This is a genomic window from Brevundimonas sp. Root1279, from assembly GCF_001425945.1.
In the GTDB taxonomy this organism is placed as follows: domain Bacteria; phylum Pseudomonadota; class Alphaproteobacteria; order Caulobacterales; family Caulobacteraceae; genus Brevundimonas.
The window spans coordinates 229,140-283,657 of the sequence record NZ_LMEB01000008.1; the positions used below are offsets into that span (position 1 = coordinate 229,140).

Below are 54,518 nucleotides of genomic sequence, written 5' to 3' on the forward strand. Positions count from 1 at the left end.
CCAGCGTATGCGGGGCGTGGTCCGAGCCGAGCACGTCGGCGACGCCCTGCTCGATGCCGCGCCACAGGCCGGCGATGTGCGGCGCATTGCGGATCGGCGGGTTCATCTGGGCCAGGCCCTTGAGCCGCTCATAGGCCTCGTCGCCGTCCAGCGTCAGGTGCTGCGGCGTCACCTCGACGGTGGCCACGTCCTTGTGCCCGGCCAGGAAGTCGATCTCCTCGGCGGTCGTGACGTGCAGCACGTGGATGCGGGCGCCGGTCTCGCGGGCTAGGCGCACCAGCCGCTTGGTCGACATGATGGCGCTTTCGGGGTCGCGCACCTCCGGATGGCTGGTCCAGTCGCCGGTGCGGGCCAGCGGGCGGCGCTCGGCCAGGCGGTATTCGTCCTCCGAGTGGAAGGTGGCGCGGCGCTTCACATGGCGCAGCACCTCGCGCACCCCGTCGTCGTCGGCGACCAGCAGGGTGCCGGTCGAGGCGCCCATGAACACCTTGACCCCGCAGCAGCCCGGCAACCGCTCGAGCTCGGCCAGGTATTTGGCGTTGTCGTGGGTGCCGCCGATGTAGAAGGCGTGGTCGGTCCACATTCGGTCGCGGGCGCGGTCCAGCTTGTCGGCCAGGGTGTCCGGGTCGGTCGTGTTCGGCTCGGTGTTCGGCATTTCGAACACGGCGGTGACCCCGCCCAGCGCCGCGGCGCGCGACCCGGTCTCCAGGTCTTCCTTCCACTCCAGCCCCGGCTCGCGGAAATGCACCTGGGTGTCGATCACGCCCGGCAGCACCGTCAGGCCCGTAGCGTCGAACACCTCGCCGGCCGAGGCCTGGCTCAGGTCGCCGACGAAGACGATCTTGCCGTCGATGACGCCGACGTCGGCCATGCCGCGCCCCGCATGGTTGGCCACTTCGCCGCCGCGGACGATGAGATCGTAGGTCTGGGTCATGCCCGCTCCCTTAGACCCGGCGGGCCCCGTGATCTAGGCCAGGGCGCGCTCGGCCAGCAGCTTCTTCACCGCCCGCAGCATCCGCTCGGTCGGCAGCTCGTTCATGTGCTCGATGGCCTGGTTGAGGCGCGGGTCGATCTTTCGGAACTCCTCGACCGAGCGCGGCCCGCGCACGACCAAACCGCCCCACGGTCCCCGCTCGACGTCGTCCGACGGGCCGTAGCCCGCCACCACCGGCGTCCCCGCCGCCGTGGCCAGATGGGTCCACAGCGAGTCGTTGCCGACATAGAGATTGCAGCGCTGCAGCACCGCCACCGCCTGCAGCGGCGTCAGCTTGCCTTGCAGCTCGATCGTGTGATGCCGCGGCAGGGCCAGGCGGATGGTGTGAGCGGCGTCACGGTCGCTCTCCTCCCCGATCACCACCACATGCGCTCCCGCCAGCGGCCCGCCGGGGCTGGTCAAGGTCACCGCCAGGTTGGCGAAGCGTTCGGCGGGCCAGCGGCGGCCCATCCAGGCCGACCCCGGACCGATGGCCAGCAGCGGCCCGTCGCCCGCCGGCAGCAGGGCCTCCACCTTGGCCCGCGTCGGCTCCGACACGAACAGCCGCGGTCCCGGCGTCTCCTCCAGCTGCAGCACCCGCGCCGCCAGCTCGACCTTGTGCACGCCCGGCTCGTCCTCGCCGCGCACCGCCCGCTTCTGCCGCTTCAGCTTGGTCGACAGGGCCGAGCCGCGCATGTCGACGACACAGCCCCAGGTCTCGGCGCGGACCTGGTTCCACAGCCCCAGCCACTCGAGCTTGCTCTCCTTCTCAAGGACCAGCAGGCGATCAAGACGCGGCGTGTCGGCGAACAGGGGGGCGCTGGTCGGCGAACCGACCACGGTGAACCGCGCCTGCGGCATGGCCTCGACCAGATAGGCCAGCACGCCGGAGGACAGCACCGCGTCCTCGGCATCCGCCTCGGCGAGGTAGAGAATGGGGAAACGTCCCGCCATGGGGACACCGTATACGGATTCTCCCCGGCGTTGAGCGGCGCTGCGATGGCAATTGCGGGGTCTGGCGGCGGTCGCTGTGGATGACGCAGCCCCGCGGGCGGAGTACACGGCTTGCCGATGACCCTCCCCCTCCTGCCCGGTCGCGAATGCGGCGGCTGCGTCGAATGCTGCCGGGTCATCCCGCTGAACCTGCCCGAGCTGGCCAAGCCGACCGGCGAGCTGTGCCGCTACTGCGTTGGCGGCGTCGGCTGCTCGGTCCACGCCATCCGCCCCCAGACCTGCCGCACCTGGTTCTGCCTGTGGCGTATGGTCGAGCTCAGCGACGACTGGCGGCCCGACCGCAGCGGCGTGGTCATACGCCCGGACGGAATCGAGGAAGGCGAGATCACCGTCTTCGTGGTCGAGCGCACCGACTTCCTGGCCTCCGACGACTTCTTCGCCGTCCTCGCCAGCTGGATCGCCCAGGGCATCCGCGTCGCCCTCAGCGTCCCCGGCCCGGTCGGCACCTATCCGGCTCGCGCCGAGGTCACCGACTGGCTGCGCCCGGCGGTCGAGGCCGGCGACCCGGCCGACTTCCTCGCCCGCGTCCTCCGCTCGCTCGACAAGCTGGAGCAGCACGACTGGGAGCCGGACGGGATCACGGCGCGGTATGCGGTTGAGGACCACCCCTTCAGCTAAGCTGCGGGTGCCCTTATCTAACCCTCATGACCCCCCGCATCGCCCGCCTCGAAAGCCGCGCCCTGATCCGCGTGGCCGGTCCCGACGCCCGCCCATTCCTGCACAATCTGCTGACCCAGGACGTCGAGACCCTGGCCGACGGCGAGCTGCGCTTCGGCGCCCTGCTCTCGGCCCCCGGCCGGGTGCTGTTCGACCTGTTCGTCCGAGGCGAGGGCGAGGCGGTCCTGCTCGACGTCGCCGCCGCCCGCCGCCAGGCTCTGCTGCAGCGCCTGACCCTCTACAAGCTGCGCGCCCAGGTGACGGTCGAGCCTGACGACCGCCCCGTCCTCGCCGCCTGGGACGGCCCGCTGCCCGACGGCTTCGCGCTCGACCCGCGCGTCCCCGCCCTCGGCGGCCGCAGCCAGGGCGACGCGGAAGCCGACGCCTCCGAGGACGACTACCAGGCCCACCGCCTGGCTCAGGGCGTCCCCGATTCCGACGCCGACGTCCCCTTCGACACCGCCTATCCGATCGAGGCGAATTTCGACCTGCTCAACGGCATCGACTTCCAGAAGGGCTGTTTCATCGGCCAGGAGACCACTTCCCGCATGAAGCGCCGCGGCTCCATCAAGAACCGCATGCTCCCCCTCGCCTTCGACGGTCCGCCCCCGCCCTTCGGCGCCGAGGTCCTCAACGGCGAACTTCGCGCCGGCGAGGTCCGCAGCGGGCGCGAGGGAAGCGCCATCGCCCTGCTGCGGCTGGATCGGTTGGAAGGCCAGCTGACCGTGGACGGGCGAACGGTGACAGTGACGAAGCCGGAGTGGTTGCCCACCTGACCCTTCGGGCAAGGCCATGCCGGTTCACGCCGCCCAGCCCAAGGCGAAGGCTTTCGGGGACGTTTCCCGTCCGGGCGTTGGAGTTGGATTGAGCCTACGGCTTCGGCTTCCGCGCCTTGTCCGCCGCGTCCAGCATCCGGATCGCCGAGATGTCCGCCGCATCCGGCGTCAGCCGCATCGCAGCCGCGGGCGGATCCTTGACCACCACCTCGCCGTCCCCGGCCTCCGGCGTCAGCGGCTCGGTGATCAGGTCGTCGTCTGGGCGTTCGGGATCGGACATAGGGTCCAAACCGCCCTGCGTCCGCTTGGTTGCTACGGCTCAGTCGCCCGCGACGTCGCCGCCGGTGACCCGACAGGCCGCCTCCAGGCCCGCGACGTGGATCTGCACCGTCCGCCCGGCGGGGATCGTGTACCAGACGTGCTTGGCGTTGATGGTGATGTGGATCAGCCGCGGATCCCGCAGAGCGCACCGGCCCTGACGCGCCTGCGAGAAGTCGCAGCGGCTCTCGCCGGCCAGGGTCCGCATGGCGAAGGGACCAAGGGCGACGGCGTTGGAGAACTCCATCTGGCGCTGGGCCGCGGTCGGCTGGATGATCTGGCATCCCCGGGTCGGCTGTGGGGGCTGGGCGACAAGCGCGGCGGCGATCAGCAGGACGGGAGCGAGGCTCATGGCGGTTCCTCCGGACGGCGGCAAAGTCGCCGCTTCGGCCCGCCAGGCCAAGTGAACTCGCCGTAACCCGCCTCAGCGCCTACCCTCCCCCCATGCCCGACTCACTCCACCGCTGCGCCTGGTGCGGGACCGATCCGCTGTACGTCGCCTATCACGACGAGGAGTGGGGCGTGCCCGAGTATGACGCCCGCGCCCTGTGGGAGAAGCTGGTCCTCGACGGCTTCCAGGCCGGCCTGGCCTGGATCACCATCCTGCGCAAGCGCGAGGGGATGCGCGACGCCTTCGACGGCTTCGATCCGGTCAAGGTCGCCGCCTACGGCGAGGACGACATCGCGCGGCTGCTCGGCGACGCCCGCATCATCCGCTCCCGCGCCAAGATCAACGCCGCCATCAAGGGCGCCCGCATCTGGCTTGAAATGCAGGAAAACGGAGAGGACTTCTCCGAATGGCTCTGGTCGTTCGTCGGCGGCGCCCCGATCCAGAACCATTGGCCCGACAGCGACGCCCGCCCCGTCGCCACCCCCGAGTCCGAGGCCATGGCCAAGGCCCTGAAGAAGCGCGGTTTCACCTTCTGCGGCCCGGTGATCGTCTACGCCTTCATGCAGGCCGTCGGCATGGTCAACGACCACGGAGTGGAGTGCTTCCGGCATAGGCAGGTTCGGGCCCTGGCCGGCGGGTCGGAGACCTAGTCCGGGGGCGCGTCAGGCCCGGCGGGCGTCACGTCCCGGCCGCTGCCGACGATCCGGGCGATGCGGCCCTCGGCGTCGCGCACGGGCACGATCTTGGTGTCCCAAACCACCGTCCCCACCTCCAGCTCGAAGACGTCGCGCCACGCCACCGGCTCGCCCTCGGCCACCGCCTCGCGATAGCGGGCCAGCACCTTGGCCGCTGTCTCGGGCGGAAGCAGGTCCTCCAGCCTGCGCCCGACCACATCATCCAGTCCGGTCGCGCGCTTGTGCGCCGGGTTGGTCTGCTCGACCACGAAGGCGCCGGAAGGCTCCACCCGGATCACGAACAGCGGATCGGCCGCGTTCTCGAAGACAGCCCGATACAGGGCGTCCGCCTCCTGCCGTCGCGCTTCGGCGGCGCGCAACCGTTCGTCGGCTTCCTTCTGGATGGTGATGTTCTGCGCCACGCAGAACCGGCGGTCGCCGTGGGGAACCGCCGCCCAGGCGAACCAGCGATAGCGGCCGTCGCGCCCCCGCAGCCGGTTCTCGAACCGGGTCGTGATCCGCCCCTTCGCCAGGCTGTCGATCTCGCGCCGGGTCCGCTTGCGATCGTCCGGGTGTTCGAGCCATTCGGAGGTCCGGCCCAGCAGTTCGTGAACCTCGTACCCGAGGGTCGCGCCCAGCAACGGGCTGACGGCGCGCCACACGCCCGCCTTGTCCGCGATGACGAACGGATCGCGGGACAGGTCCAGGTCAGGCCCGTCGTCCCCGTCACGCTCAGCGGCCAGGGCCACGGACAGGCGTTGCAGGGCCTCCCGCAGACTATGCGGCTCATGGATGTCCGCCGCGGAGCCGAACCATTCGGTGACGGCCCCAGTGGCGTTTCGCAGCGGGATCAGCTTCACGGCGTGCCAGCGGCCCTCGCCGACGGCGTTCAGGAGCCGGAGATCGGCTTCGAACAGCACACCGCCCTGCAGGGCCGTCTCCCAGCGCTCGAGATGGAATCGGTCATGCGGATGGACCGCCGCCGCCCAACCATCGGCCAGGGCGTCCACCGGAGGCCGTCCCGTGTACGCCAGCCAGGCGGCGTTGAAGAAATGCACCGACCCGTCCGGCCCTGCGAACCAGAACAGGTTCGGATGCGCGACCGCCAGCGTCGGCGTCGGGTCTTCAGAGTTGGGTCCGCCGCCCACGTCTCGTCCCTCCCGGTGCGATGCAGCGACTGTGACAAGCGTCGGAACGCCCTGCAAGACCGGAGGTCCGACCGATCAGCGCGGTTCAACGCGGCACGACAATCACGGGCCGGGGCGCCTCACCCCCTTGCATGTCGCCCGACCCGGGGCTAACACTGAACCACATGGTGCAGTATTCACAAACCCGGTTGGACGCCTCCTTCGCCGCCCTCTCCGACGCCACCCGGCGCGGGGTGCTGGAGCGGCTCGGGCGTTCGGACGCCTCGATCACCGAGCTGGCCGACAAGTTCCACATGACCCTGACGGGCATGAAGAAGCACGTCGGCGTCCTGGAGCAGGCAGGGCTCGTCACCACGGAGAAGGTCGGGCGCGTGCGGACCTGCAGGCTCGGCGAGCTCCGTCTCGAGGATGAGGCGGCCTGGATCGCGGGACACCGCCGCCTTTGGGACGCCCGCTTCGACGGCCTGGACGCCGTCGTCGACGAGCTGAAACGCAAGGAGAAGTCCGATGAGTAGCCGCACAACCGTCGAACGGACCTCGGACCGGGAGCTCGTCGCCACGCGCACCGTCGACGGACCCCCGCGCCTCGTTTTCGAGGCCTGGACCAAGCCCGAGCTGATGATGCGCTGGTGGGCGCCGAAGTCGTTCGGCATCACCTTCCTGTCCTGCGAGATCGACGCTCGCACCGGCGGCTCGTACCGGTTCGTCTTCGGCCACCCCGCCTCGGACCAGCCCATGGCCTTCTTCGGCCGCTACATCGAGGTCACGCCGCCCTCCCGCCTCGTCTGGACCAACGAAGAGGAAGAGAACGGAGCCGTGACCACGGCGACCTTCGAGGAGAAGGACGGCAAGACCCTGGTCACCGTGCACGACCTCTATCCGTCCAAGGAGGCACTGGACGAGGCCATGGCCTCCGGCAGCACCGGCGCCTGGCCCGAGCAGTTCGAGGCGCTGGACGAGTTGCTCGCGGGGCTACCTGCGGTCGGGTGACGCTCAGGTTCGTTCCCGCGGCCGGCCGGCCGACTCCCCGATAAGCCACGTCTCGCCCTCCTCGCCGTAGGTCGGGTCAAACATGTCGTCACGGTAGACGGTGTCGAACCCCTGCGCCTGAAATCCGCTCGGGAGGTTCAGCCCGAGGCGACCGACAAGGCTATCGCCCGACTTGGGCGTCCAGCGCGGGTCATCACTGCGGAAGATTAGAGCGCGTAACGCCGGGAGCCTCCGCTCCGAACCGAAATGATGTGCCGCCGATGTCTCCTTTCGACGCCCGTGCGAGAGTCGGCTTCCGACCCATTCTGACTCAGGGAAACGCCTGATCTGCAAACCGATACGGATCTGCTTCGCTGACGCCTGATCAGTTCCGGAGTCAGTCGATGTCATCGTCCCCCAACATGCCGCCTCGCAATCCGTGGCTTGCCGATAGCGTCTATCCGACATCGCATTTCAACACCGGCGCGACGGACTCGGTGCTTCATGCCGGCCTGACCGGGGGCAAGACGCTCAGAGCCGGTGAAGACGCGCTTTTCGTCCCCAACTTTATGGTCTCCAACCCGACCCTCAAGAAGATCGGGCCCGACACTATCGGGATCGGCAGCGGCATGTTCGGCATCCGCAAGCTCCTGCTGACGGACAAGCGTTTTGAATCCCTCTCGTACCTGCCCTACCCAGGCTTCGAGGCGCAGAACAGCAAGGCCACCGACGCGGCGACGCAGGCGCTGCTGGAGGCGTGGGACGGCGCCCGCCGGACCCGGGACGACGACCGACTCATTCAGGCCATCGACAAGATTGCGGACCTGGGCTTCAGCCACGAGGTCGGGATCAACGGGGTCTACAACCTGATCGACAAGGACGGCTTCCACTACTGCGTCTACGGCGGGACGAAGATCCTCAAATGCACCGACGACAACGAAGTGCGCGCGCCACTGCGGATCGTGCAGTCGGCCGATGTCGCACAGGCCATGCCGCCCGAGGCCGCCAGCGCGGTCTCGCGCATCATCGCCCTGAACATGACCTACGACGGCTTCCTGGCCGCGGCGGCGCCGGGCGCACTGGTCATTCTGGACCGAGACCTGAATGTGAAGGCCTGGGTCACCTTCTCGGGCGAGGCGGTGGACAACGGCATTCCGCTCGATGATCGCGGCGGCATCTATGTGGTCACGTCACGGCGCATGCTGAAGGTGATCTGGAACGGCGAGACCCTCTCCACCGACGAAAAAGACGGCGCGTGGGAGTCCGGCTACGAATGGATGCCGGATGAGAAGGCCTTTGCGCTCGGATCAATCTCGCGCGGCTCGGGGACCACGCCCACGCTGATGGGTTTCGGTGACGACCCGGACAAGCTGGTGGTGATCGCCGACGGGGCGGAAGGCGGCACGAATCTGGTGGCGTTCTGGCGCGATGAAATCCCGGAGGACTTCGAGCAGAAGCCAGGAACGAAATCCCGCCGCATCGCCGATCAGGCGCCGATCCACATCTCGAAGGCAACCATCGAGCCGTCGCCCAACGTCCTGGGTTACGGCGTGGCGGTGATCAACAGCACCTATCCTGAGCCCTATCCCAAACCCGGGTTCTGGAACGGCTTCACTGCCGGAATCACACGGCCTGCGCCGATGGGCGTGCAAAAGTTCAACTGGAACCCGCAGACCCGCCGGCTGGAGGAGGACTGGCTCAACAGCGAGATCGACAACAGCGACATCATGGTGCCCGTGGTCTCGGCCGCGACCAACCTGCTCTATTGCGCCAACAAGCGCGACGGCATCTATGAATACACGGGCATTGACTGGTCCACCGGCGAGACCCGGGCCCGGTGGGTGTTTCCGGACGACAGCGCCAAGTGGAACGCCTTCGGTGGTATCACGACCATCCTCGAAGATGGCGACCTGCTCATCGGCGGAGCATTCGGCCTGAAACGCATCGTCGCTTGAGGATTGCTTATCACCCTTAGGGGACGTTCGACGAGCCCGCTTGGGGCATGGCTCTGCACGGCGCTCGTGCATCAACGCAGCTGTGGGCATGGTCGTCCATCAAGCGGCTGACCGCTTCCGCCATCGGCCCGTTCGTGCGATGGCGGAAGGGTGAAGACCCCGTCCAAATCGCCGGCCCGGAAGACGTCCGCCGCCAAGGCCCCGCGCGGCTTCCCGACCTACGCGCTGGAGACCGTCCTCCTGCGCACCGTCGCCGGCCCGGTCTGCGGCGTCGACGAGGCCGGGCGTGGCCCCTGGGCCGGGCCCGTGTCGGCGGCGGCGGTGATCCTCAATCCCGACGACCTGCCAGAGGGCATCGACGACTCCAAGGCCCTGACCCACGCCAAGCGCGAGACGCTGGAGGCCGAGATCAAGGCCCGGGCCGTGGCCTGGGGCGTCGGCTTCGCCTCGGTCGAGGAGATCGCCGAGCTCAACATCCTGCACGCGACGGGCTTGGCCATGTGCCGCGCCATCGAGGCGCTGTCGGTGCAGCCGGTCGCCGCCCTGGTCGACGGCAACTATCGCTTCAAACTGCCCTGCGACGTGCAGACCGTGGTCGGAGGCGACGGCCTGTCGCTGTCGATCGCCGCCGCCTCCATCCTGGCCAAGACCGCCCGCGACCGGCTGATGGTCGCGCTCGACGCTGAATACCCCGGCTACGGCTTCGCCGGCCACAAGGGCTACAACGCCCCCGTCCACCAGCAGGCCCTCAAGACCCTCGGCCCCTGCCCCGCTCACCGTCGCGGCTGGGCGCCGATCAAGGCGCTGCTGGAGGAATAGCCCTCTTACGCGCAGCGGGTCACGGCCACGTCCGCCTCTGACGCACCCGTCCGCTAGGCTGGCCCGGCACGGGTCTTTGACAAACGAAACCACAGCGTCGCGACGCGCGAGATTCAGACAGACGATTCAGACTCTGTTTTTTTTTGCGCGGAGGAGTCTGACGGGGCCGCGCCGATTTCAGACGATTCAGACTCTTCAGACTCTGATTTTCACGCGCCGGAGTCTGAACCGGTCGCGCCGATTTCAGACGATTCAGACGATTCAGACTCTGTTTTTCGCCGGCCTCAGATGTGCAGCATGCCGCCCAGCATGGCGCCCATCATGGCCGCGGCGACGCCGCCGCCGACGACGGTCACCCAGTTGCGCAGCGCGCCGTGCGAGGGGGGAGCCGACGCCTGCTCGACCATGTCATTGGCGGGCCGACCGTCGAAGCGGTTCGGAACGGGCGGGCGCCAGGCGACGGCGTCGAAGGCGTCCACGGAGCGGCCATAGGCGCGATGGGCGTCCAGGCGACGGGCGGGGGTCATCGTCAGCGGTTCCATGGCCGCCTAACGATCCGGGACTCGTCCCGTTCCGTGCGGAGCGGTCAGGCCGCGTCGGCCAGCAGCCGCACCGGCCGTTCGCTGACCACGAACAGATATTCGACGTTCCGCAGCCGCCCGACCGAGCCGACCTTCTCGCCCTTGGGGTTGTGGATGCCGATGCGCGCCCCGACGTAGCGCGGCCGGGCGATCTCGATGACCTGCACCTCGCCCCGCGCCGACAGCATCTCGACCAGCTGGTCGCGGCCCAGGTAGCCCTCGTCGTTGAAGGAGACGAGCAGGTTCGGCGCCTGCAGCCCCTCGATGACGGACTGGAGCGCCGGGGCGATGCCGGGCCGGCTGTTGAACACGCTCTTGCGGGTCTTCACGTCGACCCGCTTGTTGGCCACCCCATAGGTCTCGGGCTTGTCCCACAGCACCAGGCTCTCCCAGCAGTGGTAGTTCCCGAGGTAGGAATGCTGGTTGTAGGGCGGGTCCAGGTAGACCAGGTCGGCCTCGATCTGCGGGGCCAGGGCGACCGCGTCGGCATGGGTCGCCCGGCACGGGCCGCCCGCGACGCCGGGCAGGACGTCGGGCATGCGCAGCTCCAGCGGCTTCAGCGCCCGGCTGGCCCATTGCTTCATGTAGGCCATCTGCAGGCCGGCGGTGGAATCCACCCGGTCGGCGGCCTCCATCAGGCTGACCAGGGCGATGGCCTCCAGCTCGGGCTCCAGCGCCAGGGCGGCGATCCGGTCGCGCATCGCGTCGATGCGGGCCCCGTTCTCGGGCGTGAAATAGCGGGCGTCCTCGCAGAAGCTCTTGGTGAACCAGCCGGCCTCGGGCGTCACCTGGCGCAGCTCGGCCAGCACGGCCTCGGCCTTGGCCAGCCAGCGCTCGCGGTCGGCTTGGACGTAGCAGGTGGCCAGGGCGTGGGCGTAGGCGTTGTGGTCGTTCGACCAGACCCGGAAGCCCTGCTTCTTCAGCGCATGACCGACCCGCGCCGAGCCCGAGAACAGGTCGCAGACCGTCCCGCCGTCGGGCAGCACCGCGGCGATGGTCGAGGCGATCTGCGTCAGCAGCGCCCGCTTGGACCCGATGTATTTGATCATGCCGATCCTTTGGGGATCAGCCCTTCTGGCCGCGCCCCTTGGCCGGAACATGCGCCAGTCGGAGCAGATTCGCAGCCCCCGGCGCGCCGAACGGCGTCCCGGCCAGGATCAGCAGGCGCTGGCCGGCCTCGGCCAGGCCGAACTCGACCGCCTTGGCGACGGCGTCGTCGGTGACCTCCTCCAGCGAGGCGGGCTCGCGGCTCAGGCGGGGCTCCAGGCCCCAGACCAGGGCCAGGCGGCGGGCGGTCTCGGGTCGCGGGGTCAGGGCCAGGACGGCCTGCAGCGGCCGCTCGCGCGACATCCGCCGCGCCGTTCCGCCCAGGGTCGTGAACACCACGACGCAGGCCGTCGACTGGGCCTCGGCCGCCTTGCGCGCCGCCGCCACCAGGGCGTCGACGTCATGCTCGTCCATGCCCGCGTGCTCGGCGTCCATCAGGCCGGGCCACATCGGGTCGTTCTCAACCCGCTCGATGATCCGGTTCATGATGCCGACCGACTCCAGCGGATAGTCGCCCGAGGCCGTCTCGGCCGACAGCATCAGGGCGTCGGCGCCCTCGTAGACGGCGTTGGCCACGTCCGAGGCCTCAGCCCGGGTCGGGGCCGGCGCGGAGGTCATCGACTCCAGCATCTGGGTGGCCACGATCACCGGCACGCCGCGCTGGCGGGCGGCGCGGATGATCCGCTTCTGCGCCACCGGCACCTCTTCGGGGTCCAGCTCGACGCCCAGGTCGCCGCGCGCGACCATGACGCCGTCGCAGTAGTCGAGGATGCTTTCGAGCTGATCCAGGGCCTGCGGCTTCTCGATCTTGGCCAGGCAGGCGGCCTTGCCCTTCACGATCTGCTTCAGCTCGGCCATGTCCTCGGCCTTCTGGACGAAGCTCAGCGCAACCCAGTCGACGCCGATGCGCAGGGCGAAGGCCAGGTCTTCGCGGTCCTTGGGGGTCAGGGCCGAGACCGGGATCACCGCCTCCGGCACCGCCACGCCCTTGCGGTCCGACAGCTTGGTGCCGCTCTCGACCGTCACGTCGGCCCACTCGTCGGTGCGCTCGCCGACGCGCAGCCGCACCCGGCCGTCGTCGAGCAGCAGCAGCATGCCGGTGCGCAGGGCCTTGAAGATCTCGGGATGCGGCATCTGCACCCGCGTCGCGTCGCCCGGGGTCGGGTCGAGGTCGAAGCGCATGGTATGGCCCGGCTTCACCTCGATCTCGACGTCGGCGAAGCGACCCAGACGGAGCTTGGGTCCCTGCAGGTCCGCGAGCACGCCCAGCGGGCGCTTCAGGGCCAGCTCGGCCCCGCGCACGGCCTTCAGCGCCGCCGCATGGTCCTCGTGCGAGCCGTGGCTGAAGTTGAGGCGGAAGACGTCGACGCCGGCCTGGGCCAGGGCCTTCACGGTGCCGGGGGCGCGGCTGGCGGGCCCCAGGGTCGCTACGATGCGGGCGCGCCGGGCTCTTTTCATGTGTCTTCTGGCCTTGGGAGGGAGCGTTCGCGCCCTTACTGCCAACGAAACGCCGCAGGGGTAAGGCCGCTCCGCCCGCGGAAACACGAAGTTATGGGAGGGCCGGTGGTGCGAGCGGCGGGGATCGAACCCGCATGACCGAGGTCGAGGGATTTTAAGTCCCTTGCGTCTACCAGTTTCGCCACGCTCGCGGGCCGTCTGGCCGGTCTAGCAGCGACCGGCTCGGCGCGCCACGCAGCGGGAGCGGGCCGAGGCCGCTCCCGCGATCCGCCTCGATCAGCGCGCCGCTTCGCCCGCCGGGCGCATGGCCCGGAAGTCGACGTCCGAATCCGCGATCAGATAGACCAGCCCCGCCCAGGCGGCGACGTTCTGGCTCAACTGTTCCGGGTCGATCTTGTCCAGGGTGTCGTCGGCCGTGTGGTGCAGGTCGAAATAGCGGCTGCCGTCCTGGCTCAGGCCGAACACCGGCACGCCGCCCTCGGCCAGCGGACCGATGTCGACGCCGCCATGCAGTTCGGGCTGCTGCGAAGGCAGGACGCCGATCGGGTACAGAACCTGGGTCGCCGCCTTGGCGAAGTCCGAGGCCTGGGCCCCCGGCGGCAGACGCAGGGCGTGGACACGGTCGGCGCCGAAGTCGCTTTCGCCGGCGATGATGTGCTTCTCGATGGCCGGGCCGATGTTGCGGACATAGGCGCCGCCGCCGTTGCCGGTGTCGGTCGGCTGGGCGACCTCCTCCGAGCCGTACAGCACGACGCGGACAGTCCGCGCCGGACGGCGACCGCTCTCCGCGATGGCCTTGGCCGCGGCCAGGGTGATGCCGCCGCCGGCGGCGTCATCGATGGCCCCGGTGCCCAGGTCCCAGCTGTCCATGTGCGAGCCCAGGACGATGACCTCGTCCGGACGCGACCGGCCTACGATCTCGCCGACCACGTTCTGCGACACCGTCTCATAGGTGTGCGCGGTCGAGGACAGGCTGATCCGCACCGGCTCGTTTAGGCCCAGCAGGCGGGACAGTTGGTCGGCGTCGGGCGCGCTGAGCGCAAAGGCCGGCAGGGGCACGCGGCCCTCGACATAGCGGGTGGTGCCGGTGTGCGGCATGCGGTGCTCGTCCGACCCCGCCGACCGCATGATGAAGGCCACCGCCCCCTTCGAGGCCGCCGCCGCCGGACCGGCGCCGCGGATGCGCGACAGCGGGCCGTAGCCCGAGCCGTCCTGCATGCGCACCATCTGACCTGCATCGACGAAGGCGATCTTGCCGTTCAACGAGCCGGCCGGGGCGGCGTTCAGCGCCTCCAGGCTGTCGAATCGGACCACCTCGGCCTCGATCACCCCGTTGGTGCCGGGCGAGTGGCCCAGGGCGGCGACGACCAGCCGCTGGGGTTGGGCGCCGACGATGGCGGCCTGTTCCTCGCCGCGCTCCCAGCCGACCAGCGGGAACTCTTCGACGCGGACGTTCTGGAAGCCGTGGGCGCGCATGTAGTCGGCGGCCCAGGCGGCGGCGGCCTGCTCCGAGTGCGAACCCGCCGGACGCGGCCCGAAGCGGGTGGTCAGTTGGGTCACGTAGTCCAAAGCGATGTTCTCCGCCTTGGCCGCATCGCGGATCTGCTCCGCCCGCTGGATGGTCGCGGCGTCCTGCGCGAGGGCGGGCGCGGCGAGGCTCAGCGCAAGCGCGCTGGCGGCGAGGAGGCGGGCGGACAGGCGCATGATCACTCCGGGGACTCACAGGGGAGGCCGGGAACCTAGACCGGGGATTCGATAGCGGGAAGCAGGCTTGGCCGGAGTTTTCCTTCGGCCGTCACAAGGCACGCCGGGGCTGGCTACTCGCCCTTGATCCAGGCCTCGACCGGGCCCTGCAGCTTGACGGTCAGGGCCTTGCCGCGGCGGTCGACGCGGTTGCCGACGGCCAGGCGGACCCAGCCTTCCGAAATGCAGTATTCCTCGACGTTGGTCTTCTCTTCGCCCTTGAAGCGGACGCCGACGCCCTTCGACAGCAGGTCGGCGTCGTGGAACGGGCTGTCGGGGTCGACGGAAAGTCGGTCGGGGATGACGTCGGTCATGGGAAGGCTCGTCTAAGGATCAGCCGCCGCCTTTAGCCGACCCGGTCCCCGCCTCCAAGGCCCGATGCGGGACTTGACCTAACCCGGCGTCAATCCGCTAAGTTCGTTGCGAATAGAGACGGACCTCATGAGCGACCTCATCATTCGCGACTTCACGTCCGCCGCCGCCGATGGCTTCCCGCTGTCGATGCGGCTGGTCTCGGCGGCCGCGCCGAGCGTCGCCGTCCTGGTCAGTTCGGGCACCGGCTTTCCCAAGGGCTTCTACGACCGATTCGCCCGCCACCTGACCGGGCGCGGCGCGGCCGTCCTGACCTACGACTTCCGCGGCATCGCCGGTTCTCGCCCAGAAGATTTGGCGGCGATGCGGATGGACTATCCCGACTGGGGCCGGCTCGACATGCCCGCGGCCCTGGACGCCCTGGCCGAGGCCGCGCCCGGCCTGCCGATCGTCCACGTCGGCCATAGCGTCGGCGGCCACTTCCTCGGCTTCATGCCCAACCACGCCCGCATCGCGCGGCACGCCTTCGTCTCGGTCGGCAGCGGCTATTGGGGCCGGCACCACCGGTCCTACAACCCGCTCGAGCTGTTCTTCTGGCTCGGCTACGGCCCGTACAGCCTGGCGCGGCACGGCTACATCAAGGGCGGCGGCCTGTGGGCGGGAACCGACCTGCCGCGCGGCGTCTGGGAGACCTGGCGACGCTGGTGCCTGAAGGAGCCCTATTTCCTCGACGAGCTGAAGGACCAGCTTCAACCGCACCACTTCGACGCCGTGACCGCTCCGATCCGCTCGTGGATCTTCACCGACGACCCGATCGCCACGCCCAGGACCTCGCCGATCCTCCTGCAGGTCTATCCCAACGCGCCCAAGGAGGTCGTCGTCCGCAAGCCCGCCGATTACGGCGTCGCCCGCATCGGCCACGAGGGCGCCTTCCGCCGGGGGATGGAGCCGCTGTGGGACGAGATGTTCGACTGGCTGCTTGAACCGAGCGTCGCACCGCATAGGTAAGCGCACCCTTCCCGGAGCGCTCCCCATGTCCGCACAGTCCGCTATCGCCGTTGACGGCCACGCAATCCCCCAGCTCGGCTTCGGCACCTGGATGCTCGAGCCCGAAGACGCCCGGCGGATGGTCGCCGAGGCCCTGCGCATCGGCTACCGCCACATCGACACGGCGTGGATCTACAAGAACGAGGCCGCCGTCGGCGACGGCATCCGCGACGCCATCGCGGCTGGCCATGTGGCCCGCGAGGACATCTGGCTGACGACCAAGATCTGGGTCGAGCATTTCGATCGCGAGGGTCTTTTGAAACAGGCCGAGGAATCGGCCGCCAGCCTGGGCTTCACCCCCGACCTGCTGTTGCTGCACTGGCCCAAGGCCTCGCCGGCCCTGAAGGAGACCATCGAGGCGCTGAACGAGGCCAAGGATAAGGGCCTGACCCACGCCATCGGCCTGTCCAACTTCCCCTCGAAGGAGTTCCGCGAGGCCCAGGCGCTGTCAAAGGCCCGGCTGATCACCAACCAGGTCGAGTACCACCCCTACCAGAAGCTGACGACGCTGCTTGAGACGGCCAGGGACCTCGGCTCCTCGATCACCGCCTGGTCGCCGCTGGCCCAAGGCAAGATCGCCGATGACCCGACGATCAACGAGATCGGAAAGGCCCACGGCAAGTCGGCCGGCCAGATCACCCTGCGCTGGCTGATCCAACAGGGCGTCATCGCCATCCCGCGCACGACCAAGGTCAGCCGCGCCCAGGAGAGCTTCGACATCTTCGACTTCGAGCTGTCCGCCGAGGAGATGCAGCGCATCCACGCCCTGGCCCGTCCCGACGGCCGTCTCGGCGACTGGCTCGACAAGGACTTCCAATGGGACGAAGAATGGGCGTGAGGCGTCCCGCCTAGAGGACGTCACGGGAGCGACGTTCATGGGTTCGGTGCTGGGATTTCCCGGCGTCGATCCGCTCGATGCGGCGGTCGGCGCGAGGCTGAAGCGGTGGCGGGAGCAGCGCGGCATGACCGTCGTCGAACTCGCCCGACTGATCGATCTGACCCCAGAGGAAGAGCGCCTAGCGGAAGCCGGGCGCGCCCACCTCTCCACCGCCCAGATCGGCGCCGCGACCAGCGCCCTGCACTTGCCGCTGTGGGCCCTCGTCTCCGACACGCGGGCCTACTGAGATGGCCCGGGACCGCGCCGCCTACCTCTGGCGCGCGGTCTTCGCGGCCGTCGGCTGGGCGGCCCTGGCGCTGAAATTCTGGCTGATGGCGCGCAGCCTGCCCGAGCTGAACCTGTTCGCCCTGACCCTGCGCTACTTCAGCTTCTTCACCATCCTGGGCACCGTGCTGGTGGTGCTGGCCCTGACCGCGCCGGTGGTCGCGCCCGGCTCCCGACTGGGCCGCTGGGCCGAGGCGCCGGGCGTCCGCTCGGCGGTGGCGATGTACATTACGGTCGTCGCGGTGGCCTATCACTTCCTGCTGTCCAGCCCGTGGACCCCCGTCACGCTCGATGTGGTCGCCACCGTGCTGCTGCACTACGTCCTGCCGGCCGCCTACATCCTCGACTGGCTGATGTTCACGCCCAAGGGGACGCTGACCTGGAGCCACCCGATCAAATGGCTGTCCTTCCCGGCCGCCTACGGCGTCTGGACCGTGATCCATGGCTACGCCACCGGCTTCTGGCCCTACTGGTTCGTCAACGTGCCGCAGCTGGGGCTGGAGCGGACCATCTTCTGGGCCGTGTCCCTGCTGGTCTTCTTCCTTGGAGCGGGCTGCGCCCTGGTGCTGATCGACCGCTATGCGCTTGGGCGTGACAGGCGAGCTCGCGCCGCCTAATCCAACGGCATGGCTTACCAATCGCTTCGCGACTTCATCGACATCCTCGAAGCCGAGGGCGAACTGGTGCGCGTGTCCGAACCGGTCTCGACCCACCTCGAGATGACCGAGATCCAGACCCGGCTGCTGCGCAACGGCGGCCCCGCGGTGATCTTCGAAAAGCCGGTCATGCCCGACGGCTCGATCAGCCCCATCCCCTGCCTCGCCAACCTGTTCGGCACGGTGAAGCGGGTGGCCATGGGCGTGACCCTGGAGAAGAAGAAACGCACCACCGCCGGCGAACTGCGCGAGGTCGGCGAGTTGCTGGCCTTCCTGCGCAACCCGACCCCGCCGCGCGGCCTCGGCGACGCCATGGAGATGCTGCCGCTGGCGCAGACGGTCATGGCGATGCGGCCGAAGGTGCTGAAGACCGCCCCGGTCCAGCAGATCGTGCTCAAGGGCGACCAGATCGATCTGACCTCGCTGCCGATCCAGGGCTGCTGGCCCGGCGAGCCCGCGCCGCTGATCACCTGGGGCCTCGTCGTCACCAAGGGGCCCTCGGACGCCCGCGAGGACGACTTCAACTTGGGCATCTACCGCATGCAGGTGCTGGGCAAGGACAGGGCCATCATGCGCTGGCTCGCCCATCGCGGCGGGGCCCAGCACTACGCCCGCCACAAGAAGGCCGGCGCCAAGGAGCCCCTGCCCTGCGCCGTCGTGCTCGGCGCCGACCCGGGCACTATCCTGGCCGCCGTCACTCCGGTGCCGGACACCCTGTCGGAATACCAGTTCGCGGGCCTGCTGCGCGGCCAGAAGGCCGAGCTGGTTCCCTGCAAAACCGTGCCGCTGATGGTCCCGGCCCACGCCGAGATCGTGCTCGAGGGCCACGTCCTGCTCGATGAGCACGCGCCCGAGGGCCCCTACGGCGACCACACCGGCTACTACAACTCGGTCGAGACCTTCCCGGTCTTCCAGGTCACCGCCATCACCATGCGGCGCGACCCCATCTACCTGACCACCTTCACCGGCCGGCCGCCGGACGAGCCCTCGGTGCTGGGGGAGGCGCTGAACGAGGTCTTCATCCCCCTGCTGCGCCAGCAGTTCCCCGAGATCACCGACTTCTGGCTCCCGCCCGAGGGCTGCAGCTACCGCATCGCCGTGGTGTCGATGAAGAAGGCCTACCCCGGCCACGCCAAGCGCGTGATGCTGGGCGTGTGGAGCTACCTGCGCCAATTCATGTACACCAAGTGGGTCATCGTCGTGGACGACGACATCGACGCCCGCGACTGGAAGCAGGTCATGTGGGCCATCTCCACCAAGATGGACCCCGCGCGCGACATCACCGTCATCGAGAACACCCCGATCGACTATCTCGACTTCGCCAGCCCGGAGAGCGGCCTCGGCTCCAAGATCGGGCTGGACGCCACGGACAAGTGGGAGCCCGAGACCAAGCGCGAATGGGGTGAGGAGATCCGTATGGACGCCGAGGTCGTCGACCGCGTTTCCGACATGTGGGACCGTCTCGGCCTGCCCGGCGACGGCTCGCCGATCTGGAAACGGTGACCCGTCAGGACTGGTAGAGCGCCGCGGCCCAGGCGCCTCTTCGCCCAGCCACGCCTGCTCCTGCGCCTCCAGCCCGCTGCGGTCCCGCCTGCACGGGTGACGCCGCCCCTTCGCTCGCCTAGGCTGTATCGGCAAGGGTGGGGGACCAATGAGCGCGTTCGAATTCTTCTTCAGCTTCTACGGCCTGCTGCTGGGCCTCTCGCTCGCGGTCATCGCCACGGGCGCGGCCACCGCGATCCAGCATCGCCGCAAACTGCGGATCGGCTGGCTGACGCCCCTGCTGGCCGTCTTCGTCGCACTGGATGTCGCCAGCTTCTGGGACTTCGCCTGGTCGACATTCCGCGAAACGCCGTTCAGCTACGGCCTGCTGGTCGCCAGCCTGGTCGTCGCAGTGGTCTATTTCATCGCCGCCTCCCTCGTCTTCCCGCATCAGATCGAGGAGGGCATGTCGCTGGACGACCACTTCTTCGCCAACAAACGGATCGTCCTGCTCCTGACAACGGCCGCCAATGCGCTGGCCGTCCTGGTCGCCGCCCCGATTATCCTCAGCAAACCCGATGGCCTCATGCTGGCGCTCAACGCAGGCTCCGCCGTCCTGATGTACGTCGCCCTTGTCGTGCCCGCGGCGCTCATCCGCAGCACCAAGGTCTTCGCCATCCTGACGGGGATCCACATCGTCCTGTACCTGATGTCGGCGATCGCCACCGCGGCCGTCCCCGACCTGGCGGAGAAGATGCAGCGCGCCGCGCCCGCGGCCCCGGCCACGGCCCCGGCTGCGCCCTGATCCATGAGCGCGTTCGAGTTCTTCTTCAGCTTCTACGGCCTGCTGCTGGGCCTGTCGGTGGCCGAGCTCGTCGGCGGCTTTGCGCGGGTCCTGCACGAGCGTCAGCGGGTTCGATTCGGCTGGCTCACGCCCCTGCTCGCCGTCTTCGTCGCCATGGACGTAGCGACCTTCTGGTCCCAAGCGTGGACCATCTTCCAGGGCGCGCCCTTCAACTTGTCGCTGCTCTTCCTGGGTCTGGTCGTCGCCGCAACCTTCTATGTCGCCGCCAGCGTGACCTTCCCGCGCGTCACCGCCGAAGGGGTCAGTGATCGCATCGATCTCGACGCCCATTTCTGGGCCCACCGACGGCTGGTCTTCAGCTGCGTGCTGGCCGCCAATCTGATCGTCGCCACGCTGTTCGCGACCCTGATGAGCGTGAACGCCGAGTTCGCGGCCCTCTCCACCCCGCGCCTCTGGGTCGGCATGGCGATCTTCGTTTTCGGCACGGCCGCCGCGGCCTTCGCGCCCTGGCGGCGGCTCGCCGTCGGCGCCCTGATCGTGGTGGTCGCCTACAGCGTCTTCAACGTGCTGCGCTCGGCTGCCGTCCTCGTCGCCGCCGGCGGATGGTCGCCGCCCGGCGGCTGAGCCACTTGAACTGGGAGCCGTCATGGCCGAGGAACGCCCCATGCGCACCGCCGTCCTGATCGCCGCCGCGCTGGCGGCCCTCCTTCCGAGTACCGCCATGGCCCAGACTCCGTCGTCCGTCCCGAACGCCGCCCCCTGGGACCAGGCCTTCCTGCCGCCCGCGCCGCGCTGGGACGGCGCCAGCCGCGCCCTGCTACGCGACGCCTCCGATCCTTGGGTGACCGCCTTCGAGGCCGACGCCGAGCACGACTTCAGCCCGACCTATGTCGATACCCGCGCCTGGTTCGACCGCCTCGACGCCGCTTCGGACCTGATCCGCATCGAGCAGTTCGGCGTCTCGCCGGAGGGCCGGCCGATCTACGCCGTCATCGCCTCCAAGGACGGCGCGGCCTTCGACCCGTCCAAGCCTGTGCTGCTGGCCCAGGCCGGCATCCATCCGGGCGAGATCGACGGCAAGGACGCGGGCATGATGCTGCTCCGCGACATCGCCTTCTACGGCAAGGACGACCTGCTCGATCGGGTCAACCTGATCCTGATCCCGATCCTGTCGGTCGACGGCCACGAGCGCGCCGGCGCCTACAGCCGTCCGAACCAGCGTGGGCCCCGCATCCAGGGCTGGCGCAATACGGCGACCAACCAGAACCTGAACCGCGACTACCTCAAGCTCGACCAGCCCGAGATGCGGGCGGTGCGCGGCCTGATCGTGAAGTACAAGCCGGACCTCTACGTCGACATCCACGTCACCGACGGCATGGATTACCAATACGACGTCACCTACGGCTACAACGGCGAGAACGGGCTCTACTCGCGCTCGCCGGCGACCGCGAAGTGGCTCGACGATGCCTTCAAGCCGGCGATCAACGCCGCGCTCGAGGTCCAGGGCCACATCCCTGGCGAACTGGTCTTCGGCATCGGCGACAGCAATCCGCGCGAGGGCCTGTCGGACGGCGGTCTCGGCGAGCGCTTCTCCAACGGCTGGGGCTCCGCCGCCCACGTGCCGACCATCCTGATCGAGAACCACAGCCTGAAGCCGCACGAACAGCGCGTGCTGGGCACCTATGTTTTCCTCGAACGCGCAATGCGCCTGTTGGCCGAGGACGGCGCCCACCTGCGCACGGCCATCGCCGCCGACAGCGCCCTGCGCCCGGCCGAGATTCCGGCCAACTTCGTCCAGGACGACAAGCCGATCTCGACCCGCGCCTTCAAGGGCATCACCTACGAACTGTACGACAGCCCCGCCTCGGGCCGTCAGGAGATCCGTTGGCTCGGCCAGGCTGATCCCGAGCTGTGGCGGATGCCCTTCTACTCGTCGCACCCGTCGCTGACGCTGAAACGGCCGGAGGCCTACTGGGTGCCGTCCTATCGCACCGACATCATCGAACGTCTGCGCGTCCACGGCGTGACCATGGAGACCCTGGACGCCCCGCGCACGGTCGGCGTCGAGATGCTGCGCCTCGACGATCCCAAGGTGGCGACGCGCCCGAACGAAGGTCATGTGCCGATCACGGTGACGTCGGTCACGCCGGTGGCCCGCGACTGGACCTTCCCGACCGGCTCGGTGCGCGTGCCGACGGACCAGCCGCTGGGCGACATCGTCGTCCTGCTGCTTGAGCCGCAATCTAGCGAGAGCTTCTTCGCCTGGGGCATGTTCCCTGAGGTGCTCAGCCGCGTCGAATACATCGAGGGCTACGCCATCGCTCCGCTGGCCGAGAAGATGCTGGCCTCTGACCCGGCCCTGAAAGCCGAGTTCGAAGCCAAGCTGGCGTCCGACGCTGCCTTCGCCGCCGATGGCGACGCCCGCCTGCAGTGGTTCTACGAGCGGACGCCCTTCTACGACGATCATTTCCGCCTCTATCCGGTGGCGCGCGAAAACTAGGGGGACCGCATGACGCTCGAAGAGGCCCTGGCCTTCCACACCGAGGCCTTCCAGGCGGTCGCCCTGTGGACCGGCTTGTCGCTGCTCCTGATCCTGGCCCTGTCGATCCGCATCAGCCTGCGCCGCCGTCGGCTCAAGGTCTCGGTCGGCGACGGCGGCCATGCCGAGTTGACCTCGACCACCCGCGCCTTCGGCAACGCCATCGAATACATCCCAGTGGCCCTCGTGGCCCTGGCCATCGTCGCGGTCTTCTACAGCGCCGAGGTGGTCCACATGCTCGGGGCCGCCTTCCTGATCGGGCGGGTGCTGCACGCTTGGGGAATGGCGCAGGCGACGCAGCCGGCGCCGGGTCGGCTGATCGGCATGATCCTGACCTATCTGACCTTCCTCGCCGCCGCGGGCCTGCTGATCTTCGCCGCCTGGTCCTGAGGGCGGTTGCGCCTCAGGGGCCGCACCGTCATATCGGGGCATGACCTCCCCGCGTGACGCCGCCGCCGCCGACTTCCTGCCCGACCTCGTTTCCGCGGCGCTGAAGGCCGGCGCCGACGCCGCCGAGGCCGTCACCGCCCAGCGCGCCTCCCTGTCCGTCGGCGTCCGCAACGGCACGCTGGAGGACGTCGAGCGCGAGGAGAGCCGCGACCTCGGGCTGCGCGTCTTCATCGGTCGCCGCCAGGCCACCGTCTCCGCCTCGGACCTGTCCGAAGCGACTCGCGCCCGCCTGGTTGAGCGCGCCGTGGCCATGGCCCGTCTGGCCCCTGAGGACCCCTACGCCGGCCTCGCCCCCGAGGATCGTCTGGCCCGCGGCCCGTTCGTCGACCTCGACCTGTATGACCCCAGCGAACGCAGCGCCGCTGAGCTGGAGGCCGCCGCCGCCGAGGCCGAAGCCGCCGCCCTCGCCGTGCCCGGCGTCGCCAAGTCCGAGGGCGGCCACGCCTCGACCTCGTCCAGCCGTTGGCGGATGGTCACCTCGCACGGTTTCGACGGAGCCTATCAGGGCTCGGCCTTCTCGCTCGGCGCCGGTGTCATCGCCGAAAAGGACGGGGCCATGGAGCGCGGCGGCGAGCACCGCGCCGTCCGCCATCTGTCCGACCTGCCGTCGGCCCAGTCGATCGGCGACTTCGCCGGCCGCCGCGCGGTGGCCCGCACCGGCCCGCGCAAGATCGCCTCGACCACCGCCCCGGTGATCTTCGAGAACCGGGTCGCCATGCAGGTGATCTCGCCCTTGGTCGGCGCCATCGCCGGCCCCTCGATCGCCCGCGGCACCTCCTTCCTCAAGGACAAGCTCGGCCAGCGCGTCCTGCCCGAGGGCGTCGACTTGATCGACGACCCGTTCCGCCCGCGCGGCCTCGGCTCCACGCCTTTCGACGACGAGGGCGTCGCCGTCACCCGCCAGGCCCTGGTCGAGGACGGCGTTCTGACCACGTGGCTGCTCAACTCGTCCGCCGCCGCCCAGCTGGGCCTGGCCTCGACGGGCCACGCCTCGCGAGGCCTCGCCGGCCCGCCTGGGGTCTCGACCCACAACCTGCACCTGGCCCCGGGCGACCGCGACCTCGCCGGCCTGATGAGCGACGCCGGAACCGGCCTGCTGATCACGTCGATGTTTGGCCCCTCGCTGAACGGCAACACCGGCGACTGGTCCGCCGGGGTCTCCGGCTTCTGGTTCGAGAACGGCGAACTGGCCTGGCCTGTCAGCGAGGTCACCGTCGCCGGCAAGTTGATCGACCTCTACGCCCGTCTCCAACGCGGCTCCGACCTCGAGTTCCGCGGCTCGAGCAACAGCCCCTCCCTCCTGTTCGACGCGGTGGCCATCGCAGGCAAATGACCGACTACGTCGCCGACCTCGACCTGATCCGCAGCGCAGCCCTGGCCGCCGGCGAACTGGCGATGGGCGAGCGCGAGCGCGGCCTGAAGATCTGGTCCAAGTCTGGCGGTTCGCCGGTCACCTCGGCCGATCTGGCTGTCGACAAACTGTTGAGCAGCACGCTGCTGAAGGCGAGACCTGACTACGGCTGGCTGTCCGAGGAGACCGTCGACAACGCCGAGCGCCTGTCGCGGCGCCGGCTGTTCGTGGTCGATCCGATCGACGGAACCGTCGCCTACATGAAGGGCAAGCCGTGGTGGTGCATCCCGATCGCCGTCGTGGAGGATGGCCGTCCGGTCGCCGCGGTCATCCACGCCCCGGCGCTGAACGAAACCTTCGCGGCCACCCTCGGCGGCGGCGCGACCCTGAACGACCGACCGATCACCGCCTCGGACACCACCGATCTGGACGACGCCTCAGTCCTGGCCGACGCCCGGCTGATGGAAGCCCCGCACTGGCCTGAGCCCTGGCCCGCCATGCGCTTCGAAAAGCGCAACGCCATCGCCTACCGCATGGCCCTGGTTGCGGCCGGAGCGTTCGACGCCGCCATAGCCCTGACGCCGAAGTGGGACTGGGACGTCTGCGCCGGCGCCCTGATCGCCGAGGAGGCCGGCGGAAAGGTCAGCGACCATCACGGTGGCGCTTGGCGCTTCAACCAGGCCGATCCGCGTCAAAGCAGCCTGATATGTTCCGCCCCGGCCCTCCACCCGTTGATCGTACGGCGGACAACGCCTATTCCGCTCGCGCCGCGATAAACCCTCCGCCCCCCGGACCCTCTCCATGACCACCGAAACGCCCCAGCTGCTGCACATCGTCATCGGCGGCGAGCTGACGAGCCTGACCGGCTCTGAATTCCGCGACCTCAGCAAGGTTGAGTTTGTCGGCGCCTTCCCGAACTACGAGGAAGCCCGCAAAGCCTGGAAGGGCCGGGCGCAGGCGACGGTCGACAACGCGCACATGCGGTATTTCATCCTGCACGCGCACCGGCTGATCGATCCGGCCGCCGACGGCGGTCACGACCACTAGGGAGGACGGGGAACCGGGTCTCGGCCTGACGCGCTTTCTGGCGTATATTGCCACGCCTGCGCGGGAGAGACCCATGGCCCCCACCCTGATCGTCCTGGCCCTTCTGGCCCTCGGCGTCGTCATCGTCGTCTGGGCGACGCGAGGGAAGAAGTCGCTACCGACGACGCATGTCTCACAGGAAGCCGACACCGCCTGGAATGATCCGATCACGCCGGGCCAGCCCGCGCGTCCGATCCATCCCGCCGAAGAGCCGGCCGCTCATGCGCCGCCGGCGGGAGAGCCTCGCCATTGACCCTGTTCGGCCGCACCCTCGGCGCCGAGGAAATCGCCGGCCTCGTCTTCCTGCTGATGACGCTGGTCATGTGGATCGTCGTCTGGCGGCGTGACCGGGGTGCGACCCGCTGGTTCCGGGGTTGGGAGGCCGACCGCAGGTCGCGCCGCGAGGCCGAGCTGTCCGCCGAACAGGACGACCGGCGCCCGCCGCCCGCCTCGGACGGCCCGCGCGGGCCGTGGGGCTGAACCCCTACTCGCGCTTCAGCAGCCTCTCGGTCAGCAGGGTGCCCCACCACTGCGCCTTGAACTCGGCGCGGATCGCCTTGGGGTCGTAGGCGTCGCTGTCGATCCAATCGAGGAAGCTGACCCCGGTCGGCTCCACCTCCTTGAGGTATTTCTCCAGCGTGTAGTCCAGCACCCCGGTCAGGCCCTCGCGGTGGTGCAGGTATTTCTTGTCGAGCTGTTTGATCGCCTCCGAGATCGGCTCGCCCAGGTGGAAGTGGCGGTAGAAGACCGCCATCATCCCGGCCCGGTCAGCCCCCGACTTGCAGTGGATCAGCACCGGATATTCGATCGTCTCGAACAGCTTGCGCGCCCGGTGCACGCGATCCTTCTGAGGCGGATCGCGACTGTCCAGCGGCGCATCGATCAGGGTCAGGCCCAGTCGCTCGCAGGCGTCCTTCTCCAGCGCATAGTAGGCCTCGTCCCGCACGCCGCGCAGGTTGATGACCGTCTTGATCCCCCGGGACTTCCAATAGGCTAGCTGTTTCGGCGACGGCTGGTTGGTGCGAACCAGGTCGGGCCCCAGCCAGTGGGCGTTGGAGAACCAGGTCCTGAGGAAGGCGTGGTCCTTCCAGACATAGTCCCAGTGCGCCTTGAATCGTCCGCCGAAAGTGCTGAGGTCGTAGCGCGCCATGGGCGGGAGATAGCGGTTCAGGGCCCGATCGTCATCCGTCCGCGGAGCGTTACATTTCGGGCGCGACAAGCGCGACATCCACGACAACAGCCGCCGGCGCCCTACGGCCGGGCCGGCGTCCGCGGCTCCGGCCCTCCGGCGCCCGCCCTAGGGTCCGGACCTGATGGTTCGGCCTTGCCTAGGCGGCCAAGGTCCGCGGGAAGCGTCCGATGCGAAGCAAGGAGAAAGACATGACCGCGGTTCGACCGGGTGGGGGGACCCTGATCGCCAAATACCTGATCGGCCTGCTGCTGCTGATCGTAGGGGTGGCGCTGATCCTGTTCGGAAGCTTCGAGGGGCGGGGCTTCCTGACCACGATCGGCGTGCTGATCGCCGCCATCGGCATCCTTCTGATCGTGATGAAGGTGATCGCGCGCAACCGACCGCCCGGCTGATCTGTCCGCTAGCCGACGGTAATTCGCGGGTCAGTCAACCTGATCAGCGATCACTGCGCACAACCCGAACGGCATAAGCAGAAAACACGCGTCGGTTGACGGCAACGCTTGACGGGTCCTCGCGAAGTCCCTCCTGTTGACGTCAGGTTAAGTGTTCGGTCGTCCGGACACGTGGGGGAGTCGGGGCTTGGGGGAGCATTTCATGGCCAGACCGTGCGCGTCCTTCCTCGCGCCCTTCGCCGTTGCGGCGACGCAGACCCTGACCCGACGCGCGCGCGGCGCGTCGCCGGCCGACCTGCCCAATTCCTGATTCCATCAACGAGGAGACGACCATGGCCCTGGAAGACACCGACGACCGCTACGCCCTCATCCAACTGGACGAGGACGCGCCTGAATCCGTCTCCGGCGACGTCCAGTACGTCGGCGCCGACGACGACCATGCGCCCTTCCCCGGCCTGGAGCCTGTGGTCTCGCCGATCGACGCCAACATCGACGGCACGGGCGGCACGGTCGCCGGCAAGCCGGTGTGGACGATCGAACAGGTCATGGCCCACCTGAACCGCACCGGCATCTCGTGGACGCCGGGTCCGAACAACGCCGTGCCCAACAGCGGCTCGGCGGCGGTGATCAATTTCGGCTTCTTCAACACCCAGGACGAGGTGTTTGAGAACGGGTACGGCTACGCGCTGAACGGCGGCCTGTACGCCTTCACCGAATACTTCAACTTCGCGGCCTTCACGACCGCCCAGCGCGACGCCACCCGCGCGGCGATCCAGGCCTGGGACGACCTGATCTCGACCACCTTCGTCGAGACGTCGGCCGCCGACGCCGACATGAATTTCGGCAATCTGCTGAACGCCCCGAGCACCCAAGCCTACGCCCGCCTGCCCGCGGCGACGATCACCACCAACCCGATCGTCAATCCGCAGATCCGCGAGATGGGCGGCGACGTCTGGGTCAGCACGGCCCAGGCCAGCAATTTCCAGCTGGATGAGGGCCTCTACGGCATCCACACCCTGGTGCACGAAGCGGGCCACGCTCTCGGCCTCAGCCACCCGGGCGCCTATAACGCCGCGCCGGGCCTGAGCATCACCTATCCGGTCAACGCCGAATACGCCCAGGACACCCGCGCCTATACGGTGATGTCCTACTTCAACGCCTCGTCGCTGGGCGCGCGCCACTTCGACTTCCACGTCTCGACGACGGTCTATGCGGCGACCCCGCTGATCCACGACATCGCCGCCATCCAGGCGATCTACGGCGCGGACATGACCACCCGCACGGGCGACACCACCTACGGCTTCAACTCGAACGCCGGGCGCGACTCCTACGACTTCACTCTGACCCCGGCGCCGATCATGGCCATCTGGGACGCCGGCGGCATCGATACCCTGGACGCCTCGGGCTATGACACCACCCAGCTGATCGACCTGACCCCGGGGTCGCTCAGCAGCATCGGCGGCGTCACCGCGGCCTCGGCCCCGAGCTTCGCCCAGACCAACCTGAACCGCGCCGCGGCCGGCTATGCCCCGATCACCCTGGCCACCTACAACGCCAACATCGCCGCCCTGATCGCCAATCCGGTGGTCGGCCGCCTGACCGACAACGTCGGCATCGCCTATGGCGCGATCATCGAGAACGCCGTCGGCGGCTCGGGCGCGGACGCCATCATCGGCAACACGGCTGACAACGTCCTGACCGGCAACGCCGGCGACGACGTCATGCTGGGCCGCGAAGGCAACGACACCCTGAACGGCGGCGTCGGCAATGATCAAATGGACGGCGGCGTCGGCGCCGACCTGATGACCGGCGGCGCGGGCAATGACCTCTACGTCGTGGACGACGCCGGCGATCAGGTGGTCGAAGCCGACGAAGTGGGCGTCGACGAGGTCCGCACCAGCCTGGCGGCCTACACCCTCGGCCAGAACGTCGAGAACCTGACCGGGACCGCCGCCACCGGCCAGATTCTGACCGGCAACGGCCTGAACAACGTCATCCTGGCCGGCGCGGGCGACGACACGCTCAACGGCGGTGCGGGCAACGACTACCTCGACGGCGGCGCGGGCGCGGACAACATGACCGGCGGCTCGGGCGACGACACCTACGTCGTCGACAACGCCGGCGATCGCGTCAACGAGTCGCCCAACAGCGGCGTGGACACGATCCGCACCACCCTGGCCAACTACACCCTGGCCCAGCATCTCGAGAACCTGACGGGGACCGGGACCAGCACCCAGCGCCTGACCGGCAATACGCTGGACAACATCATCATCGGCGGCTCGGGCGACGACTTCCTCAGCGGTCTGACCGGTTCGGACGAACTGCACGGCGGCTCGGGCAATGACTCGCTCGACGGCGGGACCAGCGACGACGTCCTGTACGGCGACGCGGGCGACGACAGCCTCACTGGCGGCACGGGCGCGGACGACCTGTTCGGCGGCGCCGGCGCCGACGCGCTCGACGGCGGCACCGGAGACGACCTGCTCGTCGGCGGCGACGGCGCGGACTCGATCAGCGGCGGCACCGGCGCGGACATCATCGTCGGCGGCGCCGGCGACGACTTCCTGACCGGCGGCACGGGTGGAGACCTCTTCATCCTCGGCCTAGGCTCGGGCGACGACGTCATCCGCGACTTCGGCAACGGCGACGTCATCGACTGGTCGGCCTTCACCGCCGCCGGCATCGGCAACACGATCAGCTACTCCACCGCCGGCGTGCTGATCAGCTTCGACGACGGCTCGTCCGTGCTGCTCGAAGGCGCCACCAGCCGCGACCTGCGCGGCGCCTGGTTCGACGCCACCCCGGCCTCGGATCCGGATTGGTACCTGGCGGCCTAAGGCCTTCGACCGGGAAGAGGCCCCGCCGCTTCTTCCCGGTCGGTTTTATTGCTGCAGCAACGTCACCGCCGCCGTCCTTGCAGGGGGGGCGGCGGCTTCTTTTTCTTCAGTGACGGACCACCGAACCGGTCAACCAGTTGTCCTTAAGGCGCACCTCTGCATGCGCCGCGCCGCCTACGGCGCGCACCTCGACCGGTTTCACAACAACGTCCGTCGATCTCATATAAGACTCAGGCCCCTCGACCAGGGCCATCACCAGATAAGCGCCGTCCGGGACGCCCTCGAAGCGGAATCCCCCGCTCGCATCGCAGACGCCTTCTCGCACGACGGCCCGGGATTCTTCGGGCCAGGTCCAGCTGGGCGAGGCGATCAATGTGCTGTCGCTCCAGTACCCGTCGTTCGTCACCGGCAGCATGTAATGTACGTCGAGCGTCCAGCGCATATGCGGCGTGTCGGGGATCAGCCGGACGATTCGGCCGGCGCAGGTCAGCACCTTCCGGACAGTCGTCGACGGACGCCCGTAGCTGCTCTCGGTCCACATCGTGTCAATCATCACGGTCCCTGTGACCGTCGCGCCGGGCCCGAGCGCCCAGGCGTGCTCCGCTGCATTGAAGGGAGCCAGGCGGGTGGCGGTGTTCTCTTCCTGCGCACGCTGGACCGCGGCCAGGGTCATGCACCCGGACGGCAGGACGGCCAGCGGCAAGAGGAGCGCCACCCGGCATAGCACCCATCTCCGACGTGAGCCCGTCAAGGAATCAGCCGGCCTGTTGTCGCCACCCGTCGATCTTCGCCGCATTCGCTCACTCTCGCAGACCTTGCCACGTCGCGCCATCGATGCAGGCCCAACCTCCCCGCTTGACTTCCCCCCGCTGCCGTCCGACCTCGGGACGATGACTCCGCCCGCCCCCGCCGACGACGAGAAGGAGCCGCTCGGCCCGCTGCTGGGCCGCATCTGGCGCGACTATCTCTCCCACCACCGGGCGGCGCTGTTCCTGTCGATCGCCTGCGCCGCCGTGGTCGGCGTCATGGCGGCGACCGTCCTGCAATTGCTCGAGCCGGCCATCGACGGCCTGTTCCTGGGCAAGCCCGTTACGATCTGGGGCTTCATCACCGTGCCGCCGGGCCAGGCCCTGACCTGGATCCCGATGATCATCATCGGCGCGGGCCTGATCTGGACCGCCGCCGCCCTGGGCCAGGCCGCCCTGGTCAACCGCCTCGGCCACGGCATTGTCGGCGACATCCAGGTCAAGCTGTTCGGCTCGATGATCCGCGCCGACCTGGCCCGGCTGCGCAGCCAGCACTCCGGCGGCTTCGTCTCCAGCGTGCTGTTCGACGCCAACCTGGTGCGCGAGGCCTTCACCAACGGCGTCGTCAACTACACCCAGCACGGCCTGACCCTGATCGCCGTGCTCGCCTACATGGCCTGGACCGACTGGAAGCTGACCGCCATCGTCTTCCTCGGCGCGCCGGTGATCGCCTTCGTCCTGCGTCGCTTCGGCAAGCGGATGCGCAAGGCCACCACCGGGGCCATGGTCGAGACCTCCAACCTCTCCACCGCCCTGATGGAGAACCTGGACGGCGTCCGCCTGATCAAGATCGAGAACCGCGAGGCGGCCGAGGAGGCTCGCGTCGGCGAGGTCGTCGCCCGCCGCCAGCGACACGTCATCAAGTCCGCCGACTCCAGAGCCTTCGCCGGCCCCTTCTCGAACCTGGTGGCCATGGTCGTGGTCGCCGCGGTCATGGCCTATGCCGGCTGGCAGGCTCGCCAGGGCCAAATGAGCGTCGGCTCATTCGCCGCCTACATCGGCCTGCTGATGGCCGCAGGCCAGTCGCTGCGCCAGGTGACCAATCTGCAGACCGTCATGGCCGAGGGCCTGACCGCGGCGCGGCGCCTGTTCGCCTCGCTCGACATCCAGCCCGAAATCCGCGAGGCGGCCGACGCCCAGCCCCTGGCCGACGGCCCGGTGACCGTTGCGCTGGACCACGTCAGCTTCGCCTACGCCCCGGCGGCGCAAGGCGGCGCCCCGACCCTGGCGGACGTCTCCCTGACCGTGAAGCCGGGCGAGACCGTCGCCCTGGTCGGGCCTTCGGGCGGCGGCAAGTCGACCATCCTGTCGCTGCTGCCGCGCTTCTATGACGTCACCGCCGGCGCCGTGACCGTCAACGGCCAGGACATCCGCGAGCTGAAGCTGCACGACCTGCGCGCCAGGATCGCCCTGGTCACCCAGGAGCCCTTCCTGTTCGACGACACCATCGCCGCCAACATCGCCTATGGCCGCCCCGGCGCTTCCCAGGCCGAGGTCGAGGCCGCCGCCGCCCACGCCGCCGCCCATGACTTCATCACGGCCCTGCCCGAGGGCTACCATACCCGCGCCGGCGAGGCCGGCCTGCGCCTGTCTGGCGGCCAGCGCCAGCGCATCGCCATCGCCCGCGCCTTCCTGAAGGACGCCCCGATCCTGCTGCTCGACGAGGCGACCTCGGCGCTCGACACCGAGAGCGAGGCCCTGGTCCAGGCGGCGCTGGAGCGGCTGATGGAGGGCCGCGCCACCCTGATGATCGCTCACCGACTGTCGACCGTGCGCAACGCCGACCGCATCTATGTCATCGAGGCCGGCAAAGTCGTCGAACAAGGCTCCCATGCGGGACTGGTCCGCAAGGGCGGCCTCTATGCCCGTCTGGCCAAACAGCAGTCGCTGGACGGCGAACCGATCACGGTCGACACCGTCTCATGAGGCCGCTGCGCAATCCCGTCATCCAGGCGACGCTGGCCTGGACCCTGGCCCAGTGGATGCGCTTCTGCTTCGCCACCATCCGCTGGACGCACGAGAACGAGGCCGTCGCCGAGACGATCTGGGATCGGGGCGGCGGCGTGCTGGTCGCCTTCTGGCATTCGCGCATCGCGGTCGCCCCTGTCGCCTGGCCGCTGGCGCGCGCCCAGCCCGCCCGGGCCCTGATCTCCCTGTCGCCCGACGGCCAGTTCATCGCCCGCGCCGTCGCCCGCATCGGCTTCCCGGCCATCCGCGGCTCCTCGGCCAACAAGGACAAGGCCGACCGGGCCAAGGGCGGCAGCCAGGCCCTGCGCGACGGCCTGCGTCACCTGAAGAGCGGCGGCTGCGTCGCCGTCACCCCCGACGGCCCGCGCGGCCCGGCCCGTCGCATGGCCGAGGGCGTGCCGATGATGGCCAAGGCGTCCCGCGCGCCCCTGCTGCTGCTCGGCGTGTCGTGCAACCCGGCCATCCAGCTGGGCAGCTGGGACCGCGGCCTGATCCCCCTGCCGTTCGGAAAGGGAGCCATCGTCTGGGACTCGGTGCAGTATCCGCAGGGCGCGGACGTCGCCGACGTCGCCGTGGACTGGGCTGAGCGGCTCACCGCCGTCGAGGCCCGCGCCGACGCCCTCACCGGCCTGGAGCCGAGACCATGAGCCCCGCCCTGATCGCCTGGCGGCTGCTGACCCGGCTCCTCGAGCCCCTGGCCCCGCGCCTGCTCGACGCCCGGGTCAAGAAGGGCAAGGAGGATCCGGCCCGCGTCGACGAGCGGCTGGGCGTGGCCTCCCGCCCGCGCCCGACGGGCGAGGTGGTCTGGCTGCATGGCGTCAGCGTCGGCGAGACCCTGTCGCTGCTGCCGCTGGTCGAGCGGGTGCAGGCCGCCCGGCCGGACCTGCACATCCTGGTCACCTCGGGCACGCTGACGTCGGCCAGTCTGATGGCTCGGCGCCTGCCCGAGGGCGTGATCCATCAGTTCGCCCCCGTGGACACGCCCGGCGCCGTCGCCGCCTTCCTCGACCACTGGCGCCCCGCAGCGGCCGTCTTCGTCGAGAGCGAGCTGTGGCCCAACCTGATCCTCGACGCCCGCAAGCGCGGCGTCCGCCTGATCCTGGCCAGCGCCCGGATCACCGAGAAGACCGCCGACGGCTGGCGGCGCTTCCCCGGGGCGGCGCGCGAGATCCTGGCCGCCTTCGACCGCATCCTGCCCCAGGACGAGACCTCGGCCGCCCGGCTGGAGAGCCTCGGCGCCCGCATCGACGGTCATGTGAACCTCAAGCTGGCGGGCGGGCCGCCGCCGCATGACGGGCCCGCCTTCACCCGCCTCAGCGCCGCCATCGGCGACCGGCCCGTGGTCGTCGCCGCCTCGACCCACGACGGCGAGGAGATCGCCATCGTCCGGGCGCTGGACCGGCTGACCGACCGCCTGTGCCTGATCCTCGTGCCGCGCCACCCGGAGCGCAGCGCCGACATCGCCGCCGCCCTGACCCGTGACGGCTACCGCTTCGCCCTGCGCTCGCACGGCGCCGAGCCGGACGGCGACACCGACCTCTATGTCGCCGACACCCTGGGCGAGATGGGCCTGTTCCTGCGCCTGGCCGACGTCGTGGTCATGGGCGGCTCCTTCTCGGCGGCGCTCGATCGTCCGCCGGTCGGCGGTCACAACCCGCTGGAGCCCGCCCGCCTCGGCAAGGCCGCCTTCACCGGCCCGGACATGACCAACTGGGCCGCGGTCACCGAAGCCCTGGTCGAGGCCGGCGGCCTCGGCATGGTCGAGGCGCCGTGGGACCTGCCCGTGGTTCTTGCGCCCCTGCTGGCCGACTCCGGCGCCGCCCGGGCCATGGGCGAGCGCGGCCGTCGCGCCGCGGCCGAGGCCGGCTCCGGCCTTGACCGACTGTGGGACGGTCTGGCGGCGCTGCTGCCGCCGCCCCCGATCGGCGCCAAGGCCCGCCGATGAAGCTGAACACGCCCCGCTGGTGGTACCAGCGCGAGAAGAAGCACGGCGCCATGGCGCGCATGCTGCTCATGCCCCTGTCCTGGGTCTGGGCCGGGGCCACGGCCCATCGCATCGCCGGCGCCGATCCGGTCGACGCGGGCGTGCCGGTCATCTCCATCGGCAACCTGACCGTCGGCGGCTCGGGCAAGACCCCTGTGGCGCGCGAGGTGCTGCGCCTGCTGGCCGCCTCGGGCGTGAAGGCCGCGGCCCTCTCGCGCGGCTATGGCGGCTCGCTGGAAGGGCCGATCCGGGTCGACCCGGCCGTCCACACCGCCGCTGAGGTCGGCGACGAGCCGCTGATGCTGGCCCAGGACAGCGTCGCCTGGATCGCCCGCGATCGCGTCGCCGGGGCCCGCGCAATGGCCGCCGACGGCGTCCAGGCCGTGGTGCTGGACGACGCCCACCAGAACCCGTCGCTGAAGAAGGCGCTGAGCCTGGTCGTCGTCGACGGCGAGACCCGCAATGACGAATGGCCCTTCGGCGACGGCTCGGTCTTCCCGTCGGGACCGATGCGCGAGCCCCTGAAGGCCGGCCTCGCCCGCGCCGACGCCGTGATCATCCTGCTGCCTGCCGACCTCGAGGCCGCCGATCCGGAGTTGATCGCGCTGTTCGGGGACCTACCCGTCTTCATCGCCCGGCTCGAGCCCGCCGGCCCGCCGCCGTCGGGCCCGATCATCGGCTTCGCCGGCATCGCCAAGCCGTGGAAGGTCGAACGCTCGCTGACGGCCGCCGGCGCCGAGCTCGCCGACTTCGCGCCCTTCCCTGACCACGCCGCCTTCCGCGAGGAGGACCTTCGCTTCCTGGCCGATCGCGCGGAGCAGTTCGGCGCGACCCTGGTCACCACCGAAAAGGACTGGTCCCGCCTGCCGCCGAAATGGCGCGCCCGCGTGGTCAGCTGGCCGGTGAAGGCGACGTTCGAGGATGAGGCGGGGTTCCTCAGCATCCTTCTCCCCTCGCGGGAGAAGGGAATTAGTCCCGGCGATAAACCTCCCCGCCCTTCATCACGAAGCGCACCCGCTCGAGCTCGGTCACATCCGTCAGCGGGTCGCCGCTGACCGCGATCAGGTCGGCCGGCATGCCGGGCGCGATGCGGCCGGCCCGGTCGCTGATCTTCAGGTGGTCGGCGGCGTTGACCGTCGCCGTCTGGATCGCCTCGAGCGGGGTCAGGCCGGCCCGCACCAGCAGGGCGAACTCCTGGGCGTTGTCGCCGTGGGCCGAGACGCCGCTGTCGGTGCCGAAGGCGATGCGCACGCCGCTGTCGTGGGCCCGGGTCACCATGCCCAGCATCAGCGGTCCGGCCTGGCGCGCCTTGGCGGTCTGGGCCGGGGTGAAGAAGTTGTTCGGACCATCCGCGATGCGGGTGACGAAGTCCCCGGCCATCAGGGTCGGCACCAGGTAGACGCCCTGGCGCTGCATCAGGCGGATGCCCTCGGCGTCCAGGTAGGTTCCGTGCTCGATCGAGTCGCCGCCGGCGCGCAGGAAGCTGTTGATGCCGTCGGCGCCGTGGGCGTGGGCGGTGACCTGCCGACCCATGCGGTGCGCGGAGTCAACGATGGCGGCGAGTTCGGCGTCGGAGAATTGCTGCCCCAGCCCGGCCGCCGTGTTCGACAGCACCCCGCCGGTGGCGGTGATCTTGATGATGTCTGCGCCTGACCGCACCTGCAGCCGCACCGCCCGCATGCAGTCCTCCGGCCCCGAGCAGATGTTCTCGCCGGTGAACATGTGCATGATGTCGTCGCGGTAGCCGTTGACGTCGCCGTGGCCGCCGTGGATGGACACCGCCGACCCCGCCGCGATGATCCGCGGCCCCTCGACGTCGCCGCGCGCGATGCCGTTCCGCAGGGCGAATATCGCCTCGTTGCTCGCGCCCAGGTCGGCCACGGTGGTGAAGCCGGCCCGAAGGGTCTTTCGCGCATAGCCGGCGCCGACCATGGCGTCGTCGGCGTCCGACAGGGTCACCGCCTCGAGCCGCGCATTCGGGTTCTGCTGACTGGTCAGATGCACGTGGCTGTCGATCAAGCCAGGCAGGACGAACGAGTCGCGCAGATCGACGACCGCCCCCTCCCCGACGAACCCGTCGCGGATTTCGACGATCTGGTTCCCCTCGATCACAAGAGTTTTATCGCGCAGAACGGCCCCGCTGGCGGGGTCGGCCAGAAGCCGCCCCACTTGGACGAACATGGGTCCTTCCGGCCCCGCTTGGGCCGCGAGCGCGGGGGTTTTCGCGGCAAAGCTGGCCGCCGCCAGCGCGACGATTCCCGCCACGATCGAACTGAGCCGTTTCATTCATTCCTCCCCAAACAGGTGCGGCACCTTGGCCCCTTAGGGGTTTTACGCCAAGGCTCAGGTTGCTCTGACCGTCATCATTTGAAACAACCCGTGACTTCCTGAAACCGCGCGAGGGGCGTCGCATGCGGCTTGCGAGACGAGGCTTCATTCTGGGTAGCGCGGCACTGCTCTCGGGCTGTGCGACCGCCGCCACTCAAACGACCGTGAACGTAGCGGCCCAAACGCGGCCTCAGATCACGGTCCCGCAGCCGGTCCTTCCCAGCCGCGCCCCCGAGATCATCACCGCCGAGCTGAACTCGACCCGTCAGCTCGATCCGCGCGGCCAGATCCGTCCCGAGCTGCTCCAGCGCGCCCAGGCCGCGCTCGAAACCCACAGCCGCAAGATCACCAAGCGCGACCGCATGTACCTGGTCGACTTCAAGAAATTCTCCGGCGACGAGCGCCTGTACGAGGTCGATCTGCAGGGCGGCGCCGTCACCCTGATGCGCACCTGCCACGGCCGCGGTTCGGACCCGAGCCACACCGGCTTCGCCCAGAATTTCTCCAACCGTCCCGACAGTCACATGTCCTCGGTCGGCGCCTTCGCCACCGCCGGCGCCAGCTTCGGCGCTCAGCAGGGGCCGAACGTCCTGCTCGACGGGCTGGAAAACTCAAACGACCGCGCCCGTGAGCGCGCCATCATCATCCACGGCGCTGACTACGCCGACCCGGCCTTCCTGGCCCGCGAAGGCAAGCTGGGCCGCTCGTACGGCTGCTTCTCGGTCGCCCACCACGACCTGCCCGGCCTGCGCGAGCGTATGGGCGAAGGCCGCCTGCTGTTCGCCTGGGCGTAGGCTTCGCCTAACGCCGCTTGCTGAAAGCGACCGCCGCCCATAGCCTCGCTTCCTCACGGGAGCGAACGCGATGCGCGCATGGATACCGGCCATCCTCGGCTTCGTCCTGGCCTTCCCCGCCCAGGCCCAGTCCCCCGGCAAGCCGGTCATCGACATGCACCTGCATGCCTTCAAGCTCGACTTCGCCGCCGGCGTCCCCGCCTGTCCCGGCGACGGCGAACCAACCTTTCCGGCGATCGATCCGCGGGCGGACGTCAACCCCTCGATGTTCTTGACGCCCTGCAGCGACCCGATCCTGTCTCCGGATACGGATGAGGCGCTGATGCGCGACTCCCTCGCCGAGCTACGCCGCTTCAACATCCGCCGCGCCGTGACCTCGGGCGCCCTGGCCGAGGTCACCGCCTGGCGCGCCGCCGATCCGCAGCGGGTCATCCCCGCCATCCAGTTCGCCAGCGAGCATCCCCTGTCGCCCGACACCTACCGCCGCCTCTTCCAGCAGGACGCCTTCCAGGTCTTCGCCGAGATCGGCACCCAGTATCGCGGGGTCGACGCCTCCGATCCCCGCTATGAGCCCTTTTTCGCCCTGGCCGAAGAACTGGACATCCCGATCGGCATCCACCTCGGCGAGGGGCCTCCGGGCGCGGCCCGCTTTCCGGGCTACGAGACCTATCGCGCCCGCCTGACCACGCCTTTCCAGCTTGAGGCAGTGCTGCAGAAGCACCCGAAGCTGCGCATCTACGTGATGCACTACGCCTCGCCGCTGGTCGACGAGATGATCGCCATGATGTTCAGCTACCCAAACCTCCACGTCGATATTTCGTGCAACAACTGGGCGTTTCCCCGGGCGCAGTTCCACGATCAGCTCAAGCGCATGATCGACGCCGGCTTTGAGAAGCGGATTCTGTGGGGGTCGGATCAGATGATCTGGCCGGGGGCTATCGCCGAGGGCATCGAGGCGGTCGAGACCGCGCCCTTCCTCAGCGAGGCGCAGAAGCGAGACATTTTCTACAACAACGCCGCCCGCTTCCTGCGCTTGACAGACGAACAGATCGCCGCCGATCACGCCGATTGAGCGTCGACCTCAGCGTTTTCCGCGTTCCTGTCCCAGGTCGCGCCCCACCGCCCGGTTGGCGTCGTCCAGCCGGACCGGCGACACCGTCGCCACGGGGCAGCCGCCGATGCGCCGGTCGACCAGATAGTAGAGCCGGACTTCGCCGGGGGCGGCCAAATCGCGCTGCAGCCGGCCCGCCCGGTCGCTCACCAGCCGGTCGCCGGGCTGCACAGCGAGGCCTTGGGCGTTGGCGACCTGGTGCAGGCGTTGAGCGCAGTCCTGCGATCCGGGCTGGGCCGGATCGCTCGCCGCAAGCGCGACCAGTGCGCCGATCGGCGTCAGCAGCAGGGAACCGAACATGGGCGCCTCCTGTCTCCATAGCCGCCATCATAGCACGCTCCAGGGGACGGCGCCGCCCGTCCGAACTCAACCCGCTGGCGGCGTCGTCCAGAGTTGATCGACAGGCTTGTTCAGCACGGCGGCCGCCATCGGGTGGAGCTGTCCCGGCGACAATCGGCCTGAGGCCGCGGCCGCGCTCATCCAGGCCTCGAGGTTTCCGCCGGTCCGGTCATAGCCGTCGACCTTGAACCAGCCGTACAGTCCCGCCGCCAGGACGTGCATGCCCTGATCGGCCCGGGTCCAGCGCGCAGCCGGCGCCGCCTGCACGATCCCCAGCCGCTCCTGGATGATCTGGTCCAGCGCCTGGCAGACGTCCTCGTTGAGGATGCCCTCAAGGTCGTTGTAGCCGGTCCCCTTGTCCTTCTCGGCCAGGATGCGCGCGAACAGCGGGTCGGCCGCCAGCACCGCCAAACAGGCCTTGGCCGTCGGACCGTCCATCGGAAATGGCGGGTGCAGGATCTCGTGAGCCGCGACCTTCACCATCACCGCGTCGTCATAGGTGTAGTGGCCGATGAACCGCTGGCCCTGCACCCGCACGCCGTGCGGCTTGCAGAACCACAGCAGGTCGACTTCGATCTCCGGGTCCAGAGGGCGGCCGAGCAACCGCTCCTGTTCGGAGATGATGTCCAGGGTCGCAAACCGGGCCGCCAGGCTGTCGACCCGGCCGGCGTCCGCCGCGGTCAGGGTCTTCAGCCAGGCCGGGAAGTCGGAGTCGCGCATCGCGGTCAGCACCGTGATCAGATCGGCGCGGCCGGCCATGAACCGGGCCCAGTCGGCCTCATCCCAATAGACGCTGGCCTCGAACGGCGGCCGGAGCACCGTCTCCGGCTCTTCCAGGCCCCAAGGACCGCGTCGAGCGTGTCGGTCGGCCCGCCGGACAGGATCAGCGCCAGACCGGGCCACAGCAGCGCGCCGTCCCGGTCCCCAGCCGCATCCAGCCGCGCCACGGCCGCCAGGCCCGCCTCGCCCAGCCGGGGCCGGATCGCCTCCAGCTCCGATGCATAGCGGGTCGCGTACAGCGGCTTGCCGGTCAGCGGTCCCAGCAGGGCCACCGCATCGAGACCCTCGCACGCCTTTACGGTCCAACGGGTCCGCATCGGCGCCGCGGCTTGCGCAGACGCAGGACCGGCCGGGAGCGAAGGAGCGAGTCCGGCGGCGAGGCCGGCCAGAAGAAGAGCGCGTCGGTTCATGGTCCCGGTATGGACCGGGGTCAGCGCCCCGCCTTGTACCCATTTGACCTGCGCCAGGCCCCCGGCGACGTCCCGGTCAGCTCCGTGATGGCCCGCGTCATGTGCGCCTGGTCGACGAAGCCGCTGTCCAGCGCCAGCCGGGCCAGCGGCGCGCTCCGGCCCTCGACCAGCGAATCCAGCGCCCGCCGCGTCTTGACCTCCTGCCGGAACCGGCGCGGCGTGACGCCGTAGGCCCGGCCGAAACCGCGCGACAGGGTGGCGGCGGCGAGGCCCCTCCGACCGGCCCAGGCGCCGAGATCCAGGCCCGGATCGGCGTTCAGGTCCAGGGCCAGCAGGTCGGGCCAGTCCAGGGTCTCGGCCGCCAAGGCCGTCAGCCCCTCGCCCAGGAACTCAACCGCGGCGACCGGATCGGTCTCGGCCAGCCGAACCACCGCATCGGCGTCGGCCGTTCGCGCGAAGCCGGCGCGCAGGCCCGCCACCGGCAGATTGACCAGCACGACCTCGCGTCCGCCGACGCCGTTCATATGGCTGGAGAAGACAGGATGGATCGCGACATCGCCCGGTCCCAGGCGGCGGCGGCCGAACTCGCCGGCCTCCTCATAGCCGCCGGACAGGATGACGGCCGCATAGGCCTGGGCGTGCGTGTGCCGCGGGATGGCGGTGGACGCCGTCAGACGCTGCCGGATAGGCGGATGGGGGCCCATCCCCGCACCCTAGCCTTCGTCGGCTTCCCGCTCCAGCGCGCGCCAGCCGATGTCGGTGCGGTGGAAGCCGCCGGGCCAGTCGATCTTCTTGATGGCGGCGTAGGCGCGCTCGCGGGCCTGCGCGATGTCCTTGCCGCGGGCGCAGACGTTCAGCACCCGGCCGCCGGCGGCGACCAGATGGCCTTCCTCGTCGCGGCGGGTGCCGGCGTGGAAGACCTGTACGTGCGGGCCGAAGTCCTGCTCGGCGCCGCGGATGATCGAGCCTTCCAGCGGGCTGTCCGGATAGCCGCTGGCGGCCAGCACCACGCAGATCACCGTCTCGGGCCGGAACTCGGGCATCGGGGCGCGGGTCAGGTCGCCGCGGGCGCAGGCCAGCAGCATGGGCACGATGTCCCCGCCGAGCCGCATCATCAGCACCTGGCACTCCGGGTCGCCGAAGCGGGCATTGAACTCGACGACCTTGGGGCCGTCCTCGGTCGCCATCAGCCCGGCGTAGAGGACGCCGCGGTAGGGCATGCCTTCGCGGGCCATGCCGGCGATCGTCGGCTGCACCACCAGACGCTCGGCCGCCTCGACCAGTTCGGGGGTGAACACCGGCGCCGGGGAATAGCTGCCCATGCCGCCCGTGTTCGGGCCCAGGTCACCGTCATAGGCCCGCTTGTGATCCTGAGCCCCGCCCAGCAGCACGGCGCGCTGTCCGTCGCAGACCGCGAAGAGCGAGCCCTCCTCGCCGGCCATGAACTCCTCGATGACCACCCGCGCCCCGGCTGTGCCGAAGCGGCCGCCGAGCATGCGCTCGATCTCGCCCTCGGCCTCGCGCTTGGTCGGGGCGATGGCCACGCCCTTGCCCGCGGCCAGGCCGTCGGCCTTGATCACATAGGGCGGCTTGAACACCTGCAGCGCCTGGCGGGCCTCGTGCAGCCGCTCATAGACGCCATAGCCGGCGGTCGGGATCTCGTGGCGCTCCATGAAGGCCTTGGAAAAGGCCTTGGAGGTCTCCAGCTGGGCGGCCTTCTTGCTCGGGCCGAAGCAGGGGATGCCCGACGCGGCCAGCCGGTCGGCCAGCCCGGCCTCCAGGGCCGTCTCCGGGCCAACCACCACCAGATCGGCCCGCATTTCGCGCGCCAGGGCGGCCAGTTTGTCGGCGTCGGTGGCCTTCAGGTCGGGGCGCAGTTCGCCCAGTTTCTCCATGCCGGTGTTGCCGGGCGCGATCACGAGCCGCCGCACGTGCGGCGACTGGGCGATCTTCCACGCCAGGGCATGCTCTCGCCCGCCCGATCCGACCAGGAGGATATTCATGCCCGCGCAATGACCGCACCGGCCCTGCCGGTCAAGTCGTTGCCCGTCTTAAGAGCCGGCGAGCGCCGAAATCGCATAGGCCGCCGCGCCCAGCAGCACCAATCCGCCGACGATCAGCCAGGGCGTGAGCGAGGGGTCGCCGCTACGCCTTTCCAGGCCGCGCTCGCGAGGATCCTTGTCCTCAGGGTCTGTATTTGGCGGGTCTGCGGGCATGAAACGGCAACGGTGATAGGCCCCTGCCTGTTCCCGCGGCGACGCTCTGTCGCTACCCTGATCGCATGACCGACGACTCCTACGTCTTCGAGGGCCCGGCTGAGCCGCCGGCGCCGCCCCGGGACAACAATCCGCCCCTGTCGATCTCCGAGCTGTCGTTCGCCCTCAAGCGTACGCTCGAGGATCGCTTCAGCCATGTCCGGCTGCGCGGCGAGATCTCCAAGGTGAACCACCATGCCTCGGGCCACGTCTATCTGACGCTCAAGGACGACAAGTCGGCCATCGACGGCGTGGTCTGGAAGGGTTCGGTGCGCGGACTGGGCGTACGGCCCGAGTCCGGGCTCGAGGTCATCGTCACCGGCAAGATCACCAGCTATCCGGCCCGCTCCTCCTACCAGATCGTCATCGAGACCATGGAGGCGGCCGGGGCCGGCGCCCTTCTGGCGCAGCTGGAGCGGCTGAAGGCCAAACTGGCCGGCGAGGGCCTCTTCCAGGGCGAGCGCAAGAAGCCCATCCCCGCCTTCCCCGCCGTCGTCGGCGTGATCACCAGCCCGACCGGGGCGGTCATCCGCGACATCCTGCACCGCATCACCGAACGCTGGCCCTGCCGGGTCATCGTCTGGCCCGTGGTCGTCCAGGGCGACGCCGCCTGCGGCCAGGTCTCGAACGCCATCCGGGGCTTCGACGCCCTCAAGCCGGACGGTCCGATCCCCCGCCCCGACGTGCTCATCGTCGCCCGCGGCGGCGGTTCGGTCGAGGACCTGTGGTGCTTCAACGACGAGGGCCTGGCCCGCACCGTCGCGGCCGCCTCCATCCCGATCATCTCGGCCGTCGGGCACGAGACCGACACCACCCTGATCGACTTTGTCTCGGATCGCCGCGCGCCCACCCCGACCGGCGCCGCCGAGATCGCCACGCCGGTGCTGGCCGACCTGCGCTACGCCGTCACCGACCTGGACCGCCGCCTGGTCCGCGCCGGGGGCCGCATCCTGGAGGACCGCCGGACCCGCCTGCGCGCCGCCGCGCGCGGCCTGCCCGCCCGCCCCGAGGATTTGCTGGCCCTGCCGCAGCAGCGGCTCGATCACGCCGGCAGCCGCCTTGCGTCCGGCCTGCAGAAGAACCTCGCGGTCCATGAGCGCCAACTCATCACCGTCGCGGGCCGCCTGTCCCCAGCCCTCCTCGACCGCGCCATGGAACGGCGCAAGGACCGCCTGGGCGCGGTTTCGCATCGGTTCGACCCGCTGCTGCCCCGTCGCCTTGAACGCGACGAGACCCGCCTCGCCGCCTTGGCGCGCGCCCTCGCCACGCTCGATCCCAAGCGGCCGAAGCCGGGCTTCGCTCGCGTCGAGGCCGAGGACGGCGCCATGATCGCCCACGCCTCCGCCCTGCACGATGGCCAGGTGGTGCGGCTGGTCTTCGACGACGGCGCCCGCGGGGCCCGCATCGACGGCGACGCCGCCGCCGACGCGCCGCCCTCCCCGCCCCGACCGCGTCCGGCCCCCGCGCCCAAACCGAAGCCCGCGCCCGCGGGCCAAGGCGACCTGTTCTGACGGTGAAAGGCGTGGCGCGCTCCGGTCCGCCACGCTAACTTGCGGCCATGAACGACAAGGACACCGGCCCGGCCACCCTGCACTACGGCGACGGCGAATACGCCGTGCTGAAACCCGGCCGCTACGTGGTCTGCGCCGTCACCGGCCGGCCGATCGTGCTCGAGGCGCTGCGCTATTGGTCGGTCGCGCGTCAGGAGCCCTACGCCGCCCCCGAGCACGCGCTCGAGCGGCTTCGACCTGGCGCCGCCTGATTCGCCTCCGCTATCCCCAATTTTGATGTCATCGGGCGATGACCGCGGAATTCGCCTGTCGCGGGCGAAACTCCAGGGTGAGTAAGCGTTTACGGCCTGTGTGATCGACGTTCAGTCATGGACGCGTAAGTTTGTCGCGCCTACGTTCCGCGCCTCAGACGCCCCGACCCAACGCCGCACCATGACGTCCCTCGCCGCCATCCAGATCCTCCTTGTCGACGACAATCCGCACATGCGGACCATCGCCTCGGCTGTGCTCAAGTCCGCCGGCATCAAGAAGGTGGTCGAGGCGTCGGACGGCGCCCAGGCGCTGGAGATGCTTCGCGAGCACGCCATCGACCTGGCCATCGTCGACTACAACATGTTCCCGCTGGACGGCGTCGAGTTCACCCGACTGGTCCGCAACAGCCCCGACAGCGCCAACCCCTATCTGCCGATCATCATGATGACCGGCCACTCGGGGAAGAAGCGCGTCTATGACGCCCGCGACGCCGGCGTCACTGAGTTTCTCGTCAAGCCGATCACCGCCAAGGCCGTTCTGGACCGCATCCAGGCGGTGATCTGGCGGCCGCGTCCGTTCGTGAAGACCGAGGGCTATTTCGGGCCCGACCGCCGCCGCAGCGCCGCCGCCGACTACAAGGGCCCGTTCCGCCGGGCCACCGACCAGTCCCGCGACGACGCCGCCTAGGTCTTCGCCGCGGCGTCCTGCTCGGCCAGGGCCTCGTAGACCCGGTTCGGCCAGCGCTTGTGCACCCAGAACCAGTCGATCGGACTCTCACGCACCCGGTCCTCGATGAAGGTCGTGATCTGCTGCACCCCGCGGGCGATGTCCGCCTGGCGGTCGCCGGTCTTCTCCAGCTCGATCGGGTCGTAGACCGTCACCCTGAAGCGCACCCCGGGCAGCCGCACCACCGACATGGTCTGCAGGACCGTGCCGAAGCGCAGCGCCAGCCGGCTCGGACCCGGCGCGGCGTTCACCGGCTGACCGAAAAAGGTGACCTCCGGCCCCTCGTTGAACTTCTGATCGTTCATCAGGGCCACGGACTCGCCCCTCGCCAGCCCGGCCAGCAGTTCGCGCGCGCCGTCTCCGCCTTTGGGCGCGAACAGCTTGACGCCATAGCGCGCCCGCGCCGCGATGATCTGAGCGTCAACATAGGGATTGTTCGCCGCGCGATAGGTGATCTGGCAGTTCACCCCCGCCCCGGTGATGGTCGCCGCCAGGGTCTCGATATTGGCGAAATGGCCGCCGACGAAGACCACCGGCCGGCCGGAGTCGCGGATGGCGTGCAGCCGTTCCAGCCCGACCACTTCGATGCGGTTCTCGGCCACCAGCCGGTCCATCACCGCCGTCTCGGCGAAGCTGCGCCCGGTCTGCTCCCACTGCGCCAGGGCCAGGGCCTCGCGCTCGGCCGGGCTCATATCGGGGAAGGCGATGCGGAGGTTGCGCATCACCGTCTTCTGTGTGCCGGTCTTGGGTCCTAGAGCCTTAAGCAGCCAGCCGCCCAGGGCCGAGGCCCGCTCGACGCCGAGCAGGCGCATGAAGCCGACGAAGCCGGCGAAGCCGACCGACTCCAGCCGCCAGGCCAGATCCTGGCCGAAGCTCACCGGCTTATGGTCGTCACCAGGCAATGGTGATCCCGCCGTCCACGACCAGGGTCTGCCCGGTCATGTAGCTGGAGGCCGGCGAGGCCAGGTACACTGCTGCGCCGGCGATCTCGTCCGGCTGGCCGATACGCTTCAGCGGCGCCGGCTCGGTGACCTGCTTCAGCAGCTCGGGATTCTCCCACAGATATTTGGCGAAGTCGGTCTGCACCAGGCCGGGGGCGATGCAGTTGACCCGCACGTTCGACGGCCCCCACTCCACGGCCAGGTTGCGGGCCAGCTGCATGTCGGCGGCCTTGGAGATGTTGTAGGCGCCGATCAAGGCGTTGCCGCGAAGCCCGCCGATCGACGAGACGATGATCACCGAGCCCGATTTGCGCTCCAGCATCTGCGGCGCGCACATCTGGATCAGCCAGTGGTTGGAGACCACGTTGTTCTGCAGGATCTTGCCGAACTGGTCGTCGCTGATGCCGCCCATCGGCCCGGCGTAGGGGTTGGTCGCGGCGTTGCAGACCACGATGTCGATCTTGCCGAAGGCGGCGTTGGTCTCGTCGACCAGCCGCTGCAGGTCCTCGCGGGAGGCGATGTTGGCGGGGATGGCGATGGCGCGCTGATCGCCGTGCTTTTCATTGATCGCCTGGGCCACCTCGTCGCACGGCCCGGCCTTGCGCGACGAGATCACCACCTTGGCGCCGTGCTCGGCCAGCCGCTCGGCGATCGCCTTGCCGATGCCCCGCGAAGAGCCGGTGATGACGGCGACCTGACCGCTAAGATCGAACAATTCCATCGTTAACCTCGAAGGGTGGGGAGAATCCGTGCACGCTGGCCCGGCCTTATGCTCTGATACCCCGATACTCGGGCGATTCCATCCGGGAACACGGACCAGCCGGTAGCCAATGCGCGCACTGACCCAGGGTTTTCTCTTCTTCGGCTATCTGTTCCTGGCCATGACGGTCGGCGCCTTCGTGTGGCGAGCCGGTCTGGGCGCGGGCGCGGGCGCGGCGGCGGGCATCGGGGCCCTCGGCCTGCTCGGGGCGGTGCACGGCATCGTCACCGGCAAGGCCCGCGCCGCCAGGCTCAAGAAGGAGATTGATCAGGTCCGCGAGGCCCACCGCCTGCTCGCCGACGCCATGGAGTCGACTCAGGGCGCCCTGACCGAACTGGCCCAGGCGATCGAGACCGGCGCCCTGTCCTCGACCGAACAGCTGTCGGGCGAGGTCCGCATGCTGGAGAGCCTCATCCAGCAGATGAGCGAGTCGATCGACGAGCGCCTGTCGCAGCCGACGCCGGTGAGCGCCTTCGAGGCCCGCCATCAGCAGCAGTCCAACGTCCTGCTCCAGAACATCCACGAGGCCCTCGCCCACAACCGGGTCGACCTCTACCTGCAGCCGATCGTTTCCCTGCCGCAGCGCCGGACCATCTTCTACGAGAGCTTCACCCGCCTGCGCGCCGCCGACGACCGCATCATGATGCCGGCCGAATACCTGTCGGTCGCCGAAGGCGAGGGCCTGGTCCCGGCCATCGACAACCTGCTGCTGTTCCGCTGCGCCCAGATCGTCCGCCGCCTGGCCCGCCAGGACCGCAAGGTCGGCGTCTTCTGCAACGTCGCCCTGTCCTCGCTCGGCGACGAGACCTTCTTCCCGCAGTTCCTCGACTTCCTCAGCGAGAACCGCGATCTGAGCCAGTCGCTGATCTTCGAGCTCGGTCAGGCCACCTTCGACGCCCGCGGCGCCATCGAGGCGCGCAATATGGCCAAGCTGGCCGACCTGGGCTTCCGCTTCTCGATCGACAAGGTCCAGACGCTCGAGCTGGACTTCGCCGACCTGCAGCGCTCGGACGTGAAATTCATGAAGGTCTCGGCCGACCTGCTGATCGAGCAGTTGCTCGAGAATGAGGCCGCCGCCGCCCTGCCGACCCTGCGCGACATCACCCCGGCCGACTTCGCCGCCCTGACGCGTCGCTACGGCATCGAGCTGATCGCCGAGAAATGCGAGACCGAGCGCCAGATCGTGGACATTCTCGAACTCGACATCGGCGTCGGCCAGGGTCACCTGTTCGGCGAGCCGCGCGCCATCAAGGAAGCCGTGCTGGCCGAAACCGACCCCCCGGCCGACTTCCTGCGCTCGACCCTGCGCAGCGCCGAACAGCGCCGCCGGTACGCCTGAGCCCCGCCTAGAGGCGGCGGTTGAGCGCCGCGACGAGCTCGATCTGGCTGGTCACCCCCGCCTTCTCGAAGATGCGGCGCACATGCGTCCGCACCGTCGTCACCGCCGTGCCGCGCCGGTCGGCGATCATCTGCGGACTCAGCCCCTCCACCAGATCGCCCGCCACCAGGGACTCTGATCGGGTCAGATCGTACATGGCCACGGCCAGCCGTGCGGCGTCGGGTCCCCGATCACGCGGGCGGCGCACCAGCACCAGCACCGGGCGCTCAAGAGCGAAGGGGTGACGCTCCCGCGGCAGTGCGACGACGTCCGCCAGCAGCGGCTCCAGCCCCGCGACGTCGCGCAACACGACCGATCCCGCCAGACCGCCCGGCCCGCCACGAGAGGCCATGACGATCTCGGCGCTCAGCAGGCGCCCGTCCGCCTCGTTGCAGGCCGACAGCCGTCCGCCACGGAGCCGAACATGAACGCCGGCCTCGAGCAGGGGCTCGGTCAAGGGCGTTCGACCCAGCACCGCCCCGCGGCCGTCGCAGATGAAGGCGGCGATCTGCAGCGCGGCCAGCGCGCCCGAGAGTACGGCGCTTCCCTGATCGGCCAGCAACATCTGCGTTCGCACCGCCGAGCGAATGTGCGGCGCCAGCCGGGCGAAAACCTTCCGGTCCTCGGCCTCGAAATGCCCCTGTCGATGGGTTCGCATGGCCGCCAGGCCGACGAGCAGACCTTCGCCCTTGATCAGCGGGGACAGGCAGATGTGGGGGACATCGTAGCGTTCGACCCAGCCGCGCAGCTCCAGGGGGTCATCGGGCCGTCCGTAGGCGGGGAAATCGCCGTCGGTCAGGATCCGCCCCTCGGCTGCGGCGCCGCCCAGGGCCACGCGCCGATTGACGCGCGGATCGCCGCCGCCGGCATCGAGAAAATCCGTCACCGACTCCGGCGGCATCTCGGTCATCCAGTTGAACGGTACGGCCGCCGCCGCGCCCAGGCCGATGATCTGCCCCGAACGGGAGCCGGTCGCGCGCGCGAACCCGTCCAGGGCGTCCAACCAGGAGACGTCGCCGAGTGCGGCCGCCTGAAACCGGTCAATCACTGAAAGCAGATCGGCCTCGACCGCCCCCATCCTCCGCCCCCTTCGACGTGTTGTACCGACGCTACGCCAGCTTCAATCCATGCGGAAGCTACTAAAATCTGACGACTTCTTCGTCAGATCCGGTAGGTAGCCTGCCGCGCGACGGTCAGGCGGGATGCCGACCACATATGCGGCCAGCGACGAGGGGCGGAAAAAATGGCGATCGTAACGGCGGGGACCGACTATGCGGTCCGTATGGACGAGGTGAACTTCGGCGGCCTTTGGGAGGGCACGCTGAAGATGGCCCCCAACTCGATCCGCTTCGTCTACGGCGGCGTCGGCTCCTACACCTCCTTCATCGGCTCGTTCAGCTACGACACCGTCTACGTCAACGGCCAGGGTGAGACGGTCTATGACGACCTGATCGGCGGCACGGTGACCGGCATCGTCGAATATGAGGAGGGCGTCATGACCTTCTCGATCAGCGGCCTGTCGATCCCGGCCCTGACCTTCGCCGAATGGGTCGAGGGCGGCCAGGCTCTCCAGGCCAAGATCGTCGGCCTCGCCGGCGCCGACCAGATCACCGGCAGCCCCTTCGACGACCTGCTCGAGGGCTGGGCCGGCAACGACAACATCAACGGCGGCGTCGGCAATGATGTGCTCTACGGCATGGACGGCAACGACACCCTGATCGGAGGCGACGGCGACGACGTCTTCGCAGCCGCCATATCGGCCGGCACGCTTGATCGCGGCGACGACACCTACCAGGGCGGGCTCGGCAACGACCGGGTCGACTTCTCCGCCGCCGCCGCCGGCGTCACCGTCAATCTCGGCTCCGGCATCGTGGCCGACGGCACGGGCGGGACGGACACCTTCGTCAGCATCGAGGCCGTCACGGGCTCGGCCTTCAACGACACCCTTACCGGCGACGCACGGGACAACAGCTTCTTCGGCGGCGCGGGCGACGACACGCTGGTCGGCGGGATCGGTGACGACCGCCTGGAAGGCGGAGCGGGCCTCGACACGGCCGGCTACGGCGGCGCCGCCTCGGCGGTCTTCGTCAACCTCAACCTGACCGCGGCGCAGCAGACCAGCGGAGCCGGCCTCGACACCCTGGTCGGCGTCGAGAACCTCATCGGTTCCGCCTACAACGACATCCTGACCGGCGACGCCCTCAACAATCGGCTCGAGGGCGGGCTCGGCGACGATCTGATCAACGCCGGCGCCGGCAATGACCGTATCGACGGCGGCGGCGGGATCGACACGGCGACCTACGCCACGGCCACGGCGGGCGTCTCCGTCGACCTGACCCTGACGAGCGCGCAGAACACGCTCGGGGCCGGGCAGGACACCCTGCTGGGCGTCGAGAACCTGATCGGCTCGAGCCACATCGACAGCCTGGTGGGCAGTTCCGCCGCCAACCGCATCGAAGGCGGGAACGGCGGCGACACCCTGGTCGGCATGGGCGGGGCGGACACCCTGGTCGGCGGCGACGGGGCCGACTTCCTGATCGGCGTCAATCCGGACGGCTCGGCCAGCGGGATCGACCGGCTTGAGGGCGGGAACGGCGCGGACTTCTACATCGGCGACGCCGGCGACGTCGTGGCCCAGTTCGCCGCCGACGATGACGCTGTGGTCTTCCAGACCGCCCACCCGGTCGGCCGCACCATGGTCGTCACCAACACCGACGGCTCGCGCGAGCTGCGCGCCTACGACGCCACCTATCAGACCTACACTTCGATGAAGCTGGAATCGGTCGCCGCCGGCGTGCGCTTCGACGCCGAGGTCTACAACCAGCCGAACGGCAACGGCGTGATGTTCCAGTCGGTGGGCGCGGCGGCGAACGTGTTCGAGGCCATCTCGTACGATGGGGCCGGAACCGAGGCGATGATCAACGCCGAGCTCGCAGAGCTGAAGGCGTTCGGCGAGGCCCTCTACGCAGACGTCTTCTCCGTCCCGTCCAGCTCGGGCAAGGCTGATCCGAACGGTCCCCAGGCCGCCTTCCCGTGGCTGGCCGCCATCGTCGCGGCCGGCCTGTACAAGGCGGTCGACATGCAGGTTCAGGCGCACGGGGGGTGGGGTGCCTCCCTCAACAAGCTGGACGAGGCGACCGGGGCGAGCGCGCGCTGGCAGGGCTTCACGGCGGCCGCCAAGCGCGTCTTCGTCGGCTCGGACAGCAAGGCCGCCGCGACCTACGCCGCCTGTGTCGCCCCCCAGGGCGGCTCCGGCCAGTACGGCGCCGACGCCCTGCAGACCATGACCCAGGAGGATCGCGAAGCTCTCCAGGGAGGGCTTGAGGCCCAGGCTGCGCTCGATAAGGCGAACTGCCAGAGGGCGAGAAACAATCAAGAGCAGGTGCGTCAGAACACGGACGGCAACGAGGCCCTGTTCACGGACGCCCTGGACCTGGCCGGGGGCGGCGGCGACGACTCCATCTTCCGCGTCACCGACGACGCGGAGCAGGCCCCCGTCGATGGCGCCCAGATGGCGGCCTCCGCCCTGGACAATGTGCAGGTGATCTCCGGCGGAAGCGGGGTCGACACCATCGTCTACGCCATGGACGGCGCGGGCGTGGTCGTGAACCTGGCTACGGGAACGGCGACCGGCGCCTTCGGGGTTGATCAGCTCTCCCAGATCGAAAACGTCTGGGGCGGCGCGGGCGCCGATCAGCTGACCGGCGACGCAGCCGCCAACACCCTCTGGGGCAGCGACGGCGATGATACCCTGTCCGGCGCCGGCGGCGCCGATGTGCTCGACGGCGGAGCCGGATCCGACACAGCCGTCTTCAGCGGCCTGCGCTCGGCCTATGTCATCGCCACTGTGAGCGGCGTCACCACCGTGACCGGGCCGGACGGCGTGGACACCCTGACGGGCGTCGAGCGGCTGCAGTTCTCGGACGGGACCTTCGACCTCGCCGGCAATCCCGTCGGCGGCCAGGTCAACGGCACCGCCAACGCCGACACCATGAACGGCACGGCCAACGCCGACAGCCTGTTCGGCCTCGGCGGCGACGACACCCTGAACGGCGCGGGCGGCGACGACCTGCTGCGCGGCGGTCTCGGCAATGACACGCTCAACGGCGGCGCCGGGACCGACACGGCCGACTACGCCGACGCGACCGCCGGCGTGCGGGTGGAGCTGCTGCAGACGGCGGCCCAGAACACCCGAGGCGCCGGGACCGACACGCTGTCGCAGATCGAGAACCTGCTCGGCTCGATCCACGCCGACCAGCTCATCGGCTCCATGGTCGCCAACCGGCTGGAGGGCGGAGACGGAAACGACGCCCTCGTCGGCCTCGGCGGCGCGGACACCCTGCTCGGCGGGGCCGGAAACGACTACCTGCACAACAACGACGACCTGATCGCCCCGACCCAGTCGGACGGCGTCGCCGACACCCTGTCGGGCGGCGACGGCGATGACGTCGTCGACGCCGGCCGCGGCGACAGCGCCGACGGGGGCGCCGGCTACGACCGACTGACCATCTACGCCGTGTCCGAAGCGGTCGCCGGCCTGACCGTCGACTATTCCGCCGTCGCCAACCTCCAGGCGGCCCTGGCGACCCAGTACGGCGGGACCTTCACCGGCTTCGAGGTGTTCGGCTTCTCGGGCACCAACTTCAACGACAGCATCATCGGCTACGACAACGCCGCCGGCGTGCTCGATTCCACCCTCGAAGGCTGGGGCGGGAACGACACCCTCGACGGCCGCGGCGGCCGCGACATCCTGTGGGGCGGGACCGGAAACGACACCCTGCTCGGCGGCGACGGCGACGACGTCCTTCGCGGCGGGGCCGGGGTCGACATCCTCAACGGCGGCGCGGGCATCGACACGGCGGACTACTCCGGGGCGACGGCGGCCATGCGCGCCCAGCTGAACAACGGAACATCCTCGAACGACGGCGACGGCGGCACGGACTCGTTCAGCTCGATCGAGAACCTGACCGGCTCGGCCTTCAACGACACCCTGATCGGCGACGCCAACGGAAACATCCTGCGCGGCGGCCTCGGGGCCGATACCCTGCTCGGCCTGGCCGGCAACGACGTGATCTGGGGCGGCTCCGGCGTGGTGAACCAGCTCCAGGGCGGGCTCGGCGATGACCGCTATGTGCTGGAAGCCAACGACTCGGTCGTGGAAGTGGCCGGCGAAGGGACCGACACCATCGAGGCCCGCATCAACGCCTACGTCCTGGCCCTGAACGTCGAGAACCTCGTGTTCGGCGGGACCGGAAACTTCGCCGCCACCGGCAACGCCCAGGCCAACACCATCACCGGCGGCAACGGCGACGACAACCTGCGCGGCCGCGGCGGGATCGACGTGCTCAACGGCGGCGCCGGAATCGACACCGTCGACTACACCCTGGCCGCAGCCGGGGTGACGGCGCGTCTGGACCTGATGCGCGCGACCAACGACGGCGACGGGGCGACCGACACCTTCACCGGCGTCGAGAACCTGACCGGCTCGGTCTACAACGACCTGCTGATCGGCAACGCCGGCAATAACGTCCTGCACGGCGGCATCGGCACCGACACCCTGCTGGGCTTCGGCGGCGACGACATCCTGTGGGGCGGCTCGGGCGGCGGTAACAACCAGCTGCAGGGCGGGACCGGCAACGACTACTATGTGCTCGACGCCTTCGACACCTGCGTCGAGCTGGCCGGCGAAGGCATCGACACCGTCGAGGCCCGCATCGGCAGCTACACCATGGGCGCCAACATCGAGAACCTGCTCTATGTCGGCGGCACCGGCACCTTCGTCGGCACCGGCANATCGACACCGTCGAGGCCCGCATCGGCAGCTACACCATGGGCGCCAACATCGAGAACCTGCTCTATGTCGGCGGCACCGGCACCTTCGTCGGCACCGGCAATGCGYTGGACAACAYCATCACCGGCGGSAACGGCAACGACATCCTGCGCGGCCGCGGCGGCAGCGACACGATCAACGGCGGGCTCGGCAAGGACGAGATCCAGATGCGCGGGCTGGCGGCGGACTACACCGTCACCGTCGAGGGCGCCGGCTACCGCATCGTCGACAAGGTCGCCGGCCGCGACGGCTCGACCTTCGTCACCTCCATCGAGGTGATCCGCTGGTCGAACAACGCCGTGCGCACGCTNGGCTACCGCATCGTCGACAAGGTCGCCGGCCGCGACGGCTCGACCTTCGTCACCTCCATCGAGGTGATCCGCTGGTCGAACAACGCCGTGCGCACGCTGAGCTATCCGCCGGTGGCGGCCTCGATCGGCGAGGCCGAGGGCAAGGGCGGTCCGGAGGTCAGCCCTCTGCTGAGCGCGGACGCCGCCGCCAAGGACGGGGA

At 69.5% G+C, this 54,518-nt stretch carries 54 protein-coding genes, 1 tRNA gene and 2 pseudogenes (1 of these 57 only partly in view); 35 read left to right on the forward strand and 22 right to left on the reverse strand.

Annotated features, from left to right (window positions below; genetic code table 11):
- On the reverse strand, positions 1 to 934 hold the 5' portion of the coding sequence (locus tag ASC65_RS13060) for a dihydroorotase (RefSeq protein ID WP_056454051.1). It extends 398 nt beyond the left edge of the window; the window shows 934 of its 1,332 coding nt (coding positions 1-934); it begins with the start codon at positions 932 to 934; its stop codon lies off the left edge, out of view.
- A 33-nt stretch (positions 935 to 967) separates the two neighbouring features.
- On the reverse strand, positions 968 to 1,927 hold the full coding sequence (locus ASC65_RS13065) for a glycosyltransferase family 9 protein (RefSeq protein ID WP_056454053.1): 960 nt from the start codon (positions 1,925 to 1,927) through the stop codon (positions 968 to 970).
- 117 nt (positions 1,928 to 2,044) lie between these two features.
- Here ASC65_RS13065 and ASC65_RS13070 point away from each other — a divergent pair, with 117 nt between their 5' ends.
- Entirely contained in the window at positions 2,045 to 2,605 is a 561-nt protein-coding gene (locus tag ASC65_RS13070) for a hypothetical protein (protein WP_056454203.1), read from the forward strand.
- A 26-nt stretch (positions 2,606 to 2,631) separates the two neighbouring features.
- Positions 2,632 to 3,420: a CAF17-like 4Fe-4S cluster assembly/insertion protein YgfZ gene (gene ygfZ / locus ASC65_RS13075; RefSeq protein WP_056454058.1), complete on the forward strand. Its 789-nt coding sequence runs from the start codon at positions 2,632 to 2,634 to the stop codon at positions 3,418 to 3,420.
- A 94-nt stretch (positions 3,421 to 3,514) separates the two neighbouring features.
- Here the strand turns inward: ygfZ and ASC65_RS13080 are convergent, their stop codons facing one another.
- Positions 3,515 to 3,700: a hypothetical protein gene (locus ASC65_RS13080; protein WP_056454059.1), complete on the reverse strand. Its 186-nt coding sequence runs from the start codon at positions 3,698 to 3,700 to the stop codon at positions 3,515 to 3,517.
- A 39-nt stretch (positions 3,701 to 3,739) separates the two neighbouring features.
- Positions 3,740 to 4,090 carry a hypothetical protein gene (locus ASC65_RS13085; RefSeq protein ID WP_056454063.1) on the reverse strand — a complete coding sequence of 117 codons (351 nt, stop codon included), beginning with the start codon at positions 4,088 to 4,090 and terminating at the stop codon, positions 3,740 to 3,742.
- A gap of 92 nt (positions 4,091 to 4,182) precedes the next feature.
- Between ASC65_RS13085 and ASC65_RS13090 the strand changes: the two genes are divergently transcribed.
- On the forward strand, positions 4,183 to 4,779 hold the full coding sequence (locus tag ASC65_RS13090; protein ID WP_056454064.1) for a DNA-3-methyladenine glycosylase I: 597 nt from the start codon (positions 4,183 to 4,185) through the stop codon (positions 4,777 to 4,779).
- On the opposite strand, the gene ASC65_RS13095 is transcribed toward ASC65_RS13090, so the two are convergent.
- Positions 4,776 to 5,951 carry a PAS domain-containing protein gene (locus tag ASC65_RS13095; RefSeq protein WP_056454068.1) on the reverse strand — a complete coding sequence of 392 codons (1,176 nt, stop codon included), beginning with the start codon at positions 5,949 to 5,951 and terminating at the stop codon, positions 4,776 to 4,778. The genes ASC65_RS13090 and ASC65_RS13095 overlap by 4 nt on opposite strands.
- A gap of 164 nt (positions 5,952 to 6,115) precedes the next feature.
- Between ASC65_RS13095 and ASC65_RS13100 the strand changes: the two genes are divergently transcribed.
- From ASC65_RS13100 to ASC65_RS13120, 4 genes are all read left to right on the forward strand, one after another.
- Positions 6,116 to 6,466, forward strand: a complete 351-nt coding sequence (locus tag ASC65_RS13100) for an ArsR/SmtB family transcription factor (protein WP_056454070.1) — start codon at positions 6,116 to 6,118, stop codon at positions 6,464 to 6,466.
- Positions 6,459 to 6,941, forward strand: a complete 483-nt coding sequence (locus ASC65_RS13105; protein ID WP_056454073.1) for an SRPBCC family protein — start codon at positions 6,459 to 6,461, stop codon at positions 6,939 to 6,941. Before ASC65_RS13100 ends, ASC65_RS13105 begins: the two co-directional genes overlap by 8 nt.
- Before the next feature lie 383 nt (positions 6,942 to 7,324).
- Positions 7,325 to 8,875 (forward strand): hypothetical protein, encoded by a 1,551-nt coding sequence (locus ASC65_RS13115; protein WP_056454078.1) that lies wholly within the window; start codon positions 7,325 to 7,327, stop codon positions 8,873 to 8,875.
- Positions 8,876 to 9,100: 225 nt separating this feature from the next.
- Positions 9,101 to 9,694, forward strand: coding sequence for a ribonuclease HII (locus tag ASC65_RS13120; protein WP_056454206.1), 594 nt, complete (start codon positions 9,101 to 9,103; stop codon positions 9,692 to 9,694).
- Positions 9,695 to 9,978: 284 nt separating this feature from the next.
- Here the strand turns inward: ASC65_RS13120 and ASC65_RS13125 are convergent, their stop codons facing one another.
- The 6 genes from ASC65_RS13125 to ASC65_RS13150 form a co-directional block, all read right to left on the reverse strand.
- Positions 9,979 to 10,236, reverse strand: coding sequence for a hypothetical protein (locus tag ASC65_RS13125; protein WP_056454080.1), 258 nt, complete (start codon positions 10,234 to 10,236; stop codon positions 9,979 to 9,981).
- A 44-nt stretch (positions 10,237 to 10,280) separates the two neighbouring features.
- A complete protein-coding gene (locus ASC65_RS13130; RefSeq protein ID WP_056454084.1) occupies positions 10,281 to 11,324 on the reverse strand; it encodes a DNA adenine methylase in 1,044 nt (347 codons plus the stop codon).
- A 16-nt stretch (positions 11,325 to 11,340) separates the two neighbouring features.
- The gene (gene pyk, locus ASC65_RS13135) at positions 11,341 to 12,780 is read right to left on the reverse strand and encodes a pyruvate kinase (protein WP_056454085.1); all 1,440 of its coding nucleotides are present in this window, start codon (positions 12,778 to 12,780) and stop codon (positions 11,341 to 11,343) included.
- Between the two features lie 106 nt (positions 12,781 to 12,886).
- Positions 12,887 to 12,971: transfer RNA gene (locus ASC65_RS13140), tRNA-Leu, on the reverse strand.
- Between the two features lie 85 nt (positions 12,972 to 13,056).
- Positions 13,057 to 14,484 (reverse strand): M20/M25/M40 family metallo-hydrolase, encoded by a 1,428-nt coding sequence (locus ASC65_RS13145; protein ID WP_056454086.1) that lies wholly within the window; start codon positions 14,482 to 14,484, stop codon positions 13,057 to 13,059.
- Positions 14,485 to 14,597: 113 nt separating this feature from the next.
- A complete protein-coding gene (locus ASC65_RS13150) occupies positions 14,598 to 14,837 on the reverse strand; it encodes a DUF3297 family protein (protein WP_056454087.1) in 240 nt (79 codons plus the stop codon).
- Between the two features lie 127 nt (positions 14,838 to 14,964).
- Here ASC65_RS13150 and ASC65_RS13155 point away from each other — a divergent pair, with 127 nt between their 5' ends.
- The 14 genes from ASC65_RS13155 to ASC65_RS13220 all read left to right on the forward strand — a co-directional run bounded on the left by ASC65_RS13155 (position 14,965) and on the right by ASC65_RS13220 (position 25,893).
- Positions 14,965 to 15,843: an alpha/beta hydrolase family protein gene (locus ASC65_RS13155; protein ID WP_056454088.1), complete on the forward strand. Its 879-nt coding sequence runs from the start codon at positions 14,965 to 14,967 to the stop codon at positions 15,841 to 15,843.
- 25 nt (positions 15,844 to 15,868) lie between these two features.
- Complete coding sequence (locus tag ASC65_RS13160; protein ID WP_056454090.1) at positions 15,869 to 16,720, forward strand: aldo/keto reductase; 852 nt, start codon at positions 15,869 to 15,871, stop codon at positions 16,718 to 16,720.
- 37 nt (positions 16,721 to 16,757) lie between these two features.
- Positions 16,758 to 17,006, forward strand: coding sequence for a helix-turn-helix domain-containing protein (locus ASC65_RS13165; RefSeq protein WP_056454093.1), 249 nt, complete (start codon positions 16,758 to 16,760; stop codon positions 17,004 to 17,006).
- A gap of 1 nt (position 17,007) precedes the next feature.
- Positions 17,008 to 17,661, forward strand: coding sequence for a Pr6Pr family membrane protein (locus tag ASC65_RS13170; RefSeq protein WP_056454094.1), 654 nt, complete (start codon positions 17,008 to 17,010; stop codon positions 17,659 to 17,661).
- A 9-nt stretch (positions 17,662 to 17,670) separates the two neighbouring features.
- Positions 17,671 to 19,203, forward strand: coding sequence for a UbiD family decarboxylase (locus ASC65_RS13175; protein ID WP_056454096.1), 1,533 nt, complete (start codon positions 17,671 to 17,673; stop codon positions 19,201 to 19,203).
- Positions 19,204 to 19,351: 148 nt separating this feature from the next.
- Positions 19,352 to 19,987: a hypothetical protein gene (locus ASC65_RS13180; protein WP_056454099.1), complete on the forward strand. Its 636-nt coding sequence runs from the start codon at positions 19,352 to 19,354 to the stop codon at positions 19,985 to 19,987.
- A gap of 3 nt (positions 19,988 to 19,990) precedes the next feature.
- Complete coding sequence (locus ASC65_RS13185) at positions 19,991 to 20,611, forward strand: hypothetical protein (protein ID WP_056454101.1); 621 nt, start codon at positions 19,991 to 19,993, stop codon at positions 20,609 to 20,611.
- A gap of 40 nt (positions 20,612 to 20,651) precedes the next feature.
- Complete coding sequence (locus ASC65_RS13190; RefSeq protein WP_056454209.1) at positions 20,652 to 22,487, forward strand: M14 family metallopeptidase; 1,836 nt, start codon at positions 20,652 to 20,654, stop codon at positions 22,485 to 22,487.
- A 9-nt stretch (positions 22,488 to 22,496) separates the two neighbouring features.
- On the forward strand, positions 22,497 to 22,916 hold the full coding sequence (locus ASC65_RS13195; protein ID WP_056454102.1) for an MAPEG family protein: 420 nt from the start codon (positions 22,497 to 22,499) through the stop codon (positions 22,914 to 22,916).
- Positions 22,917 to 22,956: 40 nt separating this feature from the next.
- A complete protein-coding gene (locus ASC65_RS13200) occupies positions 22,957 to 24,309 on the forward strand; it encodes a TldD/PmbA family protein (RefSeq protein WP_056454104.1) in 1,353 nt (450 codons plus the stop codon).
- On the forward strand, positions 24,306 to 25,103 hold the full coding sequence (locus ASC65_RS13205; protein WP_056454106.1) for a 3'(2'),5'-bisphosphate nucleotidase CysQ: 798 nt from the start codon (positions 24,306 to 24,308) through the stop codon (positions 25,101 to 25,103). Before ASC65_RS13200 ends, ASC65_RS13205 begins: the two co-directional genes overlap by 4 nt.
- A 25-nt stretch (positions 25,104 to 25,128) precedes the next feature.
- Positions 25,129 to 25,374, forward strand: a complete 246-nt coding sequence (locus tag ASC65_RS13210) for a DUF4170 domain-containing protein (protein WP_056454107.1) — start codon at positions 25,129 to 25,131, stop codon at positions 25,372 to 25,374.
- Positions 25,375 to 25,447: 73 nt separating this feature from the next.
- A complete protein-coding gene (locus ASC65_RS13215; RefSeq protein WP_056454110.1) occupies positions 25,448 to 25,666 on the forward strand; it encodes a hypothetical protein in 219 nt (72 codons plus the stop codon).
- Positions 25,663 to 25,893, forward strand: a complete 231-nt coding sequence (locus tag ASC65_RS13220) for a hypothetical protein (protein ID WP_056454113.1) — start codon at positions 25,663 to 25,665, stop codon at positions 25,891 to 25,893. The genes ASC65_RS13215 and ASC65_RS13220 overlap by 4 nt, the downstream gene beginning before the upstream one ends.
- Before the next feature lie 4 nt (positions 25,894 to 25,897).
- On the opposite strand, the gene ASC65_RS13225 is transcribed toward ASC65_RS13220, so the two are convergent.
- Positions 25,898 to 26,563 carry a fused DSP-PTPase phosphatase/NAD kinase-like protein gene (locus ASC65_RS13225; RefSeq protein WP_056454116.1) on the reverse strand — a complete coding sequence of 222 codons (666 nt, stop codon included), beginning with the start codon at positions 26,561 to 26,563 and terminating at the stop codon, positions 25,898 to 25,900.
- Between the two features lie 230 nt (positions 26,564 to 26,793).
- Between ASC65_RS13225 and ASC65_RS13230 the strand changes: the two genes are divergently transcribed.
- Complete coding sequence (locus ASC65_RS13230; RefSeq protein WP_056454117.1) at positions 26,794 to 26,997, forward strand: hypothetical protein; 204 nt, start codon at positions 26,794 to 26,796, stop codon at positions 26,995 to 26,997.
- A 332-nt stretch (positions 26,998 to 27,329) separates the two neighbouring features.
- The gene (locus ASC65_RS13235) at positions 27,330 to 29,834 is read left to right on the forward strand and encodes a M10 family metallopeptidase C-terminal domain-containing protein (RefSeq protein ID WP_056454120.1); all 2,505 of its coding nucleotides are present in this window, start codon (positions 27,330 to 27,332) and stop codon (positions 29,832 to 29,834) included.
- Between the two features lie 106 nt (positions 29,835 to 29,940).
- Here the strand turns inward: ASC65_RS13235 and ASC65_RS13240 are convergent, their stop codons facing one another.
- Entirely contained in the window at positions 29,941 to 30,507 is a 567-nt protein-coding gene (locus tag ASC65_RS13240; protein WP_156459665.1) for a hypothetical protein, read from the reverse strand.
- A gap of 217 nt (positions 30,508 to 30,724) precedes the next feature.
- Here ASC65_RS13240 and ASC65_RS13245 point away from each other — a divergent pair, with 217 nt between their 5' ends.
- From ASC65_RS13245 to lpxK, 4 genes and pseudogenes are all read left to right on the forward strand, one after another.
- A complete protein-coding gene (locus tag ASC65_RS13245; RefSeq protein ID WP_056454126.1) occupies positions 30,725 to 32,566 on the forward strand; it encodes an ABC transporter ATP-binding protein in 1,842 nt (613 codons plus the stop codon).
- Complete coding sequence (locus tag ASC65_RS13250; RefSeq protein WP_056454127.1) at positions 32,563 to 33,255, forward strand: lysophospholipid acyltransferase family protein; 693 nt, start codon at positions 32,563 to 32,565, stop codon at positions 33,253 to 33,255. The genes ASC65_RS13245 and ASC65_RS13250 overlap by 4 nt, the downstream gene beginning before the upstream one ends.
- Positions 33,252 to 34,553 carry a 3-deoxy-D-manno-octulosonic acid transferase gene (locus ASC65_RS13255; RefSeq protein ID WP_056454128.1) on the forward strand — a complete coding sequence of 434 codons (1,302 nt, stop codon included), beginning with the start codon at positions 33,252 to 33,254 and terminating at the stop codon, positions 34,551 to 34,553. Before ASC65_RS13250 ends, ASC65_RS13255 begins: the two co-directional genes overlap by 4 nt.
- Positions 34,550 to 35,539: pseudogene (gene lpxK, locus ASC65_RS13260) on the forward strand (tetraacyldisaccharide 4'-kinase); the annotation flags it as partial. The gene ASC65_RS13255 and the pseudogene lpxK, both read left to right, overlap by 4 nt.
- 22 nt (positions 35,540 to 35,561) lie before the next feature.
- Here lpxK and ASC65_RS13265 read toward each other — a convergent pair.
- On the reverse strand, positions 35,562 to 36,878 hold the full coding sequence (locus ASC65_RS13265; protein ID WP_056454129.1) for a metal-dependent hydrolase family protein: 1,317 nt from the start codon (positions 36,876 to 36,878) through the stop codon (positions 35,562 to 35,564).
- Between the two features lie 206 nt (positions 36,879 to 37,084).
- Here ASC65_RS13265 and ASC65_RS13270 point away from each other — a divergent pair, with 206 nt between their 5' ends.
- Both ASC65_RS13270 and ASC65_RS13275 read left to right on the forward strand, forming a co-directional pair.
- A complete protein-coding gene (locus tag ASC65_RS13270; protein WP_235561493.1) occupies positions 37,085 to 37,714 on the forward strand; it encodes a murein L,D-transpeptidase catalytic domain family protein in 630 nt (209 codons plus the stop codon).
- Positions 37,715 to 37,784: 70 nt separating this feature from the next.
- Positions 37,785 to 38,786: an amidohydrolase family protein gene (locus ASC65_RS13275; RefSeq protein ID WP_056454134.1), complete on the forward strand. Its 1,002-nt coding sequence runs from the start codon at positions 37,785 to 37,787 to the stop codon at positions 38,784 to 38,786.
- Between the two features lie 9 nt (positions 38,787 to 38,795).
- Here ASC65_RS13275 and ASC65_RS13280 read toward each other — a convergent pair whose 3' ends face one another.
- The 5 genes from ASC65_RS13280 to ASC65_RS17490 form a co-directional block, all read right to left on the reverse strand.
- A complete protein-coding gene (locus tag ASC65_RS13280; protein ID WP_056454137.1) occupies positions 38,796 to 39,125 on the reverse strand; it encodes a hypothetical protein in 330 nt (109 codons plus the stop codon).
- A 66-nt stretch (positions 39,126 to 39,191) separates the two neighbouring features.
- Positions 39,192 to 39,983: a hypothetical protein gene (locus tag ASC65_RS13285; RefSeq protein WP_056454142.1), complete on the reverse strand. Its 792-nt coding sequence runs from the start codon at positions 39,981 to 39,983 to the stop codon at positions 39,192 to 39,194.
- A 391-nt stretch (positions 39,984 to 40,374) separates the two neighbouring features.
- Positions 40,375 to 41,058 (reverse strand): AraC family transcriptional regulator, encoded by a 684-nt coding sequence (locus ASC65_RS13290; RefSeq protein WP_056454145.1) that lies wholly within the window; start codon positions 41,056 to 41,058, stop codon positions 40,375 to 40,377.
- 9 nt (positions 41,059 to 41,067) lie between these two features.
- Positions 41,068 to 42,357 carry a phosphoribosylamine--glycine ligase gene (gene purD, locus ASC65_RS13295; RefSeq protein WP_056454149.1) on the reverse strand — a complete coding sequence of 430 codons (1,290 nt, stop codon included), beginning with the start codon at positions 42,355 to 42,357 and terminating at the stop codon, positions 41,068 to 41,070.
- A gap of 48 nt (positions 42,358 to 42,405) precedes the next feature.
- Entirely contained in the window at positions 42,406 to 42,570 is a 165-nt protein-coding gene (locus tag ASC65_RS17490; protein WP_200939840.1) for a hypothetical protein, read from the reverse strand.
- A gap of 65 nt (positions 42,571 to 42,635) precedes the next feature.
- Between ASC65_RS17490 and xseA the strand changes: the two genes are divergently transcribed.
- From xseA to ASC65_RS13310, 3 genes are all read left to right on the forward strand, one after another.
- A complete protein-coding gene (gene xseA / locus ASC65_RS13300) occupies positions 42,636 to 44,120 on the forward strand; it encodes an exodeoxyribonuclease VII large subunit (protein ID WP_056454152.1) in 1,485 nt (494 codons plus the stop codon).
- 47 nt (positions 44,121 to 44,167) lie between these two features.
- Positions 44,168 to 44,371 carry a DUF2093 domain-containing protein gene (locus tag ASC65_RS13305; RefSeq protein WP_056454154.1) on the forward strand — a complete coding sequence of 68 codons (204 nt, stop codon included), beginning with the start codon at positions 44,168 to 44,170 and terminating at the stop codon, positions 44,369 to 44,371.
- 181 nt (positions 44,372 to 44,552) lie between these two features.
- The gene (locus ASC65_RS13310; RefSeq protein ID WP_056454157.1) at positions 44,553 to 45,059 is read left to right on the forward strand and encodes a response regulator; all 507 of its coding nucleotides are present in this window, start codon (positions 44,553 to 44,555) and stop codon (positions 45,057 to 45,059) included.
- On the opposite strand, the gene ASC65_RS13315 is transcribed toward ASC65_RS13310, so the two are convergent.
- Both ASC65_RS13315 and ASC65_RS13320 read right to left on the reverse strand, forming a co-directional pair.
- The gene (locus ASC65_RS13315; RefSeq protein WP_056454160.1) at positions 45,056 to 45,976 is read right to left on the reverse strand and encodes a lysophospholipid acyltransferase family protein; all 921 of its coding nucleotides are present in this window, start codon (positions 45,974 to 45,976) and stop codon (positions 45,056 to 45,058) included. The genes ASC65_RS13310 and ASC65_RS13315 overlap by 4 nt on opposite strands.
- A gap of 13 nt (positions 45,977 to 45,989) precedes the next feature.
- The gene (locus ASC65_RS13320; protein WP_056454165.1) at positions 45,990 to 46,760 is read right to left on the reverse strand and encodes an SDR family NAD(P)-dependent oxidoreductase; all 771 of its coding nucleotides are present in this window, start codon (positions 46,758 to 46,760) and stop codon (positions 45,990 to 45,992) included.
- 109 nt (positions 46,761 to 46,869) lie between these two features.
- Between ASC65_RS13320 and tipF the strand changes: the two genes are divergently transcribed.
- Positions 46,870 to 48,138, forward strand: coding sequence for a flagella assembly cyclic-di-GMP phosphodiesterase TipF (tipF, locus tag ASC65_RS13325; RefSeq protein WP_056454171.1), 1,269 nt, complete (start codon positions 46,870 to 46,872; stop codon positions 48,136 to 48,138).
- Between the two features lie 7 nt (positions 48,139 to 48,145).
- On the opposite strand, the gene ASC65_RS13330 is transcribed toward tipF, so the two are convergent.
- Entirely contained in the window at positions 48,146 to 49,225 is a 1,080-nt protein-coding gene (locus ASC65_RS13330; RefSeq protein WP_156459666.1) for a helix-turn-helix transcriptional regulator, read from the reverse strand.
- A gap of 447 nt (positions 49,226 to 49,672) precedes the next feature.
- Here ASC65_RS13330 and ASC65_RS17840 point away from each other — a divergent pair.
- On the forward strand, positions 49,673 to 53,969 hold a 4,297-nt coding region (locus tag ASC65_RS17840), incomplete at its 3' end, for a beta strand repeat-containing protein (protein WP_442854129.1).
- 37 nt (positions 53,970 to 54,006) lie between these two features.
- A pseudogene (locus ASC65_RS17845) lies at positions 54,007 to 54,317 on the forward strand (hypothetical protein); the annotation flags it as partial.
- Positions 54,318 to 54,518 lie beyond the last annotated feature (201 nt).

Bases quoted from the DNA above. Each gene is read 5' to 3' on its own strand.
- ASC65_RS13265 (WP_056454129.1), bottom strand. From the start codon at position 36,878: ATGAAACGGCTCAGTTCGATCGTGGCGGGAATCGTCGCGCTGGCGGCG.
- ASC65_RS13215 (WP_056454110.1), top strand. From the start codon at position 25,448: ATGGCCCCCACCCTGATCGTCCTGGCCCTTCTGGCCCTCGGCGTCGTC.
- ASC65_RS13320 (WP_056454165.1), bottom strand. From the start codon at position 46,760: ATGGAATTGTTCGATCTTAGCGGTCAGGTCGCCGTCATCACCGGCTCT.
- ASC65_RS13150 (WP_056454087.1), bottom strand. From the start codon at position 14,837: ATGACCGACGTCATCCCCGACCGACTTTCCGTCGACCCCGACAGCCCG.
- ASC65_RS13210 (WP_056454107.1), top strand. From the start codon at position 25,129: ATGACCACCGAAACGCCCCAGCTGCTGCACATCGTCATCGGCGGCGAG.
- ASC65_RS13115 (WP_056454078.1), top strand. From the start codon at position 7,325: ATGTCATCGTCCCCCAACATGCCGCCTCGCAATCCGTGGCTTGCCGAT.
- ASC65_RS13085 (WP_056454063.1), bottom strand. From the start codon at position 4,090: ATGAGCCTCGCTCCCGTCCTGCTGATCGCCGCCGCGCTTGTCGCCCAG.
- ASC65_RS13280 (WP_056454137.1), bottom strand. From the start codon at position 39,125: ATGTTCGGTTCCCTGCTGCTGACGCCGATCGGCGCACTGGTCGCGCTT.
- xseA (WP_056454152.1), top strand. From the start codon at position 42,636: ATGACCGACGACTCCTACGTCTTCGAGGGCCCGGCTGAGCCGCCGGCG.
- ygfZ (WP_056454058.1), top strand. From the start codon at position 2,632: ATGACCCCCCGCATCGCCCGCCTCGAAAGCCGCGCCCTGATCCGCGTG.
- ASC65_RS13100 (WP_056454070.1), top strand. From the start codon at position 6,116: ATGGTGCAGTATTCACAAACCCGGTTGGACGCCTCCTTCGCCGCCCTC.
- ASC65_RS13290 (WP_056454145.1), bottom strand. From the start codon at position 41,058: ATGGGCCCCCATCCGCCTATCCGGCAGCGTCTGACGGCGTCCACCGCC.
- ASC65_RS13310 (WP_056454157.1), top strand. From the start codon at position 44,553: ATGACGTCCCTCGCCGCCATCCAGATCCTCCTTGTCGACGACAATCCG.
- ASC65_RS13065 (WP_056454053.1), bottom strand. From the start codon at position 1,927: ATGGCGGGACGTTTCCCCATTCTCTACCTCGCCGAGGCGGATGCCGAG.
- ASC65_RS13225 (WP_056454116.1), bottom strand. From the start codon at position 26,563: ATGGCGCGCTACGACCTCAGCACTTTCGGCGGACGATTCAAGGCGCAC.
- ASC65_RS17490 (WP_200939840.1), bottom strand. From the start codon at position 42,570: ATGCCCGCAGACCCGCCAAATACAGACCCTGAGGACAAGGATCCTCGC.
- ASC65_RS13125 (WP_056454080.1), bottom strand. From the start codon at position 10,236: ATGGAACCGCTGACGATGACCCCCGCCCGTCGCCTGGACGCCCATCGC.
- ASC65_RS13080 (WP_056454059.1), bottom strand. From the start codon at position 3,700: ATGTCCGATCCCGAACGCCCAGACGACGACCTGATCACCGAGCCGCTG.
- ASC65_RS13200 (WP_056454104.1), top strand. From the start codon at position 22,957: ATGACCTCCCCGCGTGACGCCGCCGCCGCCGACTTCCTGCCCGACCTC.
- pyk (WP_056454085.1), bottom strand. From the start codon at position 12,780: ATGAAAAGAGCCCGGCGCGCCCGCATCGTAGCGACCCTGGGGCCCGCC.
- ASC65_RS13245 (WP_056454126.1), top strand. From the start codon at position 30,725: ATGACTCCGCCCGCCCCCGCCGACGACGAGAAGGAGCCGCTCGGCCCG.
- ASC65_RS13070 (WP_056454203.1), top strand. From the start codon at position 2,045: ATGACCCTCCCCCTCCTGCCCGGTCGCGAATGCGGCGGCTGCGTCGAA.
- ASC65_RS13230 (WP_056454117.1), top strand. From the start codon at position 26,794: ATGACCGCGGTTCGACCGGGTGGGGGGACCCTGATCGCCAAATACCTG.
- ASC65_RS13250 (WP_056454127.1), top strand. From the start codon at position 32,563: ATGAGGCCGCTGCGCAATCCCGTCATCCAGGCGACGCTGGCCTGGACC.
- ASC65_RS13195 (WP_056454102.1), top strand. From the start codon at position 22,497: ATGACGCTCGAAGAGGCCCTGGCCTTCCACACCGAGGCCTTCCAGGCG.
- ASC65_RS13305 (WP_056454154.1), top strand. From the start codon at position 44,168: ATGAACGACAAGGACACCGGCCCGGCCACCCTGCACTACGGCGACGGC.
- purD (WP_056454149.1), bottom strand. From the start codon at position 42,357: ATGAATATCCTCCTGGTCGGATCGGGCGGGCGAGAGCATGCCCTGGCG.
- ASC65_RS13145 (WP_056454086.1), bottom strand. From the start codon at position 14,484: ATGCGCCTGTCCGCCCGCCTCCTCGCCGCCAGCGCGCTTGCGCTGAGC.
- ASC65_RS13255 (WP_056454128.1), top strand. From the start codon at position 33,252: ATGAGCCCCGCCCTGATCGCCTGGCGGCTGCTGACCCGGCTCCTCGAG.
- ASC65_RS13180 (WP_056454099.1), top strand. From the start codon at position 19,352: ATGAGCGCGTTCGAATTCTTCTTCAGCTTCTACGGCCTGCTGCTGGGC.
- ASC65_RS13175 (WP_056454096.1), top strand. From the start codon at position 17,671: ATGGCTTACCAATCGCTTCGCGACTTCATCGACATCCTCGAAGCCGAG.
- ASC65_RS13165 (WP_056454093.1), top strand. From the start codon at position 16,758: ATGGGTTCGGTGCTGGGATTTCCCGGCGTCGATCCGCTCGATGCGGCG.
- ASC65_RS13235 (WP_056454120.1), top strand. From the start codon at position 27,330: ATGGCCCTGGAAGACACCGACGACCGCTACGCCCTCATCCAACTGGAC.
- ASC65_RS13090 (WP_056454064.1), top strand. From the start codon at position 4,183: ATGCCCGACTCACTCCACCGCTGCGCCTGGTGCGGGACCGATCCGCTG.
- ASC65_RS13240 (WP_156459665.1), bottom strand. From the start codon at position 30,507: ATGACCCTGGCCGCGGTCCAGCGTGCGCAGGAAGAGAACACCGCCACC.
- ASC65_RS13190 (WP_056454209.1), top strand. From the start codon at position 20,652: ATGCGCACCGCCGTCCTGATCGCCGCCGCGCTGGCGGCCCTCCTTCCG.
- ASC65_RS13160 (WP_056454090.1), top strand. From the start codon at position 15,869: ATGTCCGCACAGTCCGCTATCGCCGTTGACGGCCACGCAATCCCCCAG.
- ASC65_RS13275 (WP_056454134.1), top strand. From the start codon at position 37,785: ATGCGCGCATGGATACCGGCCATCCTCGGCTTCGTCCTGGCCTTCCCC.
- ASC65_RS13155 (WP_056454088.1), top strand. From the start codon at position 14,965: ATGAGCGACCTCATCATTCGCGACTTCACGTCCGCCGCCGCCGATGGC.
- ASC65_RS13105 (WP_056454073.1), top strand. From the start codon at position 6,459: ATGAGTAGCCGCACAACCGTCGAACGGACCTCGGACCGGGAGCTCGTC.
- ASC65_RS13170 (WP_056454094.1), top strand. From the start codon at position 17,008: ATGGCCCGGGACCGCGCCGCCTACCTCTGGCGCGCGGTCTTCGCGGCC.
- ASC65_RS13185 (WP_056454101.1), top strand. From the start codon at position 19,991: ATGAGCGCGTTCGAGTTCTTCTTCAGCTTCTACGGCCTGCTGCTGGGC.
- tipF (WP_056454171.1), top strand. From the start codon at position 46,870: ATGCGCGCACTGACCCAGGGTTTTCTCTTCTTCGGCTATCTGTTCCTG.
- ASC65_RS13205 (WP_056454106.1), top strand. From the start codon at position 24,306: ATGACCGACTACGTCGCCGACCTCGACCTGATCCGCAGCGCAGCCCTG.
- ASC65_RS13130 (WP_056454084.1), bottom strand. From the start codon at position 11,324: ATGATCAAATACATCGGGTCCAAGCGGGCGCTGCTGACGCAGATCGCC.